Below are 57,671 nucleotides of genomic sequence, written 5' to 3' on the forward strand. Positions count from 1 at the left end.
GAAACGATTCATTCTCGCTCAAAAAAAGTTCGAGCAAATGATATAATGACACCACAGTTCAGAATTTGATGGTGTTTTCGACCATCGCCGGAATGGTTTCTTGGCCTCCAGCAACAGCTTTCGGTCGCGGAGGGTCGGGTTCGAACCCACTGTTTCGAGCACGAGGCGTTTGGTGGCGGGCTCGCCGCGCTCAAACTGAGAAACGAGTCCAGTGTTGAAGGAAACGAGCTCTCGGCCGGGTTCGAACCATCCGCGTGCCCGCTGGAGTCTCTCGAGAGATTGACGGAGTCGGAGCTGCTCGCGTTCGAGCTCGGCCCGATCGCCCAGGAAGTCGTCATCGCTCAGGATGTCGCGCACCCGCAGCTTTCTGAGATTCCGGAGCTGGGTGTCGATCGAGAGGAGCGCCTTCTCGAGCGATCGACGTTGCCCGTCGTGGTCGCTGGCACCGGTGCGCGCCAGGCGCTCAAGTCGGTCGAGCACGTACCCCCTGAAGCTCTCTGGGAGAGTGATCGCGCGGAGGAAGTCGAGGAGCTGCGCTTCGAGCTGGGCCTGCTCGATGACGGGCTGCCGGCAACGGTAGTCCTGTCTCCGCCGCGTGCAGTGGTAGTAGGTGTAGCGAGAGCCGAAGCGGTTCACTTTGTTCTCGGCGGTCACGGAGAGCGCGCACTCGCCACACCGGAACATACCGGTGTAGGTGAACTGGTGGTGCTTGGGGCGAGCTCTCCCCGGTCGTCCGAGGATCTCCTGAACCCGATCGAACTCGTCGAGCGTGACCAGCGGCTTGTGCTTGCCGGTGTAGATCTTGCCCTCCCATTCGAGAACACCCGCGTAGAATTGGTTCGAGAGGATCTTGTAGACGGCAGAGAGCGTGATCGGCCCGCCACCCATGCGCTTTCGCTTGGGTGTGGTGAGTCCCCACTCGCAAGTAGAGATGTCCCAGATCCTCCGAGGTGCAAAGACGCCCGTGAGTGCCAACTCCCACATGCGACGAACGAGCGGAAAGCGTTCGGGATCGGGAACCGTGGTTCGTGTCTCATGGTCGTTGAGGTAGCCAAGCGGAGCACGGGTGGGCAGCCAGCCATGTTCCACCTTGGTGCGGTTTCCGCGACGGATGTTCTCCGACAGACTGTCGACGTAGTACTTGGAATATCCGAAGGTGATCGCCAGCATGAACTTTCCTTGCGGGTTGTTCTCGAAGGTGAAGGTCGCAAACTTGAGATCGCGGAGCCGCCCCGTGTCGAGCAGGTAGATGATCCTGCCGCCGTCGATCGAGTTTCGCGCAAGGCGATCGGGGTGCCAGGCGATGATCCCCTCGGCCTCGCCTTTTTCGATGCGCCGGACCATCTCCTCGAAGATCGGACGGCCCGGCGTGCGTGCGCTGCGCGATTCCTCATACACCCGTACGATCGTCACATCCGGCCACGCCGAAGCACACCGTTCCATCTCGCGGCGCTGGGAGTCGATGGAGAGAACTTGACGGTCCTCGTCCTCGGAAGATTTTCTGCAGTAAAGAAAGTAGTTCATGAGAGTGGAGGCGGAGGGTCTTCGAAGAGGAGTGACCGGTAGAGTTCGAGAAGCTGCGAGGCCGAGCGTCGCGCCTCTTCAACCGAGATCTCCTCGCCAAACTCTTTCTTCCAGATCGCCTGGTATTCTCGGATGTCGTCCTCGGTGAGCTCCATGAAGGGAGCGTAGCGAGAAGCGCCGGCAGCGAGGAGGATGGAGAAGTTGTCGTTCTCGACGAAGTACCCATCCCTGCTCGCATACTAGAAGCTGTCCTTGACGGGTGTCAACTCTCCGGAGGCGGAACGCGGACGAGTGGGCATCATGTCGTCGCCGCCAACTCTCCCATCCTTCGCGACGGCAACGATCACGCGTACCGTCTCGAGTATGGAACAATTCACTCACATCGCAAATGCGGGGGCGCTCCGGCGCATTCCGATGGTCTCGTCGGTCGAGGAAGACGGACGAATGATCGAGATGATCTACGATCCGAAGCGCAAGAAGACCGCGTTCGCGGTCTGGAAGGATGAGAAGTGGACGCTTGAGCTCCAAATCGATGCCGGCCAGAACCGAAAGCTCGTCCCGTACTCGCCCTACAACAACCTCATCAAGAATCGCATCGTCCTCTTCCCGGCGGGACCCGAAGAGTACGGGTCGGAGAAGGAACTCGTCGACCGCATCCAAGCCTTCATCCACCGTTACGTGGATGTGACTCCGCTCTTCGAGAGGATCGTCGTCTACTATGTCATCCTGACCTGGCTCTACGACGGTTTCAACGAGCTTCCCTACCTCCGTGTTCGGGGAGACCCCGGCAGCGGCAAGACGCGCTTTCTCCTGACGGTGGGGTCTCTCTGCTACAAGCCGATCTTCGCCTCGGGTGCCTCCACGGTCTCGCCGCTCTTCCGTCTGCTCGATACCTTCCGCGGAACCCTCATCATCGACGAGGGCGACATCCGCGTGTCGGACGAGAAGGCGGAGGTTGTGAAGATCTTGAACAACGGCAATGCCCGCGGCTTCCCCGTGCTGCGCAGCCAGGCCTCCGAGAAAGGCGAGTTCAACCCGCGAGCCTACCAGGTCTTCGGACCCAAGCTTGTCGCCACCCGCGGCTACTTCCAAGATCGGGCACTCGAGAGCCGGTTCATCACCGAAGAGATGGGCGGCAGGCGACTTCGCCACGACATCCCGATCAACCAACCGGTCGACGCCGAGGAAGAAGCCGGGCACATCCGCAACCAGCTCCTTCTCTTCCGCTTCCGGAACTGGGGAAAGCGTCTTCCCAACGAGAGTCTCGTTGATCGCTCGGTCGAGCCCCGGCTCAACCAGGTCTTCGTTCCGCTCCTCTCGGTGATCGATGATCCCGAGACGAAGCGCGAGCTCCACGATGTCGCGCGCCGCTACCACCGCGAGATCGTCGCTGAGCGCGCGATGGACACCGAAGCGCAGGTGCTCGAGGTGATCTCGGATCTCGCCGCCGCACCCAACGGGAGAGCGTCCGTGGGTGAGATCACGCGTCTCTTTACCGAGCGCCACGGCGAGGACTACGACCGGAAGGTCACCTCGAAGTGGATCGGCACGATCATTCGCAGACGCCTCGGCCTCCGGGCGCAGAAAAGCCACGGCAGTTTCGTGATCCCACCAGAAGAACTCTTGCGTCTCCCGCTCCTGCGCGAGAAGTACGGCCTCGACAGCGGAGAAGAGTTGGACAAACCCGACCGGGTGGACATGGGGGACATCGGGGATGTTGCGAAGGCAGCGTAGACGACAACGTCAATCGGTGAAACCACATTCTGCGTAGCGATTGGGCCACCCCATCCGTTATGTTTGATGTCCCCTACATCCCCATTGTCTACCCAGCCATCCATGTCTCTCGACTCGATTCACCAATCCACAGAAGTTTACGCTCTCGGCAACTTTCCCATCCTTACCCGCGATTGGATTTTGGCGGACCCTGAATCTGTATGGCGCACCAGGCAAGGCTCCCCAACTACCTTCGCGGCTCCCGGAAACGGGCCGGACTCTCGCAACGAGAGGTGGCGTTTCTGTTGGGATGTCGGTCCGCTGCCAAGGTCTCGCACTACGAACGGTTCCTTCGTGAGCCCACGCTCAAGAACGCCCTGCTCTGTGAGATCATCTTCGACACTCCAGTTCGTGAGCTCTTCGCGGGTGCCTTCGAGCAGGTGGAGAAGGATGCCCGTCGGCGTGCACACCTCCTCCGACTCCGGCTGAAGAAGAGACGCGATGACCCCCGGCTCGACCGCAAACTCGCGGCGTTCACGATCATCACGCGCCGACCGCCCGACGACCTCGATTACCGGCTCGAACCGCTTCCTTGAAGAAGCGGCTTCTTCGCGTGCTCGCGATCGATCTCAACACGAGAGGCTTCGGCTTCGTGGTCATCGAGGGATCGGATCACCTCATCGACTGGGGCCTTCGCGATATCCGCGAGGAGAAGGAACGAAACACTCTCGAGAAGGTCGACGACCTCATCCGGCTCTACCGGCCCTCCGTGATCGTCGTCGAGGATATTGACGATCCGAGTTCCCGGAGGGGGCCGCGGATCGAGAAGACGCTCCGCCAGGTCGCCGAACTCGCAACCCAGCGACGAGTCTCTCTTCGCAGGGTCTCGACCGCGAAGATGCGCGGCGTCTTCGCGCGCCAGGGCGCACGGAACAAACACGAAATCGCGGGCGTGATCGTCGCTCGCTTTCCGGAACTCGGCCTATACCGACCGCCAAAGCGCAGGCTCTGGATGAGCGAGGATCAGCGGCAGGCGGTGTTCGATGCGGCGGCAATGGTGGTCGGCTGTCCAAGCCCCACAGAGTGCGAAAACCCCAACCATGTTTGGTTGGGGTTGGGGAACTCTGCGGGGCCCGGGAGAACACCGAAGGCCCCGCAGAGCCCCCACCCAGGCCCCCATCCCAGGAAAGGGACGAGGATCTCCTTAAATCATTGATCTTACGGCGCTTTCTGTCAATACCTCCTTTTGACATCCGTTTCGCTGTTGACACGCCACCTTTCTGCTGCCATACAGTCCCCAAGACGTAACTTTCTAGAGCCTAGTTCGAAGCCGACACACCTAGCGAAAGGAGGATGCTGTGGCTGTCCAGATCAGAACGTAGAACCAGACACCCGTGGCCATGTCGCGCTGGTCGTAAGGGAGGAACGATCGGGTTCATCATGGCAGGAAACGAATTCGCAGAAGCGCATTTGCCGAAAGGGAGAACCAAATGCCGCGATGCCGCGATGAAGATGACGACCAGGATCGCGCACTCAGAAGCAGCCTCTCTCAGCTCTCCAAGGAGCAGATCGCGTTTCTTGAGAGGTTCCTCGATGGGACGATTGAGCAGCGACAGCTCGTACGCCGTGTTCTCGAGATCGATCCGAACCGAGCAGCTACTTCAGAGCACCTATCTGAGATTCTCGGAGCGGCTGCAGATAGCTGGGCTTGCTGGTCAGGTTTCGTCTCGGTCTATTCACGTGACGCACAGAAGACCGAAGCCACGCGTCGCATCATAACGACCCTCTTCAACGCGGGTGTAGAAGTTGAACCGCGCAGTGATTTTGATGCCATTAGCGAGTGGTTGAACCAGTTGATGGACGAACTCGTCCGATCGATCAAGCTTCATGCGGACCGAGGCTGGAGACTTCCCGAAGGGATTCTTCTCATCACGGCGGTGGCTAACAGCCGCCGCAAAACCAGAGCTACTGAGCAACTACGCATCGATGATGATGACTATGCACGCTTCGTCTTCATGCGTAGGCGAGTGTATCGAGCTCGCTGCTTCTCAATTCACGCCATTGCCCAGGCGCTAGAAATCGGTCCCCTTGAGGCGGCACGGATTAAGCGTCGAGCCTATCACCGGAGGCTTACGGATCAGCAAGTAGCAGCTCTATTGGGCATGAGCGTCGAAGAAATACTCACGCTCCTCACGCCAACACCCTCGGCGTTAACACTGAATGCCCTCTATGATCGCACAGGTTATTTGGATCGCCGCGTTCGTCGAGACTGCCCGACGGAGGAACCGGAAGGTGCGTCACCTGTAAAAGGTACCACGGCGACACTGCGGATAGCCGGCGGTACACTCGGCTCCGGACAAAAGATCATCACGGCTCACGATATCAAACATATCAACATGGCTGACATCTTCGCGACCCTCATACTCAAGTGCAAAACCGATAAGCCAGATGCGGAGTAAGAGCTATGCATGCGGCAACAGATGGCGCAACGGAACGCTTCGCTGAATTCTGTCGTACAAGCCTCGCGGTATCACGCTTCTTGAAGAGGCTTGGCTGTACTGTCGTCAATAAGCGGATCCTCTCGGAGGAACTGATCGGAGGACATATAGCAAGATATCCAAACATAGGCCTTTTTGACAATCAGCCACTACCGAAGGGCCTTCTTGCGGCAGTGGTAAAATGGAATCACTTGATCAATGGCAAGCAGCGATCACTTTTTGCGATTCTCGTTCGACCTTTGGCGGATCGTGTCATTCGTCGGTTCTGTATAGCTCACGAGCTTGGGCATATTTTTCTTCACGGAAAGCTCATGCGGCCTGGTATGCTTGTAGCAAAACCAGCCGAGAGCTGGTTTTTGGAGAGCAATGACACCAGAAGGTTATTGGAGATCGAGGCAAACGTCTTTGCACTACTGTGCCTTGCCCCGACAAGACTGATCACGGCGCTCGAAGAGGTCCAGGGACGACCGCCGACGGCTGTTGCCCTACAGAGCGCACTATCATGCGTGTATCACTGGTATGTGGATAGGACCCTCGCTCAAGAGCGCTTGTTGCTCCACGAGATTATGAGTGGAAACCCTCTGGAGGCGATGCGCCAAGGGCTACGGATGCGTAGAATTTTCGAGGAGCGCATCCTTCCGCATGGATCTTGGACTCTTGATGGACCAGAGGTGATGCAGCGTAAACAGGAAGCAAGAGAATTCCAAGTTTGCCAAGCAGAATCCGGGCAGCAGCATCTGAACGGCGGTGAGCGTCGAAAGTTGCGGGATATCCTACTGGCAGAAGGAGTTCTTGTTGAGAAAGGAGAGATAAGTGCCCCCCAAGGAGAAGACGACGTTTCTGCTCTCGCAGCAGGCCCTCGACCGCCTAGATGAACTTGCTCAGGAGCTTGGCGTGAGCCGAGCAGAGGTCGTACGCCGATCGATCGGCGTTTATGACTGGGTCATCGAGCAGCTTGCATCAAACAAAGAAGTGCTTTTGCGAGATACCGATGGAGAGATCAAGGGAGTTATTCTTGAGCCAGGACTGTTCCCCTCTCAGCGAGCCCGGAGCGGTGGCAGACGAACGGATGACGAGAGTGGGTTGAAGGTTGCGACTTCTGAAGTGGGAGAACATAGGGATGAACCTCCATCGCCGTGATGAATCAGGAAACAGAGGATCGAGGGAGCGATTAAGCACAGAGTGGGACGAGATGTGTGTGCCGCCGAAAGTCGCCGATCCTGTGCTGTGCAGCGAGGGGTGAAGTAAGTGGAACCTATTCGCGAGGAAATGCTCTCCAAGTGGGTTGACCGGCGGGTAGGCAAGGCGGAGTCGGCGGTAACGGAAGAAACGGCAAAGGAGCGCCGCCAAGGAGGAATCGCCTGGGTTGTAGCTCTTGGGTATATATTAACGGGGATACTGCTAACGATCGTGGTATTTGTCGTAGCAATAACAAAAGGAGACATAGAGAGCGCGATTAAGGCTGTTCCGGTTCTCGCTGGATATTGGGGATCGGCAATGGGTTTCGTTATGGGATACTATTTCCGCCAGGACACCCAGGGGGGCTGAGTGTTGTGCGGTACGGTCTACAGGTCGAGCGGACCAAAGATCGTGGAAGTGACGATACTGTATATGTGTCTGAGCATAAGGTGAAAGGAGGAATCAGATGAGTTCACGTGTTAGGTTTGTGGTAACGTTGGCAGGAGCGCTCTGGCTCGTAAGCGCTGACCGTCTTGCCTCCGCGACCGAAGGAGTGCTTACTCGCGATGCGTATACGTCATCAGTGTTTTCAACCACGAACAACGGGGCCGCCACTACTTGCCGTGTGAGCAGCAGCGAGCGCTGCTGGCTCCGCTTCTTCTTACCGCCGGTTCTTCCTGCTGGAACGACGGGTGCTGATGTCGCAAAGGCCACCATCAAAGTATGGGCGAACACCGTGTCAACGGGCGGTTCGTTCGATGTGTTCCGTGTGGTCGGTGAGTGGAATCAAGGGACCATCACGCACGCCAACGCGCCCCTGCTTGCGAGTTCACCAGTCGAGTCGAATGTGAGTGTGACCGGGCGCGGCTACACAATCATTGATGCCACGCAGCTCGTTCAGGGCTGGATAGATGGGACGAGCCCGAACGAGGGAGTCGCGCTCATTCGGTCCCCAGGTTCCACCCTCAACGTCCAGTTCGATAGCCGTGAGAACACGACAACGAGCCACGAAGCACGGCTCGACATCACCCTCGACATGAGCTTCGGGGTACCTGCGGGCGCCATCCTTCTTTCTGATGGCGTGTGCCCAACCGGCTTTAGCGCGGTAACAGGCTACGAGGGCAGATTCCTTGTCGCATCAACCACTCCAGGTGTGAGTGGTGGCAGCAATGGGCATGGGCATAGTGTAGATGGTCTCACGATACCGCCACACACGCACAGTGGAAATACGAGCAACAGCTGCTCCGATGTTCGGTGGGTCGATGACAACAGCGGCGGATCCGATCACTATGTGTGCGGTGCCAACCACAGTCATGCAATTGCTACCGGGCCAGCGAGCGGCGGGACGGTCAACGGAGCAACTTCGCCCGTCGACAGCCGCCCGGAATTCATTACCATCGCGCTCTGCCGAAAGAGCTAGGCTCGGGTCTTCGCGCAGGAGATTTCAGTTGGTGTTGGCAAGTTGATACAAGACGAGGATTCGTTGCTCAACCGCTTGACTTGGTCCTCAAGTGGCTGGAGACGCTGGGAGAGCCGGCGATGAAACCTGAGGCGGCGCGGCTTGCCGACGCGACCAAGGCCGTCGGCATTTGGATTCGGGTCTCGACAGAAGACCAGGCCCGGGGCGAGAGTCCCGAGCACCACGAGCGCCGAGCCCACGCCTACGCCGAGGCCAAGGGCTGGCAGGTCCGCGAGGTCTACCACCTCGAAGCGGTGAGCGGGAAGTCGGTCCTCGGGCACCCGGAGGCCGAACGGATGCTCAAAGACGTCCGGGAAGGCCGGATCACCGGGCTCATCTTCTCGAAGCTCGCGCGCAACACCCGAGAACTCCTTGATCTCGCCGATCGCTTCCGCGAGTACGAGGCCGATCTCATCTCGCTCCAGGAGTCGATCGACACCTCGAGCCCCGCGGGCCGGCTCTTCTACACGATGATCGCGGCCATGGCGCAGTGGGAGCGGGAGGAGATCGCAGAACGCGTCGCGGCCTCGGTTCCGATCCGGGCCAAGCTCGGCAAGCCGCTCGGAGGAGCGGCTCCGTTCGGCTACCGCTGGGAGGCCCGAGAACTCGTCCCGGCCCCGAACGAGGCTCCAATCAGGAAGCTCCTCTACGACCTCTTCCTTGAGCATCGGCGGAAGAAGACGGTCGCTCGGCTGTTGAACGACGCCGGCCACCGAACCCGCAACGGATCGAAGTGGACGGACACGACCGTCGACCGTCTGTTGCGTGATCCCACGGCCAAGGGTCTTCGAAAAGCCAACTACACCCGCAGCACCGGCGACAAGAAGCACTGGGTGCTCAAGCCCGAGGCGGACTGGGTCTTCTCCGAGGTGGAGGCGATCGTCTCGGAGGAGATCTGGGAGCGGGCGAACGCCATCCTCGATGCGCGGCGAAAGACCGGAAAGGGACCTGCTCGGCGAACCGTCCACCTCTTCGCGGGTCTCGTCTTCTGCCACTGCGGCGGGAAGATGTCCGTTCCCTCTAACTCCCCCAAGTACATCTGCCCGAAGTGCCGCAACAAGATCCCAACCGACGACCTCGAAGCCGTCTTCCGGGAGCAGCTCAAGGCGTTCGTCTTCTCGCCCGGCGACATTGCCGAGTACCTCACCCAGGCCGATGAGGAGATGAAGAAGAAGGAGGATCTCCTGGGAGTCCTGGAGGGTGAGCGCGGCAAGCTCACCCGAGAGATGGACCGGGTGATGCAGCTCTACCTCTCGGACCAGATCTCGAAGGATGGCTTCGGCCGGGAATACCGTCCGATGGAGGAGCGCCTTAAGCAACTCGAAGACCAGATCCCGGCTCTCCAGGGCGAGCTCGACTTCTTCCGCATCCAGCACCTCTCTCGGGACGAGGTGGTTGTCGAATCCCAAGACCTCGCCTCGCGCTGGTCAGACCTGACGCAGGACGAGAAGCGGGAGCTGGTCGAGAACATCACCGAACGGATCACGGTCGGCACCAACGAGGTCCAGATCGAGGTGTTCCACCTCCCTTTCGTCGGTAAGACCGTGGCAGAAAGGCAACGCAGTGCCATGGCAGCGTTGCCTTCTTGCCATTGGCTCCTCAGGGGCTCGAAACCACGAGGAAAAAACTACCCCCAGACTCCCAAATCCCTCGGCGACCACCTCAAGCGGTGCCGGCTCGATCTCGGCCTCCGGCAAGAGGATGTTGCCGCCCAGATCAGGGTGACGGCGGAGACGATCTGCCATTGGGAGCTGGGCCAGCACGAGCCACCTGTCCGCCTCATCCCGGCAATCCACACCTTCCTCGGCTTCTGTCCCATCAATCCCGCCTGGACCCTTGGCGAGCGCCTTCGGGCTGCTCGGGAGGCCCGGGGGCTTTCTCGAAGACGAGTTGCCGGGCTGGTCGGTCTCGATGAGGGGACGGTCGCGCGGGCGGAGCAGGGCATCCCAAGGATGGCGCGGCGATCGGTCACGGCCGCCAGCGCCATCTTCACCGTTGGCGGCGTAGTCAAGCTGTCCACCAAAGCGGGGGAGGATCAGAATCACTGATCGGCATGGGCCGGATTACGCACTCGAGGGAGGGGTAGCCCCACGGCACCTCCCATGGCCAAAAGGAGGTCCTGGCGCCTCCCAGGCGTTTTCTGCCCACTCGAAAGAACCGCGAGGACCCGTCCGTCTATCTGGCGAGTTGGCTGCCGACGGGGCAGCCTCACATGGCCGTGCGTTTGCGATGCCCTCCTGATCGGGATAGTTGCCCGTGGTCGCACGTGACAGCCTGTGCGTAGGCGGCGACGTCTCTAGGGAGGGGGCTCAGTGCAGATTCGTTCGCTGCCAAGCAGCTTCTTCGGTCTCCGACGGAGTTCCCCCAAAAACCACCCTCCCCTCAGCTCGGCACTCGCAAGAAAGTCTGTTGACTGCCCAAAACCCACCCTGGCACCGTTGGCGTTCACAGACGACTGCGCGCCCCCAACCATCATGGTCGCTCACTACCCGCACAAGCCCATGCGACCTCGCGCCGGCCATGGAATCGCCAGCGTCCTCGACGCACAGATTCAGACCCGCGAGGGGGCGGGACAGGAGCTCGCGCAGCTTCTCGGCCGAGAGAGCGACGAAGCGCCGGGAGACGGTCGAGTGCGACACCGAACGCTCCGCCTCGCTCTTGGGCAGGACCTCGAGGGTGTCGGCGTAGCCCCGGGCGGACACGCCGCGCGAGACGGCGGCCAGGGGGTGGCGATCGAGGGGATCGCGCGAGGCGGCGAAGGCGAAGCTCGGCAGGGCGAGTTCGTGGCCGTCGACGGAGCGAGCCCGGAGCCGGCGCAGTGGGATCCGGCGGCCACCGAGAGTGACCTCGCTCGTCTTCGTACCGGCGCGGATGGCCGTGCAGCCGGGGTTGGGCAGCCACTTGGGGCCGCACAACTCGGGCGCTCGCCCTCCATCATCGCCGAGATGACCTGGCGACCCGTCTTCCCGGACGTCCTCAGTATGTGATATCCTATGATTGACGGTTCCTTGACTACCCCGCCACCCATGGCGATCCCCATTCGGGGAGCCATGTGCTTTGCCTTGTACTGTGTCCCTCAAGCGAATCGCCGAAATTGCCGACGAGAAGGAGAGAGGTAATGGGATCTTTGGCACTCCTCGCGCTACTTGCCTTCATCCTCGCTGTCTACACGATCATTCGATATTGGGTTCTTGTGTACGCTCCCTCAGTTAAACATCTCGACTATGAGGATGCGTCGGATCATGTAAGGGACTTGATCAAGGATATTGACGCCGCAAAATCCTCCATAACGATTCGTTGCCGTCGGTGTGACGTCGGAAACGCCAGCGCTGACCTTCAGGAGGAGTTTGTTAACGCAGCGCGACGCGCCGCAAAGAAAGGCGTCAAGAAGATCACCGTAGTTTGCGAGCAATTCCCCGAGTCGGAAGACCACATCATCAACCGGCTCGCTGCCGAAGGGATCGTCAAGCTAGAACAAGGGAACGTTCTAGTCTATGCGCGAGTTGTTGATGAGCGCACCGTAGTGACTGAGACCAATGCCAATTCTACCAACGCGCAACAGACGAGAGCTCTTGCGCCAGCTGGTTCCTGGGTCCGCGTTCGCCATGCGAGCAAGGCTCTCTTGGCAGACCTCCAGAAGGCCGCATAGCGCGTCTCTGACTTTGGAAGTTCCTTCTGGATCCTGCTAGGTTCTCTGAGAAGGAGACCACCGGGACGTGTCCACTGCTTGCGAAACCCATACGCTCTCTTGGGCGTACTATTGTGTTTTCCCCGCGAAAGCAGCGACCGCGAGTGACTGTTTGCTTGGCGTAAATCCCCATCCCGGAATCACCTCAGCTGGATTCATCGATATTCGCACATGTCCCGATATCGAAACACAGTACTTCCTGCTGATAGCTCTTAGCATTGCGGCACTGAGCTATTTTCAGAGCATCATCAACGCACTCCCCGGCACGGTTGCAGGCATCGAAGAACGCGACGCTCTAACACCTGTATATACGAGTTTCGCGTTCGTAGGTACTGCGCCTCTTGTGCTGTTCGGGCTTGCGGGGATCTTTGCTGTCGTACCGTGGTGGTGGCATTTCGTCTGGGGGCTGTGGCTAGTGTTACTGCCCCTCTTTTTTTTGCGGGCGCAGGTTTTTGTGCGACGAGCGGTAGGGTCGCTTCGTGTCAGAGAGAGCTTGAGTCAGCTGAGAGCGCGACGAATTGCAAATCATGGCAACGCCGCAATTTGCCAAGCGATCGCCCGCCGCGCGGTCGTTGAGTTTACCTATGACGGGGCAACGCGAATCGTCGAACCTCACGCCCACGGCAGAAGTATCGAGGGAAACGAGGTCATGCGAGGTTTTCAGACATCTGACCCAAGTCAGTCGGACGGGTCGATCGCTTGGGGACTCTACGAAGTGTCGAAAATCTCCGGCCTACGGGAGACCGGGGCAACATTTTCCAGTAATCGCTCCAATTACAATCCGAACGAGGAAGGAATGGGTGTCATCCATTGTCACGTCTAACAGCGACCGCAACGGTCTTCTCTCGCGAATAGAATAGAGCCAGCTCCAAGTGGAGCTGGCTCGTGGCATTTCAGAGCTATCCCGATTCCACGAACGAGAAACGAGATGTAGCGGCCGCTGTTGGTGCCAGGCAACGCCTCCACAGCTACACGGGCTCCACTACCAGTGGACGCGCAAGGTCCAGGGCAAGACCGTCGCGCTCCGCATCACGCCTGTCGATGATCTCCTGAATCCGGAGGATCGATGCACCGAGGGACGAAGCAAGCGGCTCCGAGTCGAACCAATCCCGGGGATCCAGGCGAGCCGGTCGTTCGAGGTGTCGCGATACCACCGCACACGCATAGTGGGATCACGAGTAACAGCTGCTCGGATGTGCGGTGGGTCGATGACAATAGCGGCGGATCAGACCACTACGTGTGCGGTGCGAGCCATACTCATGCGGTTGCCGTCGGTCCGGCGAGCGTTGGGGCGATCACCGGAGCCACGTCCTCTGCCGACAGCCGCCCGGAATTCGTGACCATCGCGCTCTGCCGAAAGAACTGACGGAGGAGTAGAGAGCAGGGTCACAACCCTGCTCTCTACTCCTCGCAGCCGCGAATGGAACAACGTCGGTGAGATCCAGCTACAGAACGTCCGTGGCCCTGCGGACACGTCGAGCGCCCTTTGCAAGTATGCGCGACACGGCCTCTACCCTGGCGCGGGAGTCGCTCGCGGTGGGTGCCCGGTAGTTGACGCGCACTTTGTAGCCGCGAACGGTCGCTGGTGTACCGGCTTCCGCCTCCTCGGTGTCGAGATGCACTATCAGCCCTTCCGGCGAGCAGACGGTGACGCGGGCTAGGCTCTCTGACGCAAGCGACGACTGGACTGCTCGTGAAAGGTCACGCAGCGCCGACTTCTCTCGCGCGACGGCGATCACTCGGTCGAAGCCGGCGGCAAGGCACTTCTGGATGTTCGCAAGCTCATGCTCGGGGTTGGTCGAGATTGAGATCTCGCAGGCGATGCGCTTTCCGTCACGCGAGAGCGCTACGTCGACTCGGCCCGCGCCATCGAGGACGTCTTTCTCGATGGTCGCCTTCCAGCCGCGGTCCTCGGCAAGTCGCTTGATGAGGTGTTGGAGGTACTTGTGTTCGGCTCCGCCTCTGCCGGACGCCGGTGCGGCGGGTGACGTCGTCGCTGCAGGCGGACGTCGCGATGGCGGCGGTGTTGCCCTTGGCGGTAGGCAAGAGGTTGCAGGGACGGGGTGCTCCGCCACTACTGGCTCCATAGCCGCGATCGGGGTGTCGATCGTCGTTGGCCGCGGCTGCTCAACGTCGGTAGCCGCACGTTTGACTCCGAGCCCCGGCTCGACCGCTTCTCGCGGCCTCGCGTAGCTCTCGCGCGAAAGCCGGACAATCTCGTCCACCCGGGACCGAGCCTCGGAGGGATCGACCGCCTCGATCGGGAACGTTCGCAAGTTGAAGTCCTGGTCACTGCGCTCAAGCCGGCAAATCGCCTCGCCCACGGCGAGGGACTGGAGATCGTTGGCATCGAACGAAGAGAATCCGTGCGCAAGCAGCCGCGCGTCCTGATCGCCGACGCGAAAGCAGATCCGGGTGGCGGGGTTGGTGAGCACAGCACTCGAAAGCCGTCCGTCCTGGTCTTGGAGTTGCCGCGTGTCTTGGTGCGCGAGCACCAGACCGAGATGGTACTTGCGAGCTTCGGCAAGGAGAGCGGCTACCGACGGGGTGGCAAAGTTCTGGAACTCGTCGATATAGAGGTGGAAGTCGGGCCGCTCGCTCTCGGCGAGCTGCTGGCGCGAGAGCGCAGCCTGATGGAATTTGGAGACAAGAAGCGCACCCAAGAGGTGCGCGTTTTCGTGTCCGATGATGCCCTGCGAGAGCTTGGCGAGGAAGATCTTCCGGCTGTCCATGAGTGACCGGAGGTCGAGCGTGCCTCGGCGCTGACCGACCATGAGCCGGATGAGCTTCGGGCGCAGGAACGCATCGAGTCGCGTCAAGATCGAGGCCGACGGATTGCCTTTGAGGAGCGGGTACTCCTTTTCGAAGTAGTAGACGACCTCCGCGTCCCGGACGCTCGCAAGGAACTCCTTCCGGAATGCCGGATCGACGAGGAACTTCCGGAGATCGAGGAGCGACCCGCCGGCGTCACTCTCGAGGAACGCGAGGATCGCGTTCCCCAAGATGGACGTCATCTGGTCCCCCCAGGATGTCGCGAATCTCCGGAAGATCGCGACGAGATCAGAGGACAAAAGGTTCTTCTCGACCTCGGAGTGCGCTTCGAGCACGTTGAACCCGACCGGGTACTCCTCATCGGACGGATCGAGGATCGCAACGTCCGAGAACCGTTTCTCGGGAATCCGAGCAAGCACTTCGTCGATGAGGTCTCCGTGCGGGTCGAGCACCCCGACGCCGTCGCCGTTCTCGATGTCCTGCAGGATCATCCGGAGGAGCAGCGTGGATTTTCCGGTCCCTGATGCCCCGACCACGTAGGTGTGGCGCATCCGGAGATCAGGATCGATCGTGACCGTCCTGGTCTTCCCGCGATGCGTGTTCTCGCCAAGGACAACGCCCTTCCGCGAAGCTCCGGCCGCCGCTCTCGTGGTCCGTGCTTCCCGAGCGAGGCTCTCGGAGCGCACGGACACCGACGGAAGGTGGACGAGCGAGACGACTTCATCACTCGAAAGGAGCATGCCTGACCGGTGCGTGCGCCGAGCGAGGAGATCTTCCTCGTGAAGGTCGTCCGGATAGTCGTCGTTGGAAAGCGGGATCAGCTCATTGCCGCCGGGGTTCGCAAACTGCCCAAGGCTTCCGCCGAGCGTCCTGACCAATGACCATGCGCGTTCACGATCGGGGCAGCGTGCGGCGACACGCACCACAGCAGCGAAGAAAGGATGCGCGATTTTCTCGGCTGCCTGCGATAAAATCTCGGGAGCGTCGGCAAAGAAGCTATCCCCATCACCATCCGTGACCGCGCGAAGAACGCTCGGCGCCCACGGGTTGCGTGTCGCCTGCGAGAGCACCTGTACGAGACCGACCTCATTGTCGCGAAGGTCCCCGAGTGCTGCCACCACCGAGATCAGAGGATCGACGTCGAAGTCCTTGGCAATCTTGAGCGGGAGCATGAACTCACGCGACAGCCCGAAGTCGACCACGAGGCCGTGCCCGTCATCCGCGCAGCTCCAGAGATCGCGAAGCGACTCGGTCGCTGGAACGATGCCCGTCTCGGGGAAGTAGGCACCGAGCGCACGCCGGATATCCGCGGAGTCGGACGCACGACACGCGAGCGTGACTCGCACCTCGCCCGATCGGCCAGTTAGCTCGAAGGAGACCGGGTGCTCGACCGGCGAGAGCGCCAACAGAAACCGCTCGGCGCGCTCCTTGGTGACCTTCAGATCGCCGGGCAGCGTGATCGTGTGCTCGACGATCTCATCACCGAGCCGATCTTCGAGGGGAAGCGGTTCGTCATCGACCTCGCTTTGGAGGTGCCCGGCCTCGTTCGCCCGAGCGCTCGACCCGCGAAGGCGCTCCACCCAGCGGCTCAAGCGCGTGTGCTTGCGTCCATCGTCGCGCTGGCCCTGTCGTGGAGGCAGCGTGTGGCCGAAGAACGGCCGGAACGGAGGCTCGACGACGACCGGCGCATCCCACACCTGCCAACCCCGACCGCGGATCTCCCAGCGGTAGAACTCCTGGGTGAGATGCTCCTCGACCGTCACGGCGAAGTCGATCTCACAGCGTGCTGGTGATCGGCAAGGCTACTTGTAGAACTCCCGCAAGACGGGCTTGCGTTCGAGCTCGGAGAGCGGCCGGAGACCCTTGGCCTGGGTTAAAGCGTCGATCACTTCCAAGACGGCGCCATGCACCGCCTCCTGGAACATGAGCGTGGTGTCGATGCGAAAGTAGGTGAGCGGCCGGAAGAGGCGTTCGAACACCCAGCCGACCACCGGGATCACGACGATGTAGACTTCCTTGCCGCTCTCGGAGAGCAGAACACCGACGATTCCCAGGCCGATCACGACAGCCAGAACTGAGACGAGCAGTCCCACGCCCATGCCGAGCTGAGAGCCGATCAGATTCCAGGCCACCATGAAGCCGATGACGGCTGCTGCGGTGGGCAGAACCGGCGACGGCCGCGGTTCCCCCAACCACGTCGAGACGAAGAAGCTGTTGCCGAACGGTGCCGCGCAGATGTCAAAGCTGTGCCTGCCACGCGAAACCCGCAGGTACTCGCGCTTCGCGGACAGCAGACCACCCTCTTGCCAGTCGATACGCGAAGGCTTTCCGTCGGGAACCTGACGCTTCTCGATCGCCTTCTCGACCGCGGTGTAGAACTCGAGCGACGAGGTCTCGAGATTCTCAATGAGCCGATGCCAATGGGAGATGATTGCAGCGGTGGGTATGGATCTCGGCATGGCTTCACCCCTTGCTCCGGGGGTCACTCACATCAAGGCTCTTGGTCCTTGTGCCGCGCGACACCCTCGTTGTGGTAGGCGAAGCCGGAGTAGGAGCCGTAGGGCGAGGAAAGCGTTCCAGTCCCGTCGGTGGACTCGGTTCGCGAATGGTCCTCGGTGAGCATACCGGCGAGAGTCCGGTCACGCCGGTGGTAGTTGGTCAGACCACGACGCTCGATGGTGTACTCGTAGACAAAGCGGTTGGTTGTGAAGCGAATCACCTTGCCGGCGTGGACCACTGCGTCATCCGTAAACTCGCCGCAATCTTTCGTATCTTGACTACACGGACCGCTCGGTGTGACGCAGGTCGTGATGGTCAAGCAGTAGCCCGCGATGATTGACTCTACGATCTCTGGCTTGCCGCCATCGCGCTCGACGGTTCTCCTCTTCGTTTTCCAAACCGAGAACGACATCCCCGTGTCCGCGTCGATGAGCTGGAACATGTTCGCGTTGAAGAACACGGTTCTTGAGGAGAAGCTCGAGGCCAGGGCAGGTGATGCGATACCCGTAGCGACCGCTCCAATAAGTACAACTGTCGCTGCGGTCTTGTTCACCATACGAGCGTCCAGCCCAGAGTTACGGCACGACGGTCAGCGGGCCGCTGGCGCAGACTGTCCCCGATGCCGTGCGGTAGTTGCAAACGCGGAGGGTGTACGTCCCCGCGGTCACGATCACGGAACCGCCAACGGTCAACTGGCCGATCGTACCGACGGGGCGTGTGTTCAGATCGGGTCGCGGTATCGGTGTGCCGTTCACATCCCACTGCAGGCTTAAGGCACCCTGGTTGTCCGAGTCTCCGAATACGAACCCGCTCCCGTTCACGCGGACATCATAGCCATTGAAGAGATTGCATGTCTGGCCGGCACGGCAGGTACCCGTGATCGATGAGATGACGGGCGATGGTTGATAGACCGCGAACTGGACGGTGTTGCTCCGCTGGCCGTTGGAGAAACTGGGCACGGGGTTATAGAGCTGGACAAAGTAGGTTCCTGGCCTCTCCGGGAATCCGACGCCGGAGCCCTCACCGAACGAATCGACATGGTAGGTCGCGAGTGTGCTGCTCGCAGGTGTTGCTCGAAGGCTCCCAAGCCCTGGCGGATCAGAAGCACCCCACAAGAGATACAGGATCCCGGTACTGAAGTTCTGACCCGTGAATGAAAGATCGACAGCCCCCGTATTGAGCGTCACAGATGAAGGCGTGAAGTTATTGATTGCTGGCACGGGGAGCGCGGCGGTCGGTGTCGGTGAAGGGGTCGCTGTTGGGCTTGGAGTGATGCAGGCGAATTTCTGGATCCGATCGATATCTGCGACATAGACATTGCTGGCAGAGTCAACGGCCACGCCGGTCGGTCCCCTGAACTCACCGCCGCCAGAGCCAGACATCCCCCATTGACCGATGAATGTGCCGCTCTGGCTGAACTTCTGGATGCGACGGTTGGTAGTGTCGGCGACGTACACGTTACCACCATCGATCCGTACATCCTCCGGCCCCATGAGTTCGCCGACACCACTGCCCCCAGGTCCTCCCCACTTCGTGAGAAAAAATCCACCTGAACTAAATTTCTGGATGCGATTGTTCCCCGTATCGGCAACGTACAGGTTGCCTGTTGCATCCACCGCTACGGCGCGTGGTTGCAACAGCTCGCCGTCGAGACTTCCGACAGTCCCGATCTTCCCCACGAAGCCGCCGTTACCATCAAATATTTGGATTCTATGATTGTTTCGATCAGCTACATAGACCTTACCGCTAGTATCGAGAGCGACACCCGTGGGCTGATCGAATTGCCCATCGCCGGTACCCCGCGTACCCCATACGAGCACGAATGTACCGGCAGTCGTGAACTTGTGAATGCGGTGATTCAGCCTATCGGTGACATACACATGCGTGCCATCAGTAGCGACGCCCGAAGGCGTGTCGAACTGTCCGTCACCCGCGCCGTAGCTTCCCCAACTACCAAGAAAGACCCCGTCGCTCGTGAATTTCTGTACGCGAAAGTTCTCCCTCTCGGTGACATACACGTTGTCGGCGGCGTCAACGGCGAGATGGTAGGCGCCGTTGAGCTGCCCATCCCCAGAACCAAGAGTTCCCCACTTGGTCACAAATGTGTACTGGCACCCAGCGGTCGCTGTTGGGGTCGGCGTCGGAGAAGGAGGAGGTGTCGTGTAGAAGACCCGTGCCTGCACATAGTCCGCACGGCAGGTGTTGGTAGGCGTCGTGCCACGAGCCCAGCACCACATCCGTACGCGGAAGTTCAAGTCCGAAATCTCTCCCGGCGACCAGCTTCGTCCCCAGGTGTCGGTTGACCCACCGATCGTCCAGGTGCCACGACCACCAGAGAGACCACTCCCTCGGCAGTTGGGCGTCCCAGGTGTGGTGCTCACACATTCGCCGCCGCCTTCCGGATCAGGATTCACCATGTAAGCCGGAATGAACGAGCTACCGCCGTCGTACGACAGATCAGTGAAGATGTCGTCGAAGTAGTTACCTACGCCTACGTGTCCTTCAATCTGAACCTCGATACCGGTGACGGTTGCATCAGAGGGGAGTGAGAAGCCGAATCCGCCTACTTGGTGAGTTGGCCGCACGCTGCCAACCTTCATGCCGACTGCATCGAGATCATCGTCGGCGAAGAGGTTCTGGCCGTCGACCCAACCACCCGTCTGACTGCCGCCCAAGAGAAAACCCGTGTCAGTTGAGACCGGGCTTGGCGTGTTTGTTGGAACTGGCGTTGGGCTGGGACTGGCGAGAGCGGGAGGTAGGCACACAAGGACGATGGTGTCCGTATCCTTCTGGCCATCAATCCCAACCGTGCGGAGCTTGAAGGCCCGCGATGCTTTCTTGGGACCGTTCCGGCTCGACTTCAAGCGTACCCGAAGATCGACATCGCTCGTGTAGAGTGAGCCGATGAAGGGCAGGGCACCAACACCTGCAAGAGCATCGAGGAGCCCCATCCGGTTCATGGCGTCGTCCGCGTTCTTCTCCGAATCCTTCTCGCTTGGTTTCAAGAGTTCGTAGGACGCGATGCCCGGAGACACGCATGCGGGTAGCCGTAGGTCCTGGTGGTTGAAGATCAGCCGCGTGTTGAAGGTGCAGGCGCCATCAGCCGCGCCATCGAGATCGCACGCGGCACCGTCAGTGCAGGGCTGCTTCGACTTTGGCACACACTTGCGTGAGTCGAGTAGTAGCTCACCCGCAAGAGAAAACTCGCCGAAGCAGTCGGTCTTGGCAGAGCCGCCGCCCATCACGAGTGACTTGTCAGAGGCAGAACCGCACGAAAGGAGTCCTTTCAAGACATCAATGTCGCCCTTGTCGATGACGCCGTTGCCGTTCAAGTCTCGCGGATCTTCGGGGTTTGCAGGGCGGCCGAGGGCGTCGCGGATGATTTTCTCATCTTTCGCATCAATACGGGTATCATCGGTCAAGTCACCACGGAACCGCGGCAGGCCGACTTCCAGCCGAATAATTCGTTGAGTACCACCCGGGAGATATACGAGGAGGCTGGCGACCCCGTAATCAATACCTGTAATTACAAACCGGGTCTTGCCTTGGCTTTCCTCACGTCGCACTGTGGCAACGCTCGGGTGAGCGGTCTCGATGAGGCTTTCCTGTAGGCCAGTTACATCAATGTCGACACCTTCGACGTAGGCATGAAGGGAAAGACTCTCTTCCTCGGCTGGGCGGACCGCCATCAGCTCCGGCACCTCAATTGCAGACCCATAGTCGAAATCGGGAAGCACTAATATCTCGACGCTATCGCGTAACACCGTCGTGCCAACTCGTCCGGCAATCCTCAGTGTAACGGGCCCGACGACGTCTGCAGGTAGCGGGAGCTGGATCATTCCGGAACCACCTGAGGCCCGGCCCGCCCCGCCGGGTACCGTCGCGACTAGCCCATCGAAGGTCACCCCGTGCGTATCTACCAGCACACTCACAATGTCGCCCCGCTGGAATTGCTCGCCAGGTGCGGGGCTAGTGATTTCGAGCATTGGGTCAGCCGCGGCTCGCCCAATCACGAGGAGCAAGACCGCAACCGTAACCACGACGATCGCAGTCGCTAGTAATGCCAACCGATTCATATACCAGGACATTATCATGTTAATATTCTAGCACGATACTTTGCCTAGGGTTGTGGACTACTCGGGGGCACTCTAACAAACTGATCGACTACACCATCGAGCAAGTTAGCGATCTCGGCCGGAAGTTGCGGTCGCGAAAGGATTGATCGTGATGGAAATGGGGCATCCGGTATCCCGCAGTAGCCGACGGTGCCAGAGTAAACCTCCTGGATATCTCGCTGGAGTCTAAGATATCTCGCCAAAACAGTCGCGTCTGTGTGCAGATAGGGGCCGACTCCGGTCACCTGAGAGCCGGCTTGTGATAGCGTCTGACTCTGAATCGGCGACACGAGGTCCGTCAGGACCGCGGGGGAGCCCAAGAGCTGCGCCCCACCACTCGGCGGGCTCCATGCCACCGTACAGAAGGGCGGGGTCACAGGGAGATCCTGCAAATAGTCGGCGAGATGACAGAGGGCAGCATCCAGGCTGTTGGCATCATCCGCTGACGATGATGCAGAAACAAAATGCGTAGGTATCGAACCCGGCCGTGAGTTAAGCGTACGGAGGGCATCATTGGATGGGCAATCCGAAACCGGGCAGAGGTTCGCGACAGCTCCGTGGTGAGCCTGCCGAAGGTAGTTACGCAGATCGTCATCGTCGTCAGAGAACCGAAGAACCGTGTCAACGATGCCGGCGACATCCGTCGAATACTCGAAGGGACAGGATACTATTGCGGACGCGAAGTCGAGGCCGACGGTGGCCCAGCGTGTGCCCTCGTGCGGTGTGTCGATGCTGACGAGCCTACGAACATCGCCCGCGAGAAAGTTCGACGGTCGCCTATAGAGGCCTCCAAGATGTTGATTTAATGCTTCAACACAGTCCTGAAAAAGGCCTGGAACCGGTTGGCAGAGTGGAAGAGTCCGAGTAGCCAGGGCACCCATACTGTGTGCGACGACGTCGAGTTGGATCGCGACCGCATCGTTGTCGACTCCGAATCGATTGAGGCAGCCTCGAAGATCGCGAGCGATCTCGCCGGCGACAGTGGCGAAGGACGCGAATTGACTACCGGTGTAATCAGCTACGCAGTAGTAGTGCTTGTGAGGAGGCCGAATCGCAGGGGGAAAAGTCAGGTGAACGCTCGAATCTGGGGGCGAGGCGGAGTTCAGGAATGACCGCCAAGTGTTTCTGCTGCCGCCGAAGCCATGCACGAGAAGAACAGGCGGCCGTAGAAGTCGCACGACTCGTTCAGGTGAGCTGCAAGGTTGATGAGGTGAAGACGGTGGATCTGGAGTAAACTGAATTGTATAGGGATAGGAACGGTCTCGAGTGGTGTCGTCCCCAAAATGATCGGGACTCTTGACGATGAAGTAGCCCAGGTGGCGAGTGACCGAGGCAGCGTTCTTTACTTCGGTCGTGCGTACCGATTGGCTGCAGGGATTTTGTGAAACAGCGCCCGCAAGGGTGTGGATGGATGGATTAAGGGAATTGGCAGGACAGTCGATTGAGAAGGTGATATCGCCCGGTTGCTGGGTCTCAAAAACAAAAAGGAGACGAGATACTCCGTCGCTGGCAAGCGCAGTTGGGTGCCATGCATAGTACGGAAGTCTAGAGGTAATTGAGGAGATATCTGAATTGACGAGTCCGGCGGAAGTCGCAAAGGATGAAGCGTCGTAGGTTATTACTTGCACAGAGTTGCAGGTAGATGTGGACGGTGAGCAACGGGGATCTAGGTCGTCGATAAAGTCGTTGCAGTCGTCGTCAGCGCCATTGGTGCAGGTGGGGTCACCCACGGGACCTTCAATGCCCGGTGGTGCGGGATAGTAACGGCAGGAATCGCCGACGCAGCGGTCGAGCGTGCATCCGTCCGCATCCTCGCAGTCGCCATTCAGCGCGCAGTCAGCAGAACCACCAATGCAGGCACAGGATGCGTTGCAGGTTTGGCCGGTTGAGCAATCGGACGGGGAGCCGTCACATTCTTCGTTGCAGCCGGCCTGGATGACATCGTCGCCGCAGTGAGGACCGCCCGCGCACACGCCGGCGGTGCAGCGGTCGTTGATCGTGCACGGGTCGGGGTCGGTGCAGCTGGTGTTGTTGGGGCGGGACTGTCTTTGGCAAGCGTGTGTAATGAGATTACAGACACCCGTGTTGCAGTCGTTGGCTAAGCTGGTGCACTGGGTATCGCTGGTGCAGCCGAGTATTTCGCACGCACCGCAGTCGCTTGCGCGGCACGTCTGGCCGCCGGCACAGCTTGACGGCAATCCGGTGTCACAGGCCTCCGTACCACAGACCCTTCCGTCGCCACACGAGACGGGACGGGGCTGTTGGACACATTGGTCGTTCGATTCATTGCAGACACCCGTGTTGCATAGATCAGTCTGAGCGCTGCAATCTCTGGCCGTTCCGCCGACGCAGGTGCCGGCACCGTTGCACGCGTCGTTGATCGTACAGAACTGTGTATCGTCGCATGAGACGGTGTTGTTCGCTGTGACGCATTGCGCAGTGCTCGGGTTACAGGAGTCATTCGTGCAGGAGTTACCATCGTTGCAGCTCGTATGGCCGGGATCACTGCACGAACAACCGGCCGAATCGACAACCTGACCAGAGGAAGTCCCCGGACACGAGTCGCTCGCATCCGGAACACTGTCGCCATCGGCATCCGGAGGTACCCCACCTTGGCAGGTGCATGAAGCGGTGCAGGTCTGGCCGGCCGAGCAGCCGACTGGTGATCCATCACACTGCTCGCTACCTTCCTTGGTGTTGTTCCCGCAGGTTGTGATTAGCCAGTGTCCGTTGGTGCTCCAACCGGTCCCAGGGGACCCGGAGAGTTGCCACCAGAGGTTCTGCCCGATGTTCGTTCCCGCGTCGGCGCAGGTCGGTCCGCCGACAACGGTCATCTGTGTACCCGACGGCATCGTCGCCACGAGTGTTCCGGTGACACCTGCCGGATTGCGCAACCGTAAGTTGTGGCCATCGGCTGTGACGCTTACTGTGATCCCGATCGAGGGAAATGGTGTGAGCCATTCGGCGACCGCACTCCAGCCCTCGCGGTTCTGGTCGTCGCGCACCTGCCACCACCGAAAACCATCTGGCGTTACCGTGACGCCGTCACCGATTACCTGGAGGAAGTCGAGTGGTGGGTTTGTCCCGATCTCTGAGGAGGCAACCCCGGGCCCGTTCCTGAGTTTCAGGCCCGTCCCGCAGGTGTTGACGATCTGGACCTGCTGTCCGACCGAGATGGCAAGTGCCGGTGTCGCGTGAGCGAGAACCACTGCCGAAAGGAGAATGCTGGCTCCGCGGCACGCTCTCCGTGCCCACAGTCTGGACCAAGTCGCAGGCGTCTCCGCCATCTCCCCTCCGTCAGGTTGTCCCCGGTGCCGAGCACCAAGAGCTAGACCGGCCGGAACGCAAAAGTCAACCAGTACCGTCACCTACACCAAATGGTGTATCTCGCTCGGGGTGGCGGAACCGAAAGACGAACGGTCAGCCAGGCGGCGCTCTCATGCGCCGCACCCTCGCGATCTTCACCTGACCGATCTGGTCGGTCAGATCTACGAGGCCGTGGGAACCAGCGATGGCTGGGGTGTCTTCTTGGGCGGCCTTGCCGGAAGGATGCGCAGCGTAGCCCCGGCCCTCAACCTGACCGGCAAGGAACGTGACGCCGGTACGCTCTGGATCGCCCCTGGTCAGGACGACGAAGAGACGCGGCGCGTCTACGACACCTACTACCTCGCCCGTGATCCGAGGCGCCCCAAAATCCAGGAGACACCTGCCGGCGGAACCTTCATCGGCAACAGGGTCTTCCTCGATCGCGAGCTTGTCCGAAGCGAGTTTTTCAACGACTTCCTCCGGCCCCGAGACTTCTTCCACATCATGGGAGGAGTTCCCATCAAAGAGCCCGAACGGATGGCGGTGATCCGCCTCATTCGGCCGAGGAAGGCGCCACCTTTCGGGAATCAAGAGCTTCGGCTCCTCAGAGTCGTCATGCCGCACCTCACCCGAGCCCTCCACCTCCACTGCGAGATTGCTCGCGTCGCGGACGCGCGAGACAGCGCTCACGAGGTGCTCGACCGGTTTCGGACGGGAGTCATCCTGCTCGATCGTGAGGGCAAGGTCATCACCGCAAACCTCCAGGCCCGTGCGATCCTCGATCGCAGCGATGGTCTGTTGGTGAAGGACGCCACTCTCACTGCGGAGAGCACCGCTGCGAGAAGCGAGCTTGCCTCGACGGTCGCAGGGGTGCAGGCGCCCGACGGCAACGAGTCTGCGTCGCTTCGCATCCCGCGCTCCTCGGGGAAGAGACCGCTCGGGCTCCTCATCGCGCGGCTTCGAGGCAGACTTCTCGGCGACATCTCGAATCGAGCAGCGGTCGTTGTCTTCGTGAGCGATCCCGACGAGCAACGAGTGGCGCCGATCGACTTCGTCCGGCAGTCGCTCGGTCTCACCAAGGCCCAGGCTCGTCTCGTTGTTTCGCTCGCTGCCGGCGGACGCCTGAAGGACATCGCCGAGAAGCTCGGCATCACCTATGCGACTGCACGCAGGGAGCTCTTCGACGCGTTCAAGAGAACCGGGGTGCACCGGCAGAAAGATCTGATCGGGCTCGTGGTATCGAGCGTCGGCTCGGTCATGCAACATGCGGACCTCGAGGTCGTCGGTGGTAGCGGCCATCGCCGATCTTCGTGATCGCCTTCCCGCGAGACCAGCGCGCGACGGCCATGACCGCGGCTCTCGGATTGCGCGAGAGGGCAGGGATCCTCTTCTGGATTTCTGCGAGCGTGAACTCGTTCGGCAGTCCCGCGAGCACCTTGTCCCAGTCGATGCCGGAGGGCTGATTCCGCTTGCGGACGACCTTCCTCGTTCGGGAGGACCGAGCCGGAGACCGAACGCGCACGCCCTGGGGCTGCCCTCGGCCAATACCGGAGAGTGCCGCGGTCCACTTCAGAGCTTCTTGTCGGAGACCCGAGAGGTGATTCTCCACGTCGGCGATCTCTCGGCGTATCAGGTCGAGCGTACGGTCGACCTGTCTGCGCAGGTTCCCGAAGATGTCGCGCTGTCTCGGCATGTCCCCTCCTGTTTGGCAGGCGAGAAGAACTGAAACGGGCGGCAACGTCAACGACAGCGCGGGTTGGATGCCGAAAAGAAAAGAGCCAGCTCCCTTTGGAAGCTGGCTCGTATCGTTTCAGAACCTTCCCGTGTCCACGAACGAGACATAGCGGTCATCGCCGATCACGACATGGTCGAGAATGCGGATGCCGAGGAGGTCTCCGGCCTCTTTGAGGCGGCGGGTGAGCGCAACGTCCTCGGCGGACGGCTCGGGATCTCCCGACGGGTGATTGTGAACGAGGATGAGGGTGGCAGCATTCGCGATGATCGCCGCCTTGAACACCTCGCGCGGATGGACGAGCGACGCGGTCAGCGACCCGACCGACACCGTGTTGAAGCCCATCACGCGACCCTTGCCGTCGAGGAGCACGGCGATGAACTCCTCGCGGTCGAGCTTCAGGAAGCGGTCACGGAAGGTGCGGAAGATCTGCTCGGAGCCGGCAACCGGCGAGCCGGCCAGACCGTAGCCGCCTCGCCGCTCTCGGACGACCTTGAGCTCCCACATGGTCAATCCTCCCCGGGGAGCATGATCGTGGCGACCGGTTCGCCTTCATCGCCAGGTCCGACATGGAGGATCATCTCCACAACCTCGGCGTCGATGAGGACCGAGAACGAGACAGAGCTGTCGTCGGGCCGTTTGCGGGCGGCGAGTGAGGACATCCACAGAACGTCGTGGGCTCTGCCGCGGGTGTCCTCGTGACTGTCCGCGGGCGCTTGGACGAGAGCCCAGACGGCGGCCGTCATGGCGACCGGAATCCGGAATCCACCCATCATCTCGCGGGTGCTTGCCCACTCGGTCATGTCGACGAGCACGCCATCCTCGATCGCCTGACCGCGCGTGTAGCGGTGGACGACATCGGCGTCCGAAAAGAACTTTTCCATGGTCACCCCTCGGGTGACTGTTCAGAGAGAGGAATCTCCCCCCGGGAGGTCTCGTCAAAGAACTCCCCGGGAGAGGTCTGCGAAAATGCAGACCGGATCGGGTGAAAGGTGATAGCGACAGTCGCGTCTCTTCCATCAACACAGAGGAGGACTCGCCGATGCGCAGGTTTCTTGTTGGATCGATCGTGACTGTCGTTCTCGGATATTCAGCCTTCCCGCTGCAGGGGAGCACGCAAGCGGAGATCGCACCCGTCGTTCCTGATATCGTCGAGAGGAGCGGCTGCTGCTCATGGCACGGCGGCGTCTGCGGTTGCGACTCTGGGCGCGCCGTGTGTTGCGACGGTATGCTCAGCCCGTCGTGCGGCTGCTGATGGCGCGGTGACCGGCCATCTCGGAATTCAAGCGATGTCGCGAGGTGCCAGCGTCTCCGCGCTGAATGGGTGCGTCTGGATGCCGAGGGTCATGAGCTTCAGGTAGATCTCGTGGTTCGGCAGGTAGACGAGATCGCCCTCCGAGATCTCGGGGTAGAACTCGCGCGCGACGATCTCGGCATCGGCCAAGCCGATCCGAAACGAGATGATCGTGCCGACGTTGCCGATGATCGCGTCGCGGATCTCCGGTGCCAACTGCGAGAGGTACTGGTGCGCGAGCACCAACCCCACGCGGTACTTGCGGAGCTCCGAGAGCATGTTCGCGAGCGAGAGGGTCGTGAAGTTCTGGAACTCGTCGAGGTAGACCCAGAAGTGTCGCCGCTCGGTCTCCGGGATCTCCGCTCGGCCGAAGGCGGCGTTGCCGATCGACGAGACAAGTAGCGATCCCAAGAGGTTCGCGGTGTCCTCGCCGATCTTCCCCTTGGCGAGGTTGACCAGCAGGATCTTGCCCTCGTCCATGACGCGCCGAAGATCGAGGCCTTCTCCCTTGCCGTTCAAGATCCCGTAGAGGAGGGGGTTGGCAAGGAACGCCCCCACCTTGTTTTGGATTGGTGCGATCGCCTCGGCGCGAAACCGATCCGGATACCCCGGAAATTCCCGCAGCCAGAAGGACCGGACCTGCGGGTTCTCGACTCGTTGTCCGACGCCTCGCCGGTAGTCGTCGTCCGAGAGCAGGCGAAGGACATCCGCGAGCACCGGCTTCTCCTGGTCGAGAAGCGCCAAGAGCGCATTCCGCAGGATGTGCTCGAGGCGCGGTCCCCAGGAGTCAGCCCACAGCTTTCGGAACACCTCGAGCATCGCGGAGGCGGCAAGTGACCTCTTCTCGAAGGGAACCCCGCCGAGCGGGTTGAAGGAGAGGGTCCGCGATCGGTCAGGCACGTCGAAGTAGATGACATCGCCCTTGCGCTCGTCGGGGACCGCGCCGAGCACGCGCTCGACCAGATCTCCGTGGGGATCGACCAGGGCGAAGCCGTAGCCTGCACGAAGATCATCCCGCATCAAGGTTTCAAGGAGCGTCGACTTTCCGGTTCCCGTCTTGCCAAGCATATATATATGGAAGAGCCGATCGGTGGTCCGAATCCCGAAGGGCCTGTGTTCTGTGCGAAAGTTCGTCCGGGCGAAGACGGCAAGGTGGTTCTGGGTGTGGTGCATCCTCACCCATGATCGAGCCCATCGCTCCAGCACACGAGACGGGAGGACTTGCCGTTCGCGGCAACATGCCCCGTCTACTCGGCCCGCTCCATCCTCCTACGCTGAAGGCAGACGCTCTTTGGACAAAGGAGGATACGATGAGCCAGGAGCAGAACGGTCGGACGCGATCGGCCGCAAGAGGTCCGGTCGCCCAGATGCGGGTGAAGCGAAGCGTGAGCCCCGACGGCAGGATCGACTCGCTCTCGGTCGAGATCACCTCGCCCCTCGAGAGTCTTGCGCCAGATGAACTCACGCGATGCGCGAAAGAGATCATCGCCAGCGAGGCCGAGGTCGTCGAGGTCTTTCTCGGGAAGCAGCAGGCGGAAACCCTCCCTCGGTCGAAGTCGCGAGCGAACGGCAACGGAGCCAAGGGAACCCCGGCCCAGATGCTGTCAGTCGGCGGCATGGACACCGAGTGGGGTAGGCGCCTCTTCATCACCTTCAAGGTGAATGGGGAGACCGCCCGCGTGTTCGGCTCGACGCGGAAGGTTGCGGGCCTGCTCGCCTCGGCCGGCACGCCCCTCGAGGAGTCGGCGATCGAAGAGGGTCTTGATCTGAACATCCCGTGCAGGGTCCTCACGGGCAAGACCAAGGACGGCCGCTACCTCTCGATCGAGAAGGTGCTGCCGGCGACCTAACCCACAAGGCCAGACGTTCCTCGGAGCGTCTGGCCTCTTTTTCAAGCTGGTTCCGGAAGGCAAAGAAAAAGCCGATTGGTTGGTCCAGTCGGCGGGGCGTACCCGATTCGGGTCAGGAAAGGAGCGAGAGACGCCTGAGGTCGTCCTCCGTCCAGCGGGCTTGGAGTTCGATCATGCTCCGGAGAGTCTTTGGCGGGAAAGTGTCGCCAGAGTGGTGGAAGGTCACGGTGACGCGGCGCCCGTCAGCATGCGTGTAGTGGCGGTGGCTGCCGCGCTGGCGATCGAGAGTGAACCCGTCGGCGAGAAGAGCTCGAACGAGTTCGCGGGCTGTGAGGGAGCGGAGTCGGCTGTAGTCGATCATCCGATGGTGACGGCCACCACGGGTTCATCCAGTACCTTGACGTCTGCTGGCAAGGCCTCGCCGTCCTCGAGAAGGCTCTCGAGAACCATCTGGGCAACCTCCTCGATATTGCGGAGCGCCTCGTCCTTGGTCTTGCCCCACGTGGCGGCACCCCTCGCCTCGAGGGCGGGGACGTAGGCGCGCCAAGCGTCAGCGTCCGGCTCAACGACGACCGGGAAGACATACGACTTCACGATTCCACCTCCTTTCTTGAGGATCTGGGTTGATTCCATACCCAAGTGTAGGGAGACCGGCCAACAGTGTCAACCTATGTTTAGTAGCTTGTAAAGAACGCCGCGCTCTTCTCCTGATTGTCCACGTGACGATGAAGCCCTGCATGCTCGTAGTGTTGTTTGTAAGGAGTACGAGGTCGCCGATTTGGCGATTCACTTCCGAGCCGGAACGTCTCCTACTTGTGGCGGGTATCGGTCGATCGGGAGGGTTGGACGAAGCCGACAGGACTCTTCTCGACGCGGGCTGGTGGCAGTTTTGTCGTCCCGAGATCTTCGCCAACGCGGTCGAGGACTTCCTTGATCCCGGGAATCCATGGGACGCTTTGACGGAGCGGGAGATCGAACCAACGGAAGGACGAGAACTCTCGGAAATTTAGCTTCACTGCTCCCTTGTTGGCGAGGCAGAGAAAGCGGATGCCGGGGATGACTCGCTGTTCGGTAGGCACGTGGATTGAGTACGCCTCGAGAATCTGTCTCGGCTCAATGGCGAGTCCGAGTTCTTCGAAGATCTGCCGCTTGATGGCAGCTTCGAAGCTCTCTCCGGGGAGCACCGAACCACCGCCACATTCCCAGTGGCCCGGAAAGAGAGATCGTTCCCGTGAGCGTTTCGCCCCGAGTACCTTCCAGCGTCCCGCATCCTGGCGAACGCAGACGCCCGCGACGTGTACCTCGATGAGGGGTGGGCCATCCTCGCGGATGGGAAAGTGTGCGTGCTCAAGCTTCACATTCTCATTATACACCGCCCGTGAAGAATCCAAGCGATCCGATATCGGGCGGTCATAGCCTCGGAGCGGGAAGCATCGAGACGGCTCTTGTAGATGTCGCGGATCAGCTTCTTCGCGTCGACGAGTCCTTTCCATCCTCCCGCATGGCGGGGGAGGTTGCCACGAAGGGAACACCACCCCTCTTGGTTCCTGATCGAGCCAGGGTCATACTTGGGCAGCATCACGCGGCGATGCTGCGGCCATCGTGTGCTTGAGTGTCGGTGAGTTCTCGTATCTTCGCGAGCGTCGCAAGAGCGGAGGCATCAGCGCTCAGGGCAAGGGTTCGAACGTCCTCTACGTAGGTCCACATCTCAATAAAGAATCGAACTCCGGACTGCTGGGGGCAGTCCGCGGGCGAGCTGTGGGAGCGAGCAAGATTCTCCCCAGGTCCACCACTTCGCTTCGGTGTTATGATAATTGTATAGAATCGAAAAAAAATAAAGTTAATCGTCTTGTCTATCGAAGTTAAATTGTGACCATTAAAATAGCTTAGTTTATATGATTCCCCTCTTAAATATGGCATTTCACGTGAAATATTGGACATTTCTGTGTATATCTATTGGACATTGTGGATAAAGGACATTAAAATCATGTCTTTTATGTCCTTTTGCCTTATGTATGCCTCAATATAGCGAAAAGCGTCGTATAGGGAACATTGCCGAAGACGTATCGGTGGTGTTTCTTGTGAAAAGCGGTCATATGGTTTTAGATAGAAACTATCTAAAGAAGTGGGGCGAACTCGATATTGTATCGGTTGACCGATCCGATACTATCCATTTTATAGAGGTTAAGTCTAAAACTATCGGCTTTTCACGTGAAATGAATATAGATAATACTCAAAATTTAGTTTCACGACAAGTTTCACAAAAAAGTTTCACAGCAAATACATTTAAAATAGAGCTTTCACGTGAAAGCATTGATGAGGAAAGTGATGGATATCGACCAGAAGATAATGTCCATTACTTTAAGCAGAAGCGCATGATGCGGGCGATCGAGTCATATATAATGGAAAACGAAAGTAAGATGGGGGATAGAGAGTGGCAGATTGATGTTTTGGCCGTAGCCCTCGATTTTTCACGGGAAACGGCTATAATGAGGCATATTGAAAATGTGATTTTTGATATATAGTCGTGTGAGACTATTTTTCACGTGAAAGCATGATTCGGAGTGTAGTATACCGGTAGTACGTCTGCTTTGGGAGCAGATAGACTGGGTTCGATTCCCAGCACTCCGACAATTCATAATAAAAGGGAATCGAAGGGAAGTCTGGGAGACTTCCCCAGCTCCGCACTAAGCGAAGCGCAGAAGGAGGATTCCCAGCCCGCCCAGGGCGAGGCAGGCACTCCGACAGTCTCTATGGGGCTTGCAAATAAGTTGTTTTTGTGATATAGTTTTTTCGACACTTTAGGCCCTTGAGAACTGAATAATATAGGATTAACGCATTCAGAGAGAATCTCGGATGCTTACAGAGAAGAGAAAAGGAAGGAGAGAATGGTTATGAAGCGTTCACTGTTCGGATTTTTGGTGGTTCTCATGTTCGTGCCGCACTTTGCTGGCGCGAGTGAGATGCCCCGTAACCTCGAAGACTACTGTGTCTTCGCGAACAAGAAGTTGCTGCTTGGCACCAACGCCGCCATCATCGGTGGTAGTGCTGGCGTCAATCGCGTGATAGAACGAGCGTCGCGGTTTTCGATGGTGATGCAATCGCACTCCATCGTCGACCCCAGCTTCCCAGTCGCCGCCTCGTCGATCAAGATGGTCGACTACGCGACGGTAGGGGGTCTGTTTAGGGATTTCCTCACGAGAGTGGGGATCGTCAACGTCAACTGGGAGTTCGATGGTGATTTCCCTGTCCTTACCTTGCCCGACCTCCCATTCTTCTTGCCGGAGGACATTCACATCATCCCGCAAGAAGGGACGACATGGCTCGGACCCGGCCGGTATGGAATCCTCGAAGTAGGACCCGGCGCGACCGTCGTTCTGACGGGCGGCGAGTATCACTTTCTGCAGACCTGGTTTCGTGCCGGTTCGCAGTTCTACTACGAGAATCCAGTCGAGGTCAGGGTGCAGGGAAAATTCATGGGCGACGAAGGCATCGTCGTCCGCTCTGCGCCTTGGGCTGATGTACTACCACACGATGCAAACTTCGTGGTAGGTGGTGCGATGGCGACCTTTGGACCCTATGGTTCATACGATGGGATGTTCTATGCCCCGCGCAGTAGCATTCGAGTCCAGAGGCAGACTACGATCACGGGTCAGGTGGTTGGTAACAAGGTTCGGTTCTCCGATAACGTTCGGTGCATTTGGGCGGCGGGAATCGTACCAACACCAACACCGAGCCCAACTCCAACTCCTATGGCGACCCCGACACGGACTCCCACACCCACTCCTACTCTCACGCCGACACCAACTCGTACGCCCACACCGACGGCAACACAGGTTCCAACTCCTACTCCGGCGCCTACGGCGACACCCACTCCGACCCCGACTCCCACACGCACGCCAAGTCCGACTGTAGCGCCTACGGCGACTCCCAGTCCCACGCCAGTACCTACTGCAACCCCGACAGGAACTCCTACGCCGACCGCGGTACCAACACAAACGCCGCCAGTATGCATCCCAAGCGCAGAAGTGTGCAACGGGCGTGACGATGACTGCGATACCAAGATCGACGAGGGTAATCCTGGTGGTGGCATCTCGTGTAGTACCGGGAACCTCGGTGTGTGCGCGGCGGGTGTGACCAAGTGCCACCAAGGCAATGTGATCTGCACACAGAACACGGGCGCCTTCCCCGAGATCTGTACCGATCAGCTCGACAACGACTGCGATGGTACGGTCAACGACGGATGCCCGTAACCGCTCTTCGAAACCAGAAACCAAACCATAGAAGGGCAAACCCTTCGAATCACAGCCCAGTGCGCTCCAATGCGTGCTGGGCTTTTTCATTGCTGGGGAGTATTGACTTTTTCGTTAAAAAATGTTAAAGTTTCTCCGTTATATCGGCTCCTTAAAAACTTCATAGCGACGAGCAAGATACTCAATTTCAGCAAATAAACTTATTACTGGATTCGAAAAAAAATAAACTAGAAACAATATCTTATGAAGAAGGGAATACTTTCCGTATTCTTTTCTCTTGCATTGGTATTTTTCCCAGTACTCGCACACGCAGAAGATATTAGTGAAAATAATCTTCCGCAGTGGTTTGGGCTCTCATCTACCTCTGTAGGGGTAGGAGATCCAGTGGAGTTCACAATTGGCGTAAATGATTTGGATGGCGATCCTCTCACTGTTACGACCGAACTTCCTGATGGTGCATCGTACGACTTGCCGACGGGTATCTTTTCATGGACGCCAAGCGCGGCTGGTATTTACACTGCTAACTTTTCAGCGAATGACGGTCATGGTGTAGGCTCACATCTTGTAACAATCGAAGTTAATGCAGTAAACAACCTTCCTGTTTGGTCAGGTCCTCGTAGTGCAACGACAACCGTCGGCACTCTCATCAATTATGTAATTGGCGTGAATGATCTCGATGGTGACGCGTTGACTATTACGACGACATTGCCTGATGGCGCGTCGTACGATCAATCAACGGGCGTCTTTTCATGGACACCTACTGCAATTGGTATGTACACTGCGCGCTTCTCAGCTTCAGATGGAAAAGGTGTCGGGGAGCATACACTTACTGTTGAGGTGGTTGAAAGCTTAAATCATCTCCCTGTTTGGTCAGGTCCTCGTAGTGCAACGACAACTGTCGGCACTCTCATCAATTATACATTTGGTGTGAATGATCTTGACGGCGATCCACTTACACTCGAAATCATGCGTCCCGCAGGCGCCACCTATGCCACAAGCACGGGGGCGTTTATCTGGACACCGACAACTCAAGGGCTCTTCGTTGCCACATTCATCGCTTCTGATGGTGTTGGTAGCGCAACGCATACATTTACTATTGAGGTCAATGAAGTAACGAGTGGCAATCGCCCTCCGTACTTTGTAAATTTCAATCCCGGTATTTTTGCGACAGCACTTGAGAAATACGAATATGACGCGAATGCCGAAGATCCCGATGGGGATACTTTGAGCTATTTGCTTACAAAGCGCCATGTTGGTATGGTGATTGCCACATCAACAGGTGTTATCACATGGACTCCAGAAATAGCACAGGTATCGTCAACGCCATATGACGTTATCGTCGCGGTTACAGATGGTACCTATACGGTCACTGAAGATTTTAAAATCACAGTTACCCAAAACCATCTTCCTGTTTGGTCAGGTCCTCGTAGTGCAACGACAACCATAGATACTCTGGTCATGTTCACCATCGGAGTAAATGATCTCGATGGCGATCCGCTCAAGCTTTCACTTGTGCGGCCCGTAGGATCAGTATATGCCACGAGCACAGGCGTCTTTATGTGGACGCCAACCATGATCGGTACCACTGATGTTTTATTCAGTGCGTACGATGGCACGGGTACATCAACACACAAAACTACTATTGAAGTAGTAAGTGGCAATCACCCGCCCATCTGGTCAGGTCCTCGTAGTGCAACGACAACCGTCGGCACTCTCATCAATTATACATTTGGTGTGAATGATCTTGACGGCGATCCACTTACACTCGAAATCATGCGTCCAGCAGGCGCCACCTATGCCACAAGCACAGGGGTGTTCTCATGGACGCCGGGTGCAACTGGCACTTTTATCGCAAAGTTCACTGCAAGCGATGATAAATTTGCTACCAGCACCCACACATTTACTATCGAAGTGAATCCCAAGCCAGTAGATCCTCCACCACCACCCCCACCGCCACCCGGCGGAGGGGGAGGCGGAGGCGGTGGAGGAGGCGGAGGCAATGGGCCTCCATGCCTCATCAATAATAGTTGTAACACTCCACCAGCACCCGCACTTCCACCCCCACCTGCACCGAGTACTCCCGTAAATAATCCAGTTCCTTCACAACCAAACCCCAGCCCACGACCCGTGCAGCCAACGCCAGCCATACGGCCGGCACCTGCACCAGATCTTGCTCTCGTATCAAACCTGATTGCGACGACGACGCCCGCTGAAGGCCCGTCGCTTGCGTCTGTATTACTTGCGGGATTATTCAACTTCTTAGGTTGGCTCCGCTCAAATTGGTGCATCCTTGGTTGGTTGCTCTGGCTTCTCACGCTTCTCGCGTTTATCCTCTATGTGATCTTTACGAACACAGACGAAGATGACGAGGAAGTAAAAGAGTCAACGCCACCTAACGGATTGCCAATCATGCCGTTCGATGATGAATCGAATGAGCCGATAAAAGAAGCTGTATCGGAGAATACGCTCAGCGAATACTGGGAAACAACTCCACAAGAGAATAAGTAATACTCTATCAAAAACCACCCTCTCGGGTGGTTTTTGGTTTTTATGCGTGGTGCTAGAATGTTTATAGAGAGGTTTTATCAGCTTAAATGTAATTTTTATGACAAATTTTGAAGGTGGGCCGAAAGAAGAGTCCGAGAAGGTTGATCTCGTAGAAGTAATGGAGCGATTAAAAGATCCCGCAGAGATAAAAGCATTTTACGATGAATATGTTGAAAGTGTTCGAGCCCAGGACCCGGGAGGAGACGCTGAGGGTCTGGTAAAACAAAATATAGGGTTTGTACTTGATCGTCTCGCAGATCAAGAGGTAGCACAGCGCTGGCGAGACGCTTTGCCCGGCACAGAATATGCGGGGTATATGGAAGTTAAGAGGTCGGAAATACCTAAGAACTCAGAAATTAAGGGAAAGAAAAAATAAAGAAGCATCAAGGGTGATAGGTTCCCCAGGTACTCTTGGCTATAAAACTTAAAAAAACAAAAAAGCGCCGCAAGGCGCTTTTTTGTTTTATGTGCGGTCGGCGGGAGTCGCTTTGCCTCCACAGCAAAGCCACGGATTTTTGCTCGAACCAGTGGCGCAAAAATCCGGTTCGACCCCCTTTCATCCAAAACAAATAAAAATAACCCCGCACTACGTGGGGTTATTTTTATATGCAAATTTATTAATCCAAATGAGGTGGGAAAAGGGTCGCGCAATCAGGATTTTTACTTGCTTCCGATAAGTATGTACGAATAGTAGACAATCCATAAGTCGCATCATTCCACAGTTTTGGATAATCATAATTGACTGCCTGACATATGTCGCGCGCACTTTTATTTGATGTTGTCTGCTCAGGGTATTTCATAAAAATGAATGCTACTTTGAAGTCCTTAACAAATTCCTTCCCATTGTCGTGAGAGTTTAAAATACGACTTCCATCTCCCGTATAGTAAATCCTATTACTAAACTGAGGATTATTATAAGGATTATATTGAGGATCTTTCATGCAGGCTGTTAGTTGTTTTAGCATTGTTTTGAAGTTGTCTAAAGTGATATTTTTGCGGACGCCGTAAAATGTATCCCCTTCAGAGCCTTTCCTTTCAAGGTCATAGGCAATAAACATATCTTTAGTTGCAAGTTCTTCTTCAGTCATCAAACCCATCGCGTAGAGGTCAATATAATTAAATCTAGGGGTGGTGTTCGTTATGCCTTCCATGCCAGTAGTGGTGAATGTACCGTCCTTATTGTCTATGATTCTGCTGAGACGAGGTTGAAGGTATGTGCCATTTTTAGCTTGCAATGCCCCTCCAACTATTACGCTCAGCGGGCCAGCCTCAAAATTTGATGACCAATGTCCCGATGGAAAGTCGTACACATATGAGGCCCACGAATCAAAGCATTGAGGTGCCCCCTGAACACCCCAGCCGACCCCCCAGTAATGCCCGAGTTCATGAACAAATACATAGCCGGAAAGAGTGGTATCATCCCACATTTTAAATTGTTGTATATATCTTAGGCGTGTAGGGTATCCGCTACAGTTCATATTCTCTACCGTAGAGCACTCGTTAATCTGCCCAATATTCGAAGGTACATAGCGTCTCATAAAACCATTGCTCCACCCATTGTATTTGTTATTTTGTTTGCCAACATCAAATGTTACCAACATATCAAATTCATCAGGATATATTTCATAGAATTTTTGAACCACTGCATTCATAGACATGACACCATTTTCGTATCGACTCGGATCATTTTCTGGAACTTCTAAGATTAAAACATTTGGTATGGGTTTTGTTAGGGTTTGCGGTGGCGGGAGAAGTTTTTTGACGGTAGGAGGTAGAGGTTGAGCGACAGGAGGCATGACCACGACCGGTGTCGGTATTGGTTGTTGAGGCGGCGTCGACTTCTGTGGGAGCTGTCTTTGCTCAGGTTTTTTCTCTAAGATTTTTGTATTCGTTGTTTCCTGTTGGTCTTCTTTTTTAATCACAGAAGAGTTTTCGGTAGTATCTACTACCTTTTGGTTTTCCAGCTCTTCGGATGTTTTGGTTGGTATGGTTGCGCGCTCCTTGTCTTCAGAAGTTTCTAATTCATAAAAATAAACTCCGCCTCCAACAGCTATGACACTAACAATTACAAGCAAAAAAACCACTGGTGCGAATCCTGTTCGATGATTCATACCCTCATACTATCTTTGTTATTAGAGATGTACAATTAGTTCCTTGTGCGGTCGGCGGGAGTCCCTTTGCTTCCACAGCAAAGCCACGGATTTTTGCTCGAACCAGTGGCGCAAAAATCCGGTTCGACCCCCTTTCATCCAAAACAAATAAAAATAACCCCGCATAGCGCGGAGTCATTTTTACTTGTGCGGTCGGCGGGAGTCGAACCCGCGTCTGCTGCTTGTCCCGCAAAATACAGAGCGCAGCGACAATATTTTGTGAGGATCCCGTGACAAGGGTGATTCTGGTGCGAGCGGCGAGAATCGAACTCGCGCCCTCTGCTTGGAAGGCAGACGTTCTACCATTAAACTACGCTCGCGTTTTTATATGGATTGACGCTCTGTATAACGGGATCTTCGCAGAACATAGTCGTTTCACTCCTTGTTCTGCGGGAGAAGGCAGCCATAATAGCCGTTATACGACGACCGCTTTTTAAAAATGCCGCTTTCATCCCCTTCCGGAGAAGGGTTTACAGCGGCATCGGTATCGTAGCATACGCTAGCGAATTTCAAAAGACGAAAATTCACCGCTATACTCACCCCATGCAGTTTCACAATGATCAACCGTTGAGAACTCGGGGCCTTTGCCGGTCCAGTCTGCGAGTTTTTGGAGTGCCGCGTGATCACCCTCGGCGACAATGTCTACTGACTCGTCAGGATTATTTTTCACGAAGCCGCAAAGGTCAAGCTCGTCAGCTTTTTGTTTTGTGTAAAATCGAAACGACACTCCCTGCACGCGGCCGGTTATCTTGATCATGATGCGTCCTTGTGGTTTCATTGGTTTCATTAAAACAAAAATACCTCGCGGGTGCGAGGTATTTTTGTATAGTGGCAGATTCTTACTTAACTGCGTCTTTGAGGCCTTTGCCTGCGCGAAACTTTGGAACTTGCATTGCAGGTACTTGTACTGCAGCGCCCGTGCGCGGGTTGCGTGCGGTGCGAGCTTGGCGCTTTTTGGTAAGAAAGGTGCCAAAGCCAGATACCGCTACCTCGTCTCCCTTTGAGAGAGTTTTTGTGATTGAATCGAATACGGTGTCAACTGCTTCTTCAGCACCTTTTTTGGTACCGCCGATTTTGTTGAAGACTGCTTCGATTAAGTCGCCTTTGTTCATGTGAGAAAAAAATTATTTTGAGTTACGACCTTTTTCGTTTTGCATGAAATGCTACAGACATAGTATCACAAATCCTTTGTTTGCAACACATTTTGCACTTTCATTATGCACAGCCCACTTTAGCGGGCGTATTCGATGGACCTGGACTCGCGGATGACATTTACCTTGATCTCGCCCGGATACTTGAGCTCTTGCTCGATACGGTCGGCGATGTCACGAGCAAGCTTCTTGGCCTCCAAGTCACCAATCTTCTCGGGGGTGACAAATACGCGGATTTCACGGCCTGCCTGAATGGCATATGACTTTTCGATACCTGGGAAAGATCCCGCGATACGCTCAAGATCTTCTAAGCGTTTGAGATAGTTTTCTACTGAATCACGCCGTGCTCCAGGGCGTGATGCAGATATTGCATCGGCGGTCTGGACGATGATCGATTCGAGCGTTTCATACGGGTATTCTTCGTGGTGTGACTGCATCGCCTGGATAACGGCAGTATCAACCCCAAATTTTTGTAGAATGCGGCGACCAATCTCGACATGCGTTCCCTGTACTTCGTGATCGACTGCTTTGCCGATGTCATGCAAGAGTGCGCCTTTTTTGGCGATAGCAATATCAGCGCCAAGTTCGGATGCAAGCATACCCGAGATGTGCGTCATCTCAACCGAGTGTTGAAGGACATTTTGCCCGTAGCTGGTGCGAAAGCGCAAGCGACCAAGTAGCTGCATAAGGCGGGGGTCAAGGTCAAAGATGCCGACCTCGTACGCGGCGGCGTCTGCCGCGTCTTTCATTATTTTTTCAATTTGTGATTTTGCTTTATCGACTGATTCTTCAATGCGCGCGGGCTGGATACGCCCGTCAGAGATCAAGTCTTCGAGTGCCATCTTGGCTATATGCCGACGCACGGGGTCAAAGCCGGAAATGGTGATCATGCCCGGTGTATCATCGACGATGATTTCAACGCCAGCCGCGCGCTCAAGGGTGCGAATATTGCGACCTTCGCGTCCAATAATTTTACCTTTGAGTTCTTCGGATGGGATGACGACGCTGGTGGTAGTCACCTCAGACGCGGTCGAGGTAGCGACGCGTTGGATGATAGCCGCTAAAATATCGCGTGCTTTTTTGCCAAGGCGTTCTTCGCCCTGCAGTTCGAGCTTATGGAGACGACCTAAAAAGTCTGACTCGTATTTTTTCTCAATGGCGCCAAAAAGTTGCTCGCGGGCATCTTCTTGTGAGAGTTGCGCTACGCGCTCGAGAGCTGCGCGCTGTTCTTCTTCTTTGTTTTTAAGCGTTTCTTGTGCTTGGCGGATTCTCTCCACTTTGTCGCGGAGGCCCGTTTTTTCGTCTTCGAGTTCTTGCGACTTTTTTTCGAGTGTTTCTTCTTTGCGTGTGTTACGGTCTTCCCATTTGTGAATTTCAGCTTCGCGTTCTTTGATTTCCTTTTGAGCTCCTTCGAGGACGCTTGTTGCTTTTGTTTGTGCCTCGAGGATTAATTGTTGGCCTCCAGTCTTAGCTTCGAGAAGTTTTTTCTGAATCTCGAGCTCGATCGAGTTTTTTTGTTGTTGAGCAATAAATTTGCGCAAGACATACCCGATGCCAACGCCCGCCAGAAGCACCAAAGCCACAACGCCGAGTTGTGAGGTGAGGTACATAGAGGTGAATTAATACTTGGTTCATAAATAACGACAATAGTTAAGGTAGCTTTACTATATGATTTTTCAGCGCTTTCGTCAATGTGATACACTGGAGACATGAACTTCAAACCGATAGTGCTCGCGGTGCTCGATGGCTTTGGTATCAACACATTGCCGGGCGAGTCGCCTTTGCAGATGGCAAAAAAACCTACCTTCGATGACATTCATCAGTTCTATCCGTTTACTACCTTGCAGGCATCGGGTCTTGCGGTGGGTTTACCGTGGGGCGAGGAAGGAAACTCTGAAGTAGGCCACCTGACCATCGGTTCAGGGCGCGTACTCTATCATCATTTGCCACGCATCATTGTCTCAATTCAAGATGGTACTTTTTTTGAAAATCCCGCGTTTGTTGACGCGCTTGCACACGCACGATCAAACAAGGGCACGCTGCATATCGTGGGACTTTGCTCGTCTGGATCCGTGCACGCGTATGTCGATCATCTTTATGCGCTGCTCAATTTTGCGCGTCGTGAAAATGCTGAGCGGGTCGCGGTACATATTTTTGGTGATGGGCGAGATGCGGCAGTGCGCGAACTCAAAACTTTTTTACCGCAGCTCGAAGAGCGTATGCGTACCGAGTGCCCCAATGCGTTTATCGCCTCGATCATCGGGCGACATTTTACGATGGATAGAGAAGAGCAATGGGCGTTAACCCAACAAGCATATGATTGTCTCATTGGCAAAAAGGGCGCGGCCTTTGAATTTCCAAAAAAATATATTGATGATCAGTATACTGCCGGTATCACTGATGAATTTTTTACGCCCGCATGGCGTGTCAACGAAAAGGGGGAGCCACAGGGACGCATTCGCGAGGGTGATGCGGTGATCTTTATGAATTTTCGTGAAGATAGTGAGCGGCAGATGGCGCACTCGTTTGTCGATCATGATTTTACCAAGTTTGATCGCGCGTTTATCCAAAATTTGTTTTTTGTAACGATGACCGAATATGAAAAGGGCTTGCCCGCACATGTGGCATTTCCCCCGCTCAATCTTGAGTGGCCGCTCTCACGCGTGATCTCGTATGCGGGGCGCAAACAATTTCATATCGCCGAGACCGAAAAGTACGCGCATGTGACCTATTTTTTTAACGGTGGCAAAGAGCAGCCGTTTCCGGCCGAAGATCGTAAGCTCATGCCATCTGCACGCGTGCCATTTGATCAAAAACCGGAAATGTCCGCACGCGAGATTACTGACTCGGTACTCGAGATTATGCCTCAGTATGATTTTATACTGATCAATTTTGCCAATGCTGATATGGTGGGGCACACAGGTAATTTTGACGCAACCGTAAAAGCAATCGAGACGCTCGATGAATGCTTGGGTAAGCTCAAGAAAAAGCTTGATGAGATGGGCGGCGCGCTTGTCATCACCGCTGATCATGGCAATGCCGAGGAAAAACGCTACCGGCTAACCGGTGAGCCACGCACGAAGCACTCGGCAAACCCCGTGCCGTTCTATCTCGTAGCAGGTCAATTTCGTAGAAAAGAAGCTCGATCACAGCAAGAAATCGATGCGCGTCTCAATCAGATCGAGGGTGTACTCTCGGATGTAGCACCCACCGTACTCGACCTCATGGGTCTTTCCGTACCCGCTGAGATGACGGGGATTAATCTACTCCCGCGTTTGCTCGTATAACCTTTCCTTGCTACTCTCAGTGGAGTCTTCCTTTTTTACTCCAGCGAGTAAGCAGTGTGCTTGCTGGGGGCCGTAGGTCGCTCGGTTTGTTCCGCCTCTCACCGTTTGAGTTGCTACCCCGACCCGAGCAATGAGGTGTCTGAGGAGTTCGGACGCGCTACTGGGGAGTCAGCCAGTCTCTCATCAGTAAACGACCAACTGGCGTTTTTACCCACTCTCGATATCATCGAGAGTGTTTTTATTTTATAAACAAAAAAGCCCCTGCGGGGGCTTTTTTGTTTTGAGTTTATTTTGTTTTAGATTTGATGACCTCGTCGATGATGCCATATTTTTTAGCTTCTTCTGGATCCATATAGAAGTCGCGATCAGCATCTTTTTCAATTCTATCGAGCGATTGCCCCGTGTGCTTTGCCAAAATTTTATTGAGGCGATCTTTGACTTTGAGGATGTGGCGCGCGTTGATCTCAATGTCAGATGCTTGACCCTCTGCGGCACCCAATACTTGGTGGATCATGATATCAGCGTTGGGGAGTGAATAGCGTTTGCCCTTTTGACCAGCACCGAGCAAGATAGCACCACCCGAGGCTGCCATGCCTACGCAGATGGTAGCGACATCAGGCTTGATGTGCTGCATAGTGTCATAGATAGCGAGTGTTGAGGTTACTGATCCGCCCGGCGAGTTGATATAAAATGAAATGTCTTCTTTGGGGCTTTGGAGCTCCAAGAACAAAAGTTGAGCGATAATCGCGTTTGCTACCTGATCATTGATCTGGCTACCCAAGAAAATAATGCGGTCTTTGAGAAGACGCGAGTAAATATCATAGGCGCGTTCGCCGTAGCTTGATTTTTCGATAACAGTTGGGATAAGCATATTATTGGATCTCTAAGAGTTCTATTACTTTTTCGTTTCGTAAGACGCCTTTAGCGTACTCCTCTACGCGACCTCGGTCAATCTGTGCTCGGTCTTTTTCTTCGTAGGGGCGGAGCATGACTTCTACGCGTTTGGTGACTTCGTCGGTGGTTGCTTCGGTCGATTCCTTGTGCGCAATTTCGCGAAGGGTGAGCGATACGCATACACGGCGCGCCGCATCTTCTTTAAATCCTGCGCGGATTTCAGTCTCAGGTTTTTTTAGATGCGCCAAGTATTCGCTCCAGACAAGACCCATCTCCTCAATGCTGTGACGCAACTCGTCCACCATCTTGGTCTGCTCGGCGTCGATCATGATCTCTGGGATTTCAACCGTAGCAGCTTTGGCGATTTCTTCGATAAGGCGCATGCGATGCGCGTCGCGTGCTTTACTATTTTTTTCTTCTAAAATGCCTTGCTTGATATTATCTTGTAACGCTGCAAGTGTTGAAAAGCTCCCGAGTGTTTGTGCATAGGCGTCATCAATTGGTGGGGGAGTCGTGCCTTCAGGCGTGCGCACGCGCTGGATGTAGGTAAGTGTATCGGTTATTTCTTTTTCAGTTACCTCGAGTGTCGGTGTCTCTTTTTTGCTATTTACTTCGTGTGCGATACCTCTCCAGTCGGGCAGGGTAATATCAGGCATGACTGCTACGCGCGCCGTCCATTCAAGGGGGTTGCCGCGCGCAATTTTAGTTATGTGAAATTCGGCAGGACCAATAGCTTCAATTTTTTGCTCCGCCAAAACTTTCGGCCATTCATGTTGCAGGGCGGCTTCTGCCGATTCTTGCAAGATTTTATCTTCGCCAACTTTGTCGACTACCATTTTTTCGGGCGCTTTACCTTTTCGAAAGCCATCGAGCTCCGCATCGGCTACAACGCGCGTGGTTGTCTTCAATATATATGAGTCAAAGACATGCGTGTCGATAGCGCCCTTGATCTCAACACGCGAGTTCTCAATTTTTATGATCTCTACACTCATTTAGTTCAAAAACGGGATGATAAGAAGTGCTACGATATTGACGACTTTGATCATAGGGTTGATGGCGGGGCCGGCCGTGTCTTTGTATGGGTCGCCAACGGTATCGCCGGTGATGGCTGCTTGATGGGCAAATGATTTTTTGCCTCCATGGTGGCCGTCCTCAATATATTTTTTCGCGTTGTCCCACGCAGCTCCCCCCGCGGTCATCGAGAGACCGACAAAAAGTCCTGTGGTGATAACGCCGATGAGAAGGCCGCCCAATGCTTCGGCGCCAAGTGCGAACCCGACGATAAGGGTGACGAGGATTGGTAAGAGAGCTGGTACTATCATCTCGCGGAGTGCCGCTTGGGTTACGATATCTACCGTGCGCGCATAGTCAGGTTTTGCGGTACCTTCCGCAATACCCTTGGTGGTGGTCCACTGTCTGCGTACTTCGTGTACGACAGCGCCCGCCGTGTTACCTACTGCACGCATAGCGATTGAAGCAAAGATGTATGGGAGTGCGCCGCCGATAAAGAGACCGGCGAGTACCACGGGATCTGCCATATTGAGAAATACTGTTTTTCCGAGATGGGCTGCTTCATCGAGATACGCCGAGAACAAAACGATAGCGGCAAGACCTGCTGACGCGATAGCATATCCTTTGGTGACTGCTTTGGTGGTGTTGCCCACCGCGTCGAGAGGGTTGGTGTTCGCGCGCACTGACGCCGGAAGATTCGCCATCTCGGCGATGCCACCCGCGTTGTCAGTGATAGGACCGAACGCGTCGATGGTGATGATGATGCCAGCGAGTGAGACCATGCTAAACGCCGCGATCGCTATACCATAGAGATCTGCAAGCGCGTAGGCGCCGAGCATGCCAGTGACAATAATAAGAATCGGCACAAAAGTTGCCTCAAGTCCCACCGAAAGTCCGATGATGACATTGGTGCCGTGTCCCGACTCAGACGCTTTTGCGATTGATTTAACAGGGCGGAATTTTTTTGATGTGTAATATTCAGTAATGAGGACCATTGCGAGCGCTACAGCGATACCAATGGCTGCTGACAAAAACATCGCCATAGCGTCGCGCACAAAAAACATGCGCGTGACGGGGATGAAGAATACCGCGGCAAGGATAGAGGTCGCGACAAGCGACCTGTAGAGTCCTTGCATGATGGTTGCTTCACCTTTTATCTTGGCAAAGAAAAAGCCAATGATCGATGCGATGAGTGCCGCGCCACCCAATACAAGCGGGTAGAGCTGTAAAGTTTCTTGGCCTGACGCAAGAAGCAATACGGCGACAAGCGTGACAGCATAGGTCTCAAAAAGATCAGCTGCCATACCCGCACAATCACCTACATTGTCGCCAACATTGTCAGCGATGACTGCGGGATTTCGTGGATCATCTTCGGGGATGCCGAGCTCGATTTTGCCTACGAGATCTGCGCCCACATCAGCACCCTTGGTATAAATACCGCCGCCGAGGCGCGCAAATACCGAGATGAGTGATCCACCAAACCCAAGGCCGATCAGCGCGTCTACTAGATGCGCGGTGCCTGCGTATGCGGCATAAAAGAGTGTAACCGCCAAAAGAGCGAGGCCTGCTACCAAAAATCCAGTAACCGCACCTCCTTTGAATGCGACATCGAATGCTTGTTTGATGCCTGTTCGCGCGGCCTCAGCAGTGCGGACATTTGCCATGACCGCTGTTTGCATGCCGATAAAGCCGGCAAATGCGGAGAAGACCGCGCCTATCAAAAATCCGAGAGCTAAATGCATCGAATAAGCGACAGCGAGTACTACAAAGAGTACGGCAGCTACGATACCTACGGTACGGTATTGGCGCTTGAGGAATGCGTATGAACCTTCGCGGATTGCGGTTGCGATTTCTTGCATGCGCTCGTTGCCTTCGGGGAGTTTGATGATCGCGAGGCGAAGCCAAAAGGCGAACGCGATAGAGATGAGACTGGTGATAATTGCGAATGTAATCATAGGAGTGTGATCAGTAGGCTAATAATCTTTTATGATTTCTCTTCAGTTGAGGTTTCCTCGGTTTTTTCAGATTCGCTCGGTGTTTCTTCAGAATCAGTATCATGAGCTTCTCTACCTTCGCGGGTTACGATATCAATCTTCCAACTGGTGAGTTTGGCGGCCAAACGAACATTTTGACCATTGCGGCCGATAGCGAGCGAAAGTTGAGAATCGTCAACAAGTACGGTTGCCGTATGGGTATCTTCATCGGTAGTGACATCGAGTACTTTGGCAGGCGAGAGAGCGTTCGCGATAAACTTGGTAGGGTCGTCTGACCATTCGATGATGTCGATTTTCTCGCCACCAAGCTCGGCGATGACGGTGCCAACACGCACACCCTTTTGACCGACGAGCGATCCTACCGGATCAATACTTTGGTCGTGTGAAATGACGGCAATCTTTGTGCGAGAGCCAGCTTCGCGGGCAAGACCCTTGGTCTCCACAATGCCTTGGCCGATTTCCGGTACTTCTATCTCAAAGAGTTTACTGACAAAGCGCGGGTGTGAGCGAGAGAGATACATGAGTGGGACGCGTGCTTGCCGTTCGCTCATCAGCAAAAGCCCTTTGATGCGCTCACCAATGCGATAGCGTTCGTGTTGTACCTGTTCTTCGGCGGGCAAGAGGGCGGTGGTGCGTCCGAGATCAAGATACACATTGCGTCCTTCTACGCGCTGGACAATACCGCTGACGACTTCCCCCTGCTTTTCTTTAAATTCTTCGTAGATAGCTTCGCGTTCTGCCTCGCGAATACGCTGGATGATGACCTGTTTTGCGGTTTGCGCGGCGATTCGACCATAGTCGGCGTGAGTCTCGAGTGGGAAGATGAGTTCTTCACTCAATACGGCATCTTTTTTGATTTTATGTGCTTCGTCTACCATTATATGGCGCTCAGGATTGAACCGAACACGCTTTTGCTCACCCCCCATTTCCTCGTCTCGTTCGGAGTGACCCGAAGAGTCTTCGGCGGCCACTTCTTCTTCTGACTTGAGCATTGACTGGTCGACGACGATTTTGACCTGCGAAAAGGATATCCCACCTGAATCAAGGTCAAAAGTTGCTCGTATAATCTGTCCACGCTTGCCGTAGTCGCGTTTATAGGCGGCAGCGAGCGCCATATCAATGGTCTCGAGGACCTTGTCTTTTGATATTCCCTTTTCTTCGGCGAGCTCTTCGAGCGTTGCTTTGATTATTTTGAGATCCATGAGTGTATAGTTGTTTTTTGGATAAAAAATGGCCCGTTTCAGACGGACCATCAGAACAATCACAATGACTCTTCTATTATAGCAGTATTCTTTTCACAGTCAAGCACCCTCCCCGTAGTGGCTTACAGGGTGTATACTAAAGGCATCAGTTCTTATGAATACTTTCCATGTCGTCTCACAATGTCGTAAGTATAATGTTTCGTTATGGACTTGTCCGCCCTTTCTCTTTATTGTCATGGGCGGAGTCAATGTAGCGGGTATGGTTACGACCGCGATTGCGGCACAGCGTTTTTCTGATGATCCGGCGGTTGTTATCATCTCGGTGTCGATGATGGCGGCGTTTCTCTTTGTGGTTGGCAATGCCGTTGTCTCATCGTTTCAGCGTTTGGCTGACGCATCGCGCATCAAATCCGAGTTCGTCAATATTGTCTCGCATCAGCTTCGCTCGCCGCTCTCGGCTATCAAGTGGCAGTTAGAGCTTATGCTTGACCAGATGAAGACGGTGACAGGAGATGTCGCCGCCACTATGGGCACGATTAGACGACAGAACGAACGCATGATCGCGCTCGTCAATGACCTGCTCGAGGTTAACCGTATTGAGGACGACCGTGTCATTTTGCGGCCAACAGCGATTACAATCGACAATTTTGTCGAGCAAATCGCCAACGGCTACAAGCCACTCGCGGAGCAGGCAGACGAAAAGCTTGTGTTTGTGGGTGAGGCAAGGCCTTTGGTGGTATTTGCTGATGAAGTAAAGCTTCGTTGGGTGACAGAAAACCTCATCGACAATGCCGTACGCTACACTAAGAAAGGCGGCGAGGTGACGGTAAAAGTATTGCGTGCTAAAAATACGGCACGCGTCGAGGTGACTGATTCGGGTATTGGTATTCCGGTAGCCGATCAGGCGATGATTTTCCAGAAGTTCTTTCGATCGGAAAATGCCCTGCGGATGCGCGCCGAGGGCACGGGGCTCGGCCTCTATCTGGTGCGGTCACTGGTAGGTGCTATGGGTGGCAAGGCAGGTTTCGCTTCCATGGAAGGTAAAGGGTCGACATTTTGGTATACGCTCCCGCTCGTTTCGGGCGAGGCGATGGTCCAGAAAAAGTAATTACAAAAATTAAAAATATATAGTATAGAGTATGAAAAAACTTCTTATTATCGAAGACGAAGCGGCACTCCAAGACGCACTTCAAAAAGCGTTTGCCGCCGATGGATATGAGATATTCCAAGCGTTTGATGGCGAAGAGGGTATCAAGCTCGCGAAAGAAAAGAAGCCAGATATGATTTTGCTCGATCTCATTTTACCGAAAAAACACGGATTTGAGGTTTTACAGGAAATCAAACAGGACGAGACAATCAAGGAGGTACCCGTGTTGGTGCTGACCAATCTTGAAGAAAGTACCGAGGTGATGAAGGCGATTGAGCTTGGCGCGCGCGGATATTTGGTCAAGGCAAACTACGCACTCAAGGAAGTTCTTGCAAAGGTAAAAGATATTCTCGGATAAAGTACTATCCTCGGATGAGAATCGATTCAGGGCAACTCAAAGCGTTTCTTCTTGATTCGGGGCTTGTCTCCGAAAAAGATATTGACGCCGCAGTTAAAAAGGCCAAAGAGCAGGATTTGCGTCCTGGAGATATTCTCGTCGCCCAAGGGAAAATAACCCAAAAAGATATTGAGCGCGTGTATGGGTACATCCTCGGGATTCCATTTGTAAATCTTGAAGGTGAAAAGATTGACCCCGAAGTGCTTCATGCGGTGCCCGAACCTATTGCGCGAGCGCACAATATCATCGCTTATAAAAAGATGGGTAAGGATTTGGAGGTAGCGATGCTCGATCCGGAGGATCTCGAGACTATTGAGTTCATCCACAAAAAATCGGGGCTTACTATCAAGCCACGCATGACTAACGAAAAATCGATGAAGTATCTCCTTTCTCTCTATCAGAAGAGTCTGGAGGCGGAGTTCGGTGAGATTATCAAGGGCGAGTCGGACGGGCTTGTTATGAGTGCCGCGTCAGTTGGTGAGGCGGGTGAGAGTGGCGAGGATCTCGAGAAGGTGGCGCAAGAGTTGCCCATCATCAAGATCGTCGATACTCTTATCCGCCACGCGATTTTGCAAAAAGCATCTGACATTCATATCGAGCCCCTCGAAAACGAGCTTTTGGTACGGTACCGCATCGATGGTATATTGCGTGATGCGATGGTGTTGCCCAAGAAAATCGCATCAGCTGTTATCGCGCGCGTCAAAGTGCTCTCGAGCTTAAAGCTTGATGAAAAACGATTGCCACAAGACGGTCGTTTCAAGATCGAATCGCCCGAATATAAGTTTTCAACTCGTGTCTCGGTATTGCCAGTGTATGACGGTGAAAAGATCGTCATGCGTTTGTTGCCGGAGAATGCGCGTGGCTTCACGCTCGAATCACTCGGGTTTCATGGTGAAGGACTTGAACTGTTACATCAAAATATTAAAAAATCTGTCGGTATGATTTTAGCCACTGGTCCTACCGGATCAGGTAAGACGACGACGCTCTATACGATGATGGATTTGGTGAATACTCCCGATGTCAATATTTCTACCATTGAAGATCCGATTGAATACCGTATGCCTCGCATTAATCAGACACAGGTGCGTCCCGATATCGGGTTTACCTTTGCCAACGGTTTGCGCAGTCTGTTGCGTCAAGATCCTGATATCTTGATGGTAGGTGAGGTTCGTGACTCGGAGACCGCTGGTCTCGCTATCAATGCCGCGCTCACTGGTCACTTGGTACTGACGACATTGCATACCAACTCTGCGGCAGGCGCGTTGCCGCGTCTCATTGATCTTGGCGTCGAGCCCTTTTTGATCGCGTCAACGGTCAATGTGATTATCGCTCAACGATTGGTGCGCACACTCTACAAATCAAGAGAGGAGTATCGTTTGACAAAAGATCAAATCGCCCAGCTCGCAAAGATTGTTGATATCGATCGTATACTTGGGTTTTTACGCGCGGAAAAAATTATCGCGCCAAAAGCAAAGATCGAAGATGTGCCATTTTATAAACCGGTACCCGCATCTGATGTGCCCGATGGCTACCAAGGGCGTATCGGTGTGCATGAGGTTATGACGGTGACGCCCGCGATGCGTGAGATGGTAATGAAAAACACGAATCCATCGGAGATTGATGCGATCGCGCGTAAGTCAGGCATGATGAGTATGCTCGAAGACGGTATTTTTAAAGCGGCGCAGGGGATTACTACGGTCGAAGAAGTATTGCGCGTGACACAAGAATAATCTATGGCGCGTTTTCAATTTCGGGCGCGTGACCGGCAGAGTGTTGAGCAGTCGGGTCTTCGTGATGCAGGTGATCGTTTTGAGCTCGCGCGCTTTTTGCGTACCGAGGGCCTCCTGTTGCTTGAAGCGCACGAGATCAGCGCCTTACCCGGTGTGAATATGCCTGGCGGGCTCAAAAAAAATGTTTCCATCGATCTTAGTACCTATTTACGGCGCGTCACGCTTTCTGACAAAATCGTATTTTCAAAAAACTTGGGAGTGATGATTGGCGCAGGTCTCCCACTCACGCGCGCACTCGACGCGCTTTCCAGGGAGTCACATAACCCAAAGTTTAAAGTTACGATCTTAGCTATCGAAGATCAGATTCGGCAGGGTAAGACATTTGCTGAATCGCTCGGCAAGCATCCAAAAATTTTCCCTTCCCTCTATATTGCTATGGTTGATGCAGGCGAGAAGTCAGGTAAGCTCAAAGAATCGCTCACACTTCTAGCTTCCCAGATGCAGGCGGATTACGATCTCGTGCGCAAGGTGAGGGGAGCGATGATGTACCCATCGATTATTTTAGCGGCGATGGTGCTCATCGGTGCGCTCATGATTGTGTATGTAGTACCAACACTCTCCGCGGTGTTTAAAGAGCTCGATGTCGAGCTACCAGCTTCCACACAATTCATCATCGACTTCTCCGACTTTTTTACTAACCACTTTATGCTGGTCATCCTCGGTTTTTTTGGGTTTATTTTTAGTGTCATCGCATTTTTTCGTACAACCTTCGGCAAGCATTTGGCGGACAATGTTGTTATTCGTCTACCAGTGATCGGCCCGCTCGCCAAAAAGTTCAACGCCGCACGCGCTTCGCGCACGCTCTCGTCACTCTTATCGGCAGGAGTGCAGGTGATGGAAGCGCTCGAGATTACCGCGCGTGTGGTGCAGAATCATTTGTATTCACAGACGCTCTCGGACGCAAAAAAATCGATCCAAAAAGGCGATACGATTTCAAAAGTATTTTTAGCAAACGAACATCTCTATCCATCACTGGTAGGCGAGATGCTCTCGGTAGGTGAAGAGACGGGCGAGAGCTCAAAGATGCTCGGCGAGGTCGCGTCGTTTTATGAACAGCAAGTTGCCGATGCTACCAAAGATCTCTCGACCATTATCGAGCCGGTGCTCATGCTTATCATTGGTGCGGTCGTAGGTTTTTTTGCTGTCTCGATGATCACACCGATGTATTCATTGGTAGGTGCCATTTAATATGCGCAGAGCATTTACCATGATTGAGCTCATTATCGTGATAGGCGTCATTGGTCTTTTGGCAGCACTCATCATACCGAGCTTTGGTACATGGCGTGAGCGGACAGTGGTCAGGTCCGCGGCGCGTGATGTTGAGAGTATTTTGAAACTTGCGCGGTCAAAGTCTCTCGCGTCAGAAGATGGAGCCAAGTACGGCGTGCTTTTTTATGATGGGGCGACAACTTTTTCTCTTTGTAAAAATCCAGATGCTATACGATTGGGCGATAGTGGCTACTATATATATACCTGTCCCACGCTTGTAAATAGCTACTCTTTGCCAAACTCGCTTTCTTTTTGTACTCCGTATACTTCGAGTATCGAACTTCAAAGTATCAGTCCAGGGTGGACTATCATACCCGGCGTTATATTCTCAAAACTGACTGGTGAATATGAAGATATTACGCCATCCGCTACCGAAGGAGTGATATACTTTTATAATAAGAATAAGATCGCGAGTCCCTGTGGTAGTGGTGAGGCGGCACTGACAATTTGTCGTAACAACAAAACTTGCGGTGGAGTCGTGATCACAAAATCTGGTGTGATTTATGAAAAATAATAAAAAAGCCTTTTTACTCCTCGAGCTTCTTGTAGCGATAGCGCTTATCTCTACGGTGTTTGTCACACTTTTTTTCTTGCAGTCAAAACTTTTACAGATCAAACAAGACGGCATCATGAAAGTACGCGCAACCTATTATGCACAAGAGGCGTTTGAGGCGCTACGGTATTTGCGCGCGACTGGCGGGTGGTCAACGATCTCGTCACCAACTACTGGTGCTACAGATTATTATGCGACATTTGCCAGTAACACATGGTCGCTGAGTACTACGCCTCCCGCAGCGCTCGATGGTATTTTCACGCGCAGTATTCGGTTTTCCCCCGTTTATCGTCAGGGCGACCAGCAGGGGGTTATTATTACAGGCCCCTCTGGATATGATGACCCCGGCACACGCAAAGTGACGGTGATGGTGAGCTGGGATAATGGATCGAAAAACATAGTACTCGATACGTATCTTACTGATTGGACTTCAAATCTATGAGACGGCGCGCCTTTACTCTTATTGAACTCTTGGTGTATGTGGGTGTGCTGGTAATAGTACTCGGCGCCATTTTCTTTTTTATGGTCAATATTATTACCAATGAACGCTCAATCGGCGACCGTGTGCGCATGATGGACGAAGCAGACTTCGCGATGCGCCAAGTACTGGACCATGCGCGTGGTGCAAAAAATTTAGAATCGACAGATTTTGCTTTTAGTAATGATGGCGAACTTACACTCACAAAGACAGATGCCGTAGTCACTATTAAGGTTGATAAATCTGATCCTACCAAGCCAAAGCTTATTATGACGAAAAATGACGGCATCAATCCTGTTTCCACGCGCATACTTACATCACCGCGTGTGGCAGTTGATATTTTTACTCTCGAGTGTGCGGGTACTATAAGCCCGTGTAGTAGTAATGCCAAAGGTGTGCGTATTAAGCTCGGTCTTCGTGATCTGGTGACGTATCAAACTATTACTATTACCACGGGCGCTACCCCGCGTGGTTATTGATATGAAATACGCAGGATACAACAGGGGGCTCGCAGCACTCACGACGATGATTATCGTACTTGTGATACTTGTGATACTGATCGCGAGCTATGGGCTTATCACTGCGAGCTCTGCGCGGCAATTTTCCAATGTGTACCAGTCGGCGCGCGCATACTATGTGTCCGAAGCGGGTACAGAAGATGGTATCGCGCGGTATTTGCGCTCAGGGGGTGTAGTTACTGGCAGTTGGACGGTCGCCGGCCTCGTATCTGGTACGACCGATGTTGTCGCCCCTACACCAACTAACAACAATTTGATCAGTACGAGTAATGTTGGTGGGCGTAAGCGCGCTTTAAAGATAACGCTACAACTCAATCCTATCTATACCTACGCGGGTTTTATCGGCGACGGCGGTCTCTGGATGTCTGATAGTACGGATATCAAATGTGTGAGCGGTACTGGCTGTAAGGGCGAAGATGAAGCTGGTGATGCAGGTACAGTCTGGGTCAATGGTCCTGTATGGGCAAATGGATCTGATGGTGGCGGAAAGCTTGGCAAAAGTGCGACTGATGCACGCGTGGTAGGGCATGTATATACAACCGGCAAAGTTGATATCAGGCCATCAGAGAGAAAAGAACCCGATCCCGTTAGCTCAAATCATAAGTTTGTGTGTCTGACGGACAATCCTGTCGCATTAACTGAACTGGTGTCTCCCGAATGCAATGAAGTAGGAGCTATCAAGGCGACAGCAATCGCGCAAAGAGTGCGGATTCATGAAGGAGGTAAAAACTCAAAACGCTACGCATTTCGTGTTGCATATCACGGAAGCGCTGATAAGTTGCCCACCGTGAAGTCATATCCCGTGCGTGAAGTGGGTAGTACGGGAGTTTGGGATACACCACAAAGAATTTTGCTCGAAAAAGATATTGGTATCGGTGCGAATGACGAACGGCTTTTTGCAAAATATAAAATTGACACTGATCATGATGGTTTAACAAATAGTCCGGGTGAAGTACTCACTGCGGATACGCCCGAGTGGGTGTATTTCAATATTCCTGGTTCGAGCGGCCTTCAATCTGTCGATGACGATGACGGCGTTTATATCGTACTGCAGGCGGAAGGCTCTGGCGGCGATGTAAATAGTTATTACAAGGTTTATTATGATGAGAGTGCGACGCCGTGTAAGAACGATGTTTGTGGTCTTGTTCACACGGGCGGGTACGGGCAATATATTACCTCGAACCTTTTTTGCTCGAAGGACGCGAGTACGCCTTTTACCTGCAATGCAAATCTCACCAATGGCACCGCACCTCTTCTCCCGGCGGACGCTTTTAATAAACCGCGTACCGATTTTCATTTTCGTGTGTATTCACAAGGTACCGAAGATGATAACTATGAAAACTCGCTACAAGTATTCGGCGAGCTTCACGCCGATGAAGCCATTGGCGCGAGCGTCATAGGTGAAGGGTCATCCGCCAACAAAGATATTGCGTTTGTGGGCAGACGCTTTGCCTCGGCGTTTTGGAAAGATCGCCAAGCGCATGCGCGACTCTGGGGGTATAGTTTCGTTCAGCAGCTTGATAATTGCGATCTTGGAGGTTCGGGTACGGAGACGGTAGGTGATGATATTGAATCGCGCCGAGGGTGGCGGCCATTTTGTGATTCACAGGTACGCGACGTGCGAAAAACAACAAATGGGACTAATTTTAGCAGGGTAAATTATGGCGTTTCTGAGCGCAGATATTCAGTAAATTCCACACTCTATCCGGTCAATACGGATGTTGCCACGCGCTTTTACTGCAATCCTTATAAAAACGCAGGCAATGTGACGCACGGTGGTACTGCGGCATCATGTACACAGGATTCACCGTTCAATACTTACACTCCGTATGAGTTTAATACCATGTCACAATCGAGCGGGCGCGGATGTTACTTTGGTTGTGGATCGGGCGAGAACACTAGCTGCGGCTCGGATGTATATAAGACGCACTATATTTATCCCGCGCCTGATATAAGCGCATACGGACAGTATCCATATAATTTCTGTAAATACGCAGGCGGTGCGGAAGATATAGCATATGTCGACGAGGCAGCACTTAAAACTATACTTACTGCTCCAGCGCCCACCGGTTATGGTATTGATTCGGCAGTGCAAGATCTCTATCTACCCAAAGCACCACCAGAAAAAGGTCCATGGCCTATTTCTGAATCAAAAATCAATGGGTGGGTAAGTTCGATTTTTACAAGTACGTGCCTTCCTGGCCCGCACATTATCACTGCATCACAGTCATGGCCTCCACTAGGACAGGCAGGCGCACCAACCTGCATAAACGGTGACCTTGTCGTACGCAACGGGGCAAAACTTACTCTCAACAGTGGTGCACATATGCACGTTAAAGGCAATTTACATCTTGTAAAAGACCCAGGCAAGCAAGGCGGCAAGATTGAGATGAACAATAGTAGCGGTGCGTTAGGATGGCCTGCTAACACTGCAGGGATTGTGATCGTCGATGGGTTTGTAGACACCGAAAATGATACTCAACTTTTAGGTGGCAACAAAGCGCAGGATGAATATATGCTTGTTATTTCACGCTCGTACAATCAAGGCGATTATGATCCCTTTAACTACCAGAATCCAACTGATCTGACTTCGGAAAACGACAAAGCGGCGATTTATAGTTTGAGCCGTCAAGACGGAGGGGCAACGGTATCGTTTTATGCTCCCAATGGTTCCGTAGTGCTCGGGCGAGATCCTTCCAATCCCAACGCTATGCAGGTGGCGGCATATAAGTTGGTAATGCGCCGCAATACCCAAGTAAGCTATGATTATGGTGTGCTCGATATGATCTTCCCAGGTGGGCCCGCAAGCGCGTCTGGGGTCAGTGACTATGATGAAATTGCACCATAACAAAGGCATGAGTATTCTCGAGCTTCTCATCGTTATCGGCGTGATGGGTATGCTCGCGGCGATGTCATTTGTGGCCTTTCGATCATTTTTTAACAACCAAGAACTCAACGCGGCTACCGAGCAGGTAGTAGCAATATTGCGTAGCGCCCGAACCTATACTCTGTCTTCACGCAATGATAGTGCTGGGGCTACGACCAGCACATGTTATGGGGTAGCTGTTACTCCAAGTAACATAACGCTTATGTTTGACGATAGTTGTAACTGCTCACTTGATAGCGTGGTGAGCACCACGCAGTCATTGCCGGGGGGCACATATATATCCATTGAGACATTTCCCACATATGGAGGATATGACGGCCTCTCTTTTCAACGAATAACCGGAAATGCGCAGGATATTGGCTCAAGTTGCGCGTCACTACCGGCTGGGGGCCGTATCCTTATCCTCACCTCCCGCCGCAACATCAGCATGGCGAAAGTTATAAAGATAACACCTTTGGGCAATATTGAGGTACAATGAATATAATGCATAAAGGTTTTACGCTCGTAGAGGCGC

Annotated in this window: 46 protein-coding genes, 2 tRNA genes and 1 pseudogene (1 of these 49 running past the window's edge); 29 read left to right on the forward strand and 20 right to left on the reverse strand. The window is 55.1% G+C overall.

Annotated elements, in window-relative coordinates; translation table 11 throughout:
- Positions 1–18: 18 nt before the first annotated feature.
- Together AAB417_00440 and AAB417_00445 are read right to left on the reverse strand one after the other, a co-directional pair.
- Positions 19–1,524, reverse strand: coding sequence for a recombinase family protein (locus AAB417_00440; GenBank protein MEK7630488.1), 1,506 nt, complete (start codon positions 1,522–1,524; stop codon positions 19–21).
- Positions 1,521–1,679, reverse strand: a complete 159-nt coding sequence (locus tag AAB417_00445) for a hypothetical protein (protein MEK7630489.1) — start codon at positions 1,677–1,679, stop codon at positions 1,521–1,523. Before AAB417_00445 ends, AAB417_00440 begins: the two co-directional genes overlap by 4 nt.
- A gap of 208 nt (positions 1,680–1,887) precedes the next feature.
- Here AAB417_00445 and AAB417_00450 point away from each other — a divergent pair, with 208 nt between their 5' ends.
- The 11 genes from AAB417_00450 to AAB417_00500 all read left to right on the forward strand — a co-directional run bounded on the left by AAB417_00450 (position 1,888) and on the right by AAB417_00500 (position 12,884).
- Positions 1,888–3,258, forward strand: a complete 1,371-nt coding sequence (locus AAB417_00450) for a hypothetical protein (GenBank protein ID MEK7630490.1) — start codon at positions 1,888–1,890, stop codon at positions 3,256–3,258.
- 200 nt (positions 3,259–3,458) lie between these two features.
- Entirely contained in the window at positions 3,459–3,833 is a 375-nt protein-coding gene (locus tag AAB417_00455) for a helix-turn-helix transcriptional regulator (GenBank protein ID MEK7630491.1), read from the forward strand.
- Positions 3,830–4,453, forward strand: a complete 624-nt coding sequence (locus AAB417_00460; GenBank protein ID MEK7630492.1) for a hypothetical protein — start codon at positions 3,830–3,832, stop codon at positions 4,451–4,453. Before AAB417_00455 ends, AAB417_00460 begins: the two co-directional genes overlap by 4 nt.
- 274 nt (positions 4,454–4,727) lie before the next feature.
- Positions 4,728–5,696 (forward strand): hypothetical protein, encoded by a 969-nt coding sequence (locus AAB417_00465; GenBank protein ID MEK7630493.1) that lies wholly within the window; start codon positions 4,728–4,730, stop codon positions 5,694–5,696.
- A gap of 5 nt (positions 5,697–5,701) precedes the next feature.
- Positions 5,702–6,610: an ImmA/IrrE family metallo-endopeptidase gene (locus AAB417_00470; GenBank protein ID MEK7630494.1), complete on the forward strand. Its 909-nt coding sequence runs from the start codon at positions 5,702–5,704 to the stop codon at positions 6,608–6,610.
- A gap of 19 nt (positions 6,611–6,629) precedes the next feature.
- Positions 6,630–6,875 carry a hypothetical protein gene (locus tag AAB417_00475; protein ID MEK7630495.1) on the forward strand — a complete coding sequence of 82 codons (246 nt, stop codon included), beginning with the start codon at positions 6,630–6,632 and terminating at the stop codon, positions 6,873–6,875.
- Positions 6,876–7,004: 129 nt separating this feature from the next.
- The gene (locus tag AAB417_00480; protein MEK7630496.1) at positions 7,005–7,283 is read left to right on the forward strand and encodes a hypothetical protein; all 279 of its coding nucleotides are present in this window, start codon (positions 7,005–7,007) and stop codon (positions 7,281–7,283) included.
- 97 nt (positions 7,284–7,380) lie between these two features.
- Entirely contained in the window at positions 7,381–8,334 is a 954-nt protein-coding gene (locus AAB417_00485) for a DNRLRE domain-containing protein (protein ID MEK7630497.1), read from the forward strand.
- A gap of 80 nt (positions 8,335–8,414) precedes the next feature.
- Positions 8,415–10,421, forward strand: a complete 2,007-nt coding sequence (locus AAB417_00490) for a recombinase family protein (GenBank protein MEK7630498.1) — start codon at positions 8,415–8,417, stop codon at positions 10,419–10,421.
- Positions 10,422–11,500: 1,079 nt separating this feature from the next.
- Positions 11,501–12,022: a hypothetical protein gene (locus AAB417_00495; GenBank protein MEK7630499.1), complete on the forward strand. Its 522-nt coding sequence runs from the start codon at positions 11,501–11,503 to the stop codon at positions 12,020–12,022.
- Between the two features lie 151 nt (positions 12,023–12,173).
- Positions 12,174–12,884, forward strand: coding sequence for a hypothetical protein (locus AAB417_00500; GenBank protein MEK7630500.1), 711 nt, complete (start codon positions 12,174–12,176; stop codon positions 12,882–12,884).
- Positions 12,885–13,506: 622 nt separating this feature from the next.
- On the opposite strand, the gene AAB417_00505 is transcribed toward AAB417_00500, so the two are convergent.
- From AAB417_00505 to AAB417_00520, 4 genes are read right to left on the reverse strand one after another with little or no spacing between them, the layout of a single operon-like run.
- A complete protein-coding gene (locus AAB417_00505) occupies positions 13,507–16,596 on the reverse strand; it encodes a type IV secretion system DNA-binding domain-containing protein (GenBank protein MEK7630501.1) in 3,090 nt (1,029 codons plus the stop codon).
- 39 nt (positions 16,597–16,635) lie between these two features.
- Positions 16,636–17,292: a hypothetical protein gene (locus tag AAB417_00510; GenBank protein ID MEK7630502.1), complete on the reverse strand. Its 657-nt coding sequence runs from the start codon at positions 17,290–17,292 to the stop codon at positions 16,636–16,638.
- Positions 17,293–17,324: 32 nt separating this feature from the next.
- Positions 17,325–17,888: a hypothetical protein gene (locus AAB417_00515; protein MEK7630503.1), complete on the reverse strand. Its 564-nt coding sequence runs from the start codon at positions 17,886–17,888 to the stop codon at positions 17,325–17,327.
- Positions 17,889–17,907: 19 nt separating this feature from the next.
- Entirely contained in the window at positions 17,908–21,408 is a 3,501-nt protein-coding gene (locus tag AAB417_00520) for a 6-bladed beta-propeller (GenBank protein MEK7630504.1), read from the reverse strand.
- A gap of 3,537 nt (positions 21,409–24,945) precedes the next feature.
- Between AAB417_00520 and AAB417_00525 the strand changes: the two genes are divergently transcribed.
- A complete protein-coding gene (locus AAB417_00525) occupies positions 24,946–26,067 on the forward strand; it encodes a hypothetical protein (protein MEK7630505.1) in 1,122 nt (373 codons plus the stop codon).
- Positions 26,068–26,563: 496 nt separating this feature from the next.
- Here AAB417_00525 and AAB417_00530 read toward each other — a convergent pair.
- The 3 genes and pseudogenes from AAB417_00530 to AAB417_00540 form a co-directional block, all read right to left on the reverse strand.
- Positions 26,564–26,923, reverse strand: a pseudogene (locus AAB417_00530) (JAB domain-containing protein).
- 71 nt (positions 26,924–26,994) lie between these two features.
- Positions 26,995–27,369 carry a DUF6573 family protein gene (locus tag AAB417_00535; GenBank protein ID MEK7630506.1) on the reverse strand — a complete coding sequence of 125 codons (375 nt, stop codon included), beginning with the start codon at positions 27,367–27,369 and terminating at the stop codon, positions 26,995–26,997.
- A gap of 398 nt (positions 27,370–27,767) precedes the next feature.
- A complete protein-coding gene (locus AAB417_00540) occupies positions 27,768–28,847 on the reverse strand; it encodes a TraM recognition domain-containing protein (protein ID MEK7630507.1) in 1,080 nt (359 codons plus the stop codon).
- A 113-nt stretch (positions 28,848–28,960) separates the two neighbouring features.
- On the opposite strand from AAB417_00540, the gene AAB417_00545 reads away from it, so the two are divergent.
- A complete protein-coding gene (locus tag AAB417_00545) occupies positions 28,961–29,629 on the forward strand; it encodes a hypothetical protein (GenBank protein ID MEK7630508.1) in 669 nt (222 codons plus the stop codon).
- Positions 29,630–29,986: 357 nt separating this feature from the next.
- Here the strand turns inward: AAB417_00545 and AAB417_00550 are convergent, their stop codons facing one another.
- Positions 29,987–30,262, reverse strand: coding sequence for a type II toxin-antitoxin system HicB family antitoxin (locus AAB417_00550; protein MEK7630509.1), 276 nt, complete (start codon positions 30,260–30,262; stop codon positions 29,987–29,989).
- A 176-nt stretch (positions 30,263–30,438) separates the two neighbouring features.
- A complete protein-coding gene (locus tag AAB417_00555) occupies positions 30,439–30,987 on the reverse strand; it encodes an NUDIX domain-containing protein (GenBank protein ID MEK7630510.1) in 549 nt (182 codons plus the stop codon).
- A gap of 657 nt (positions 30,988–31,644) precedes the next feature.
- Between AAB417_00555 and AAB417_00560 the strand changes: the two genes are divergently transcribed.
- The 5 genes from AAB417_00560 to AAB417_00580 all read left to right on the forward strand — a co-directional run bounded on the left by AAB417_00560 (position 31,645) and on the right by AAB417_00580 (position 36,805).
- Positions 31,645–32,154, forward strand: coding sequence for a YraN family protein (locus tag AAB417_00560; GenBank protein MEK7630511.1), 510 nt, complete (start codon positions 31,645–31,647; stop codon positions 32,152–32,154).
- 35 nt (positions 32,155–32,189) lie between these two features.
- Positions 32,190–32,260: transfer RNA gene (locus AAB417_00565), tRNA-Pro, on the forward strand.
- A 263-nt stretch (positions 32,261–32,523) separates the two neighbouring features.
- Positions 32,524–33,882 carry a MopE-related protein gene (locus AAB417_00570; GenBank protein MEK7630512.1) on the forward strand — a complete coding sequence of 453 codons (1,359 nt, stop codon included), beginning with the start codon at positions 32,524–32,526 and terminating at the stop codon, positions 33,880–33,882.
- Between the two features lie 243 nt (positions 33,883–34,125).
- Positions 34,126–36,390 (forward strand): putative Ig domain-containing protein, encoded by a 2,265-nt coding sequence (locus AAB417_00575; protein ID MEK7630513.1) that lies wholly within the window; start codon positions 34,126–34,128, stop codon positions 36,388–36,390.
- Positions 36,391–36,487: 97 nt separating this feature from the next.
- The gene (locus AAB417_00580; GenBank protein MEK7630514.1) at positions 36,488–36,805 is read left to right on the forward strand and encodes a hypothetical protein; all 318 of its coding nucleotides are present in this window, start codon (positions 36,488–36,490) and stop codon (positions 36,803–36,805) included.
- A 241-nt stretch (positions 36,806–37,046) separates the two neighbouring features.
- On the opposite strand, the gene AAB417_00585 is transcribed toward AAB417_00580, so the two are convergent.
- From AAB417_00585 to rny, 5 genes are all read right to left on the reverse strand, one after another.
- Positions 37,047–38,540, reverse strand: a complete 1,494-nt coding sequence (locus AAB417_00585) for a hypothetical protein (protein MEK7630515.1) — start codon at positions 38,538–38,540, stop codon at positions 37,047–37,049.
- A 285-nt stretch (positions 38,541–38,825) separates the two neighbouring features.
- Positions 38,826–38,899: transfer RNA gene (locus tag AAB417_00590), tRNA-Gly, on the reverse strand.
- Positions 38,900–39,078: 179 nt separating this feature from the next.
- Positions 39,079–39,357 carry an acylphosphatase gene (locus AAB417_00595; protein MEK7630516.1) on the reverse strand — a complete coding sequence of 93 codons (279 nt, stop codon included), beginning with the start codon at positions 39,355–39,357 and terminating at the stop codon, positions 39,079–39,081.
- 61 nt (positions 39,358–39,418) lie between these two features.
- Complete coding sequence (locus tag AAB417_00600; GenBank protein ID MEK7630517.1) at positions 39,419–39,691, reverse strand: HU family DNA-binding protein; 273 nt, start codon at positions 39,689–39,691, stop codon at positions 39,419–39,421.
- Between the two features lie 119 nt (positions 39,692–39,810).
- Positions 39,811–41,340, reverse strand: a complete 1,530-nt coding sequence (rny, locus tag AAB417_00605) for a ribonuclease Y (protein ID MEK7630518.1) — start codon at positions 41,338–41,340, stop codon at positions 39,811–39,813.
- 99 nt (positions 41,341–41,439) lie between these two features.
- Between rny and gpmI the strand changes: the two genes are divergently transcribed.
- Positions 41,440–43,017, forward strand: a complete 1,578-nt coding sequence (gpmI, locus tag AAB417_00610) for a 2,3-bisphosphoglycerate-independent phosphoglycerate mutase (protein ID MEK7630519.1) — start codon at positions 41,440–41,442, stop codon at positions 43,015–43,017.
- A gap of 286 nt (positions 43,018–43,303) precedes the next feature.
- Here the strand turns inward: gpmI and clpP are convergent, their stop codons facing one another.
- From clpP to nusA, 4 genes are read right to left on the reverse strand one after another with little or no spacing between them, the layout of a single operon-like run.
- Positions 43,304–43,888: an ATP-dependent Clp endopeptidase proteolytic subunit ClpP gene (gene clpP, locus AAB417_00615; GenBank protein ID MEK7630520.1), complete on the reverse strand. Its 585-nt coding sequence runs from the start codon at positions 43,886–43,888 to the stop codon at positions 43,304–43,306.
- Between the two features lies 1 nt (position 43,889).
- Positions 43,890–44,903 carry a trigger factor gene (locus AAB417_00620; protein MEK7630521.1) on the reverse strand — a complete coding sequence of 338 codons (1,014 nt, stop codon included), beginning with the start codon at positions 44,901–44,903 and terminating at the stop codon, positions 43,890–43,892.
- Positions 44,904–46,877, reverse strand: a complete 1,974-nt coding sequence (locus AAB417_00625; GenBank protein ID MEK7630522.1) for a sodium-translocating pyrophosphatase — start codon at positions 46,875–46,877, stop codon at positions 44,904–44,906.
- Between the two features lie 29 nt (positions 46,878–46,906).
- A complete protein-coding gene (nusA, locus tag AAB417_00630) occupies positions 46,907–48,118 on the reverse strand; it encodes a transcription termination factor NusA (GenBank protein ID MEK7630523.1) in 1,212 nt (403 codons plus the stop codon).
- A gap of 154 nt (positions 48,119–48,272) precedes the next feature.
- On the opposite strand from nusA, the gene AAB417_00635 reads away from it, so the two are divergent.
- The 10 genes in view from AAB417_00635 to AAB417_00680 are tightly spaced (at most 31 nt apart) and all read left to right on the forward strand, a layout consistent with a single transcriptional unit that may run on beyond the window.
- Positions 48,273–49,226 (forward strand): HAMP domain-containing sensor histidine kinase, encoded by a 954-nt coding sequence (locus AAB417_00635; GenBank protein ID MEK7630524.1) that lies wholly within the window; start codon positions 48,273–48,275, stop codon positions 49,224–49,226.
- Between the two features lie 31 nt (positions 49,227–49,257).
- Positions 49,258–49,623, forward strand: a complete 366-nt coding sequence (locus AAB417_00640) for a response regulator (GenBank protein ID MEK7630525.1) — start codon at positions 49,258–49,260, stop codon at positions 49,621–49,623.
- 14 nt (positions 49,624–49,637) lie between these two features.
- Positions 49,638–51,392 (forward strand): GspE/PulE family protein, encoded by a 1,755-nt coding sequence (locus tag AAB417_00645; protein ID MEK7630526.1) that lies wholly within the window; start codon positions 49,638–49,640, stop codon positions 51,390–51,392.
- Positions 51,393–51,395: 3 nt separating this feature from the next.
- The gene (locus tag AAB417_00650) at positions 51,396–52,640 is read left to right on the forward strand and encodes a type II secretion system F family protein (protein MEK7630527.1); all 1,245 of its coding nucleotides are present in this window, start codon (positions 51,396–51,398) and stop codon (positions 52,638–52,640) included.
- Position 52,641: 1 nt separating this feature from the next.
- Positions 52,642–53,235, forward strand: coding sequence for a prepilin-type N-terminal cleavage/methylation domain-containing protein (locus tag AAB417_00655; protein ID MEK7630528.1), 594 nt, complete (start codon positions 52,642–52,644; stop codon positions 53,233–53,235).
- Complete coding sequence (locus tag AAB417_00660; GenBank protein MEK7630529.1) at positions 53,225–53,716, forward strand: prepilin-type N-terminal cleavage/methylation domain-containing protein; 492 nt, start codon at positions 53,225–53,227, stop codon at positions 53,714–53,716. The genes AAB417_00655 and AAB417_00660 overlap by 11 nt, the downstream gene beginning before the upstream one ends.
- Complete coding sequence (locus tag AAB417_00665) at positions 53,713–54,231, forward strand: type II secretion system protein (GenBank protein ID MEK7630530.1); 519 nt, start codon at positions 53,713–53,715, stop codon at positions 54,229–54,231. The genes AAB417_00660 and AAB417_00665 overlap by 4 nt, the downstream gene beginning before the upstream one ends.
- 1 nt (position 54,232) lies before the next feature.
- The gene (locus AAB417_00670) at positions 54,233–57,118 is read left to right on the forward strand and encodes a hypothetical protein (GenBank protein ID MEK7630531.1); all 2,886 of its coding nucleotides are present in this window, start codon (positions 54,233–54,235) and stop codon (positions 57,116–57,118) included.
- The gene (locus AAB417_00675) at positions 57,099–57,635 is read left to right on the forward strand and encodes a type II secretion system protein (protein ID MEK7630532.1); all 537 of its coding nucleotides are present in this window, start codon (positions 57,099–57,101) and stop codon (positions 57,633–57,635) included. Before AAB417_00670 ends, AAB417_00675 begins: the two co-directional genes overlap by 20 nt.
- Before the next feature lie 5 nt (positions 57,636–57,640).
- On the forward strand, positions 57,641–57,671 hold the 5' end (the start) of the coding sequence (locus tag AAB417_00680; protein MEK7630533.1) for a prepilin-type N-terminal cleavage/methylation domain-containing protein. It continues 479 nt past the right edge of the window; only the first 31 of its 510 coding nucleotides appear in the window; the start codon lies at positions 57,641–57,643; its stop codon lies off the right edge, out of view.

It is taken from the genome of Patescibacteria group bacterium, from assembly GCA_038064855.1.
Classification (GTDB): Bacteria; Patescibacteriota; Minisyncoccia; order Ryanbacterales; family GWA2-47-10b; genus SICQ01.

Coding starts and splice junctions, on each gene's coding strand:
- AAB417_00440 (MEK7630488.1), bottom strand. CDS start 1,524: ATGAACTACTTTCTTTACTGCAGAAAATCTTCCGAGGACGAGGACCGT.
- AAB417_00445 (MEK7630489.1), bottom strand. CDS start 1,679: ATGGAGCTCACCGAGGACGACATCCGAGAATACCAGGCGATCTGGAAG.
- AAB417_00450 (MEK7630490.1), top strand. CDS start 1,888: ATGGAACAATTCACTCACATCGCAAATGCGGGGGCGCTCCGGCGCATT.
- AAB417_00455 (MEK7630491.1), top strand. CDS start 3,459: ATGGCGCACCAGGCAAGGCTCCCCAACTACCTTCGCGGCTCCCGGAAA.
- AAB417_00465 (MEK7630493.1), top strand. CDS start 4,728: ATGCCGCGATGCCGCGATGAAGATGACGACCAGGATCGCGCACTCAGA.
- AAB417_00470 (MEK7630494.1), top strand. CDS start 5,702: ATGCATGCGGCAACAGATGGCGCAACGGAACGCTTCGCTGAATTCTGT.
- AAB417_00480 (MEK7630496.1), top strand. CDS start 7,005: ATGCTCTCCAAGTGGGTTGACCGGCGGGTAGGCAAGGCGGAGTCGGCG.
- AAB417_00485 (MEK7630497.1), top strand. CDS start 7,381: ATGAGTTCACGTGTTAGGTTTGTGGTAACGTTGGCAGGAGCGCTCTGG.
- AAB417_00510 (MEK7630502.1), bottom strand. CDS start 17,292: ATGCCGAGATCCATACCCACCGCTGCAATCATCTCCCATTGGCATCGG.
- AAB417_00515 (MEK7630503.1), bottom strand. CDS start 17,888: ATGGTGAACAAGACCGCAGCGACAGTTGTACTTATTGGAGCGGTCGCT.
- AAB417_00520 (MEK7630504.1), bottom strand. CDS start 21,408: ATGAATCGGTTGGCATTACTAGCGACTGCGATCGTCGTGGTTACGGTT.
- AAB417_00535 (MEK7630506.1), bottom strand. CDS start 27,369: ATGGAAAAGTTCTTTTCGGACGCCGATGTCGTCCACCGCTACACGCGC.
- AAB417_00540 (MEK7630507.1), bottom strand. CDS start 28,847: ATGCTTGGCAAGACGGGAACCGGAAAGTCGACGCTCCTTGAAACCTTG.
- AAB417_00545 (MEK7630508.1), top strand. CDS start 28,961: ATGATCGAGCCCATCGCTCCAGCACACGAGACGGGAGGACTTGCCGTT.
- AAB417_00550 (MEK7630509.1), bottom strand. CDS start 30,262: ATGGAATCAACCCAGATCCTCAAGAAAGGAGGTGGAATCGTGAAGTCG.
- AAB417_00560 (MEK7630511.1), top strand. CDS start 31,645: ATGCCTCAATATAGCGAAAAGCGTCGTATAGGGAACATTGCCGAAGAC.
- AAB417_00570 (MEK7630512.1), top strand. CDS start 32,524: ATGAAGCGTTCACTGTTCGGATTTTTGGTGGTTCTCATGTTCGTGCCG.
- AAB417_00575 (MEK7630513.1), top strand. CDS start 34,126: ATGAAGAAGGGAATACTTTCCGTATTCTTTTCTCTTGCATTGGTATTT.
- AAB417_00580 (MEK7630514.1), top strand. CDS start 36,488: ATGACAAATTTTGAAGGTGGGCCGAAAGAAGAGTCCGAGAAGGTTGAT.
- AAB417_00585 (MEK7630515.1), bottom strand. CDS start 38,540: ATGAATCATCGAACAGGATTCGCACCAGTGGTTTTTTTGCTTGTAATT.
- AAB417_00595 (MEK7630516.1), bottom strand. CDS start 39,357: ATGAAACCACAAGGACGCATCATGATCAAGATAACCGGCCGCGTGCAG.
- AAB417_00600 (MEK7630517.1), bottom strand. CDS start 39,691: ATGAACAAAGGCGACTTAATCGAAGCAGTCTTCAACAAAATCGGCGGT.
- rny (MEK7630518.1), bottom strand. CDS start 41,340: ATGTACCTCACCTCACAACTCGGCGTTGTGGCTTTGGTGCTTCTGGCG.
- gpmI (MEK7630519.1), top strand. CDS start 41,440: ATGAACTTCAAACCGATAGTGCTCGCGGTGCTCGATGGCTTTGGTATC.
- clpP (MEK7630520.1), bottom strand. CDS start 43,888: ATGCTTATCCCAACTGTTATCGAAAAATCAAGCTACGGCGAACGCGCC.
- AAB417_00620 (MEK7630521.1), bottom strand. CDS start 44,903: ATGAGTGTAGAGATCATAAAAATTGAGAACTCGCGTGTTGAGATCAAG.
- AAB417_00625 (MEK7630522.1), bottom strand. CDS start 46,877: ATGATTACATTCGCAATTATCACCAGTCTCATCTCTATCGCGTTCGCC.
- nusA (MEK7630523.1), bottom strand. CDS start 48,118: ATGGATCTCAAAATAATCAAAGCAACGCTCGAAGAGCTCGCCGAAGAA.
- AAB417_00635 (MEK7630524.1), top strand. CDS start 48,273: ATGAATACTTTCCATGTCGTCTCACAATGTCGTAAGTATAATGTTTCG.
- AAB417_00640 (MEK7630525.1), top strand. CDS start 49,258: ATGAAAAAACTTCTTATTATCGAAGACGAAGCGGCACTCCAAGACGCA.
- AAB417_00645 (MEK7630526.1), top strand. CDS start 49,638: ATGAGAATCGATTCAGGGCAACTCAAAGCGTTTCTTCTTGATTCGGGG.
- AAB417_00650 (MEK7630527.1), top strand. CDS start 51,396: ATGGCGCGTTTTCAATTTCGGGCGCGTGACCGGCAGAGTGTTGAGCAG.
- AAB417_00655 (MEK7630528.1), top strand. CDS start 52,642: ATGCGCAGAGCATTTACCATGATTGAGCTCATTATCGTGATAGGCGTC.
- AAB417_00660 (MEK7630529.1), top strand. CDS start 53,225: ATGAAAAATAATAAAAAAGCCTTTTTACTCCTCGAGCTTCTTGTAGCG.
- AAB417_00665 (MEK7630530.1), top strand. CDS start 53,713: ATGAGACGGCGCGCCTTTACTCTTATTGAACTCTTGGTGTATGTGGGT.
- AAB417_00670 (MEK7630531.1), top strand. CDS start 54,233: ATGAAATACGCAGGATACAACAGGGGGCTCGCAGCACTCACGACGATG.
- AAB417_00675 (MEK7630532.1), top strand. CDS start 57,099: ATGATGAAATTGCACCATAACAAAGGCATGAGTATTCTCGAGCTTCTC.